Genomic DNA, 54,127 nt, shown 5'->3' on the forward strand with positions numbered 1-54,127 from the left:
GCCGTCATCGAAGACGATCTTCACCGGAATACGCTGCACCACCTTGGTGAAGTTGCCGGTGGCATTGTCCGGTTTCACGGCGGCGAAGGTCACCCCAGTGGCCGGGGCGATGCTCTCGACACGGCCGTGGAGTTGTTCGCCGGAGAAGGTATCGACACTGATACTGACCGGTTGCCCCGGTTGCACATGGGTCAGTTGGGTCTCCTGGAAGTTGCCGACGATATAGGCGCGCTCCAGCGGCACCACCGACAGCAGCCGCGCCCCCGGATTGACGTAGGCGCCGATGCGCAGGGCGCGCTCGCCGACCATGCCGTCGACCGGCGCGGTGATACGGGTGTAGGACAGGTCCAGGCGGGCTTTTTCCAGCCCGGCTTCGGCACGCTTGAGCTGGCCATCGGCGCTGGCCACCTGGGCGCTGAGGATGTCCACCTGCTTGCGCGTGGCCAGCAGCGCCGCCTGGCTGTTGGCCAACCGCGCACGGGCCTGGTCGACGCCGCTGCGCGCCTGCTGGGCATTCTGCACGGTGCCGGCGCCCTGCTCGGCCAGGCGGCTGTAGCGGGTCACCTCGTGGTCGGCGAAGGCCGCCTCGGCCTGGGCTGCCTTTACCGCCGCCTCGGCCTGGGCGATCAACGAGGCCTGGCGCTCGAGCGTGGCGCGGGCATCCAGGCTCTGCGCCCTGGCCACCAACAGTTGCGCCTGGGCGGCGTCGAGCGCGGCCTGGTAGTCGCGCGGATCGATGGTCGCCAGCAACTGGCCGGCACTCACCTGCTGGTTGTCCTCCACCAGCACCTCCTTGATGAAGCCCGCAACCTTGGGCGCCACCACGGTGTAGTCGGCGGTCACATAGGCGTCGTTGGTGCGCTGGCGGTGATCGCTGTCGAACATCCAGGGGCCGACCAGGGCGGCGAGCACGGCCACGGCGAGTGCCGAGCCGATGAAGAGCGTCTTGCGGTTGTTGGTCATCTTTCTATCTCGAATTCAGCCCCGGCTTTAGGCCACCGCACGCGGTGGGAAGATCCGGGTAGGCACGAAGGGGATCAGGCAGATCATGGCGACGGCGATACCCGCCATCACCAGGTACAGGTCGGCCGAGGTCAGCACCAGGGCCTGTTCATGGATGCGCTTGGCCAGGCCAGCGGCGTTGTCGTCGATCAGCGGCGCGTTGCCCAGGCTGTCGACCAGGTGGTTGGAATGAAAATGCCGGCGCAGGGTGCCAAGGGCATCGAGCAGGCCGCCGGCGATCACCGCCGACAGCCCTTTGATCGTGTTGAACCAGGCGGAGGCGAACGGGCCTTCCTGCGGGGTCATGCCATTGGTGGAGAGCATCAGCAGGGGCAGCACCGCCATCGGCTGGCCGAACACCTGCAGCAGGTAGAAGGGATAGAAGTCGCCGCGAATCCACTGCGAGGTCAGCAGGCTGCTACCCACGCACGATGCCGCCAGCATCGCCAGGCCCGCCGCCAGCACCCAACGGCAGTCCACCGCGCGGATGTTGCACAGCGCTGCGGTGAGCGGCAGGGCGAGCAGCTGCGGCATGGCCACCAGCATCATCAGCGGGCTGGTCTGCGCCGGGCGGTAGCCCTGGATCTGCGCCAGGTACGCCGAAGGAATGCTGCCCACACCGGACAACACCACCAGTACACCGGCCAGGGTCACCAGGGCGAAGCTCAGGTTGCGCCGCGAGAGCATGCGCAACTGGAAGAACGGCAATGGCTCGGACCACTCGTTGTACATGAACAGCACCAGTAACAGCACACCGCCACCGAGCAGCCAGCAGATCAGCGGCGAATCAAACCATCCCCAGCGGTCGCCCAGCGACAGGCCGAGGACGATGCAACTGATCGCCGGCAAGCCAAGCAACACCCCACGCCAGTCCAGTTGCCTGAAGCGCTCCAGGCGCAGCGGATCCTGGGGCAGGCCCCAGCCGACGCAGGCGATTGCCAGCAGCGACGGCAGGATGATCTGCCAGAACGCCCACTGCCAGCCGACGTACTCGGTCCACAGGCCAGCCAGCGGCGTGCCGAGGTTCGGCCCGAAGGTGGCGGTCAGGGCATAGCAGGCCAAGCCATAGACCTTGATGCCCGGCGGCAGGAAGCGCAGCGCCACGCTCATCAGCATCGGCGGCAAGGCGCCCGAGGCGAAGCCCTGCAGCACACGCAGCAACATCAGGCTGTGCAGGTTGGGGGCGAAGGGTTGGATCAGGCCGAGCACGGCAAAGACGCCAACGGCGGTCATGGTGAAGCGGCGCAGCGAGAAGGTGGTGGCCAGCCACGGCGCGAAGGCCATGGCCGAGACCGAAGCGGCGCTGTAAACCGCCAGCAGCCAGGCGCCTTCGTCGGCACCGATGCCCATGGCGCCACGGATGTCGCTCAGGGAAATCTTGGTCACCGCCTCGTTGAGCCCGGCGCACAGCACCGCCAGCAACACGCCGAACAGCCCGACCACCACCCGCAGGCCGAACGCCGTCTGCGCGGGGGCGGCCGGCGCAGGGGCGGCGGCCAGCGCGGCGGAAGGCGCGGTCAGGGAACTCATGGATAGACATCTCCAGCAACATTTTAAGGGCTGGGTGAAGTCTAAGAAGGTCGAATACTGACGAAAACTGACTTGTTGGCAGCTTTATGTTGCGTCAGACGCAATCCAGATTGATTTGCCGGCTATGGAACGCAACACATTGCCCATCAAGGATCGATGCTGCCGCAAGCCTTCAGCGTCTGCCGCAACCAGCGGTGCGCCGGATCATTGTCGAAGCGCGGATGCCAGGCCTGCATCACGTTGACCTTTTCCAGCGGCACCGGGATCTCGAACGAACGCAACGGCAGCTTCAAGCGCTGCACACTGTTGAGGATGTTGGCCGGTATCGGCAGGATCAGGTCCGAATCCGGCAGCGAGAACATCGCCGAATGGAAGCTGGTGGTGATCAGCGCCACTCGCCGCTCCACCTTGCAGTTGGCCAGCGACACGTCGATCGGCCCGTTGGCCCGCCCCCGCCGGGACACGCTGATCTGCGGGTAGGCAGCAAAACGCTCGGGGGTGATCGGCGCATCGAAGATCGGGTGATCCTCACGGGCCAGGCCGACGAAATAGGTGTTGAACAGGCTCTGCACCTTGATCTCCGGCCCCAGTTCGATGGCCGAGCTGATGATCAGGTCGATCTGTCCGTTGCGCAGCACCGCATCGTCATCGCCACTGCCCTCGGGCACGAAACGCAGCACCGTGCGCGGCGCCTGGGCCAGCATCATGCGCAGCAACTGTGCGCCATACAGGGCAATGAACAGGTCGTTGGTGCGGATGTTGAAAGCGCGGTCGAGGTTGGCCAGGTCCACGGCATCGCGGCTGCGAAACACCAGGCCAGCCTGCTCCACCAAGCCATGCACCTGTTCGCGCAGGGCCAACGCTCGCGGTGTCGGCACCAGGCCACGGCCGGCACGCACCAGGATCGGATCGCCCATGGCCTCGCGGATTCGCCCGAGGGTCCGGCTCATCGCCGCCGGGCTCAGGTTCATGCGCTGGGCGGCACCGACCACGCTGCCTTCGTCGAGCAGCACATCGAGGGCGACGAGCAGGTTCATGTCCGGGAGTTGCATGGCCGTTTTCCGTGACAGCTGTGGGAAACGCGATGGTAACAGGTTGGCCGATTGCGTCTGACGCAATGGCGCCGTGCGTGGGGGACCATTTATCCGTAGAGGTCAATGAATCGACAATGGTGTGGCCTCATCGTTGGCAAGCCGCGGCGGCGAACCGCAGTGCCTGCAGGCAGCGCATCTCCCCGCGGGCACCGCGGTTCGCCGTTGCGACTTGCTGGCGATGAGCGCAGCACTGCCATCCATTCTCCAAAGGATTGCCCATGCCCCATCCGGTTCTGATCGCCATCGACGCCTCTCCGGCAGCCGCCAGCCTGCTCACCCTCGCCCAGCGCTACTGCCGCCCCGGCGAGCACACCCTGCATGTGCTGCTGGCCATCGACTCGACCTTCGCCGTGCACGACCACCGCACGGCCTACACCGAAGATGAGTTGGAGGAATACCCCGCCGCCTGCGACGAACAGCAACAGGCCGAGCACGCCGTGAACACCGCCGTGAGCATGCTGCGCGACGCCGGCTTCGACAGCCTGGGCTGCATGGTCGCCGGCCAGCCGGTGGAGGCGATCGTCGCCAAGGCCCGGGAGCTGGAGTGCGAACTGGTCATCATCGGCCACCGCCACCTGTCACGGCTAGGCAGGCTGCTCGATCCGTCGATCAGCGCCAAGGTGATCGATCGGATACAGATACCGGTTCTGGTAGGCGTGCCGACTGAAGTTGGCTGAAGCCCCGCGATAGACTTAGCCCCGCGATGACGTACTCGGATCAGCCCTCGCTCGGCTTGACCACCACGGTACAGGTGGTCCCCGCCGCCAGCAGTAACCCTTCCGGCACTTCATCGATATGGATCCGCACCGGCACCCGCTGCGCCAGGCGCACCCAGTTGAAGGTCGGGTTCACATCGGCGATCAGCTCGCGGCTTTGCGGGTTGTCGCGGTCGTAGATCCCCCGGGCGATGCTCTCCACATGCCCTTTGATACGCTCGCCGCTCATCATCTGCAGTTCGGCCACATCGCCTACCTTGACGTGGGGCAGCTTGGTTTCCTCGAAGAAGCCGTATACCCAGAACGACTGCTCATCCACCACCGCCATCACTGCCTCGCCGGTGCGGGCGTAATCGCCCTTGTGGATGTTCAGGTTGGTCACATAGCCATCGACGGTGGCAACGATCTGCGTGCGCTTGAGGTCCAGTTCGGCGGCGGCCAGCTGGGCCTGGGCGTGCTGGTAGTCGGCCAGGGCGGAGCTGGCGATATTGCTGGCGTCATCGCGGTTCTCTTTCGAGATCACCAGGTTGTCCATGTCGGCGCGGCGCCTGGCGTTGACCTTGCGCATTTCCCAGGTGGCCTTGCGCGAGGCCACCAGCGCCTTGGCCTGCTCCACCGCCAACTGGTAGTGCTCGGGGTCGATGCGGATCAGCACGTCGCCCTTCTTCACCCGCTGGTTGTCCTTGACCGGTACGTCCACCACATAGCCTGGCACATCGGCGGCAACGTTGATGATATCGGCGCGCACCCGGCCGTCGCGGGTCCACGGCGTGGTCATGTAGTGCAGCCACAACTGGCGACCGATCACCACGGCAGCGGTCAGCACCAGGAGGGTGGCGATCAGGCTGAAGAACTTTTTCATTGCAGGATTCTCACCAGTAGAGCGACAGCGCCAGGGCGCCGAAAAGGCAAACGAACAGGCTCAGGCGCAGCAGCGCCGGGTGCCAGAAGAAGCGATAGCCATCATGGCTGGCGATGAACCGGTCCAGGCCCCAGGCCAGGCCCAGGGCGAACAGGAACATCAAGGTCATGGTGGGCATGTACACGCCATGGAAGGCGATCTCGCGGGGCATGGTTTCACGGAGCATCGTGCGATCCTTTCGCCGGAGCCAACGGCGACTGTGGGTCGAGCAGGGAGGAACGGATGAAGTGCAGGTAGCTCTGCGCCCGACGCAACACCGAGGTGTCGAAGTGCCGGGCGAAAGGTTCGTCGGTAGCCTGCACGCGGCTGATGGCATGGTCCACCGCCACCAGGGCGCGTTCGTGGTTGCTGGCGCTGGGTTGCAGGAACAACCGCGCCAGGGCCCGACCCATGACGCGGATGGCCTGGCGCCACGGCTGCGACTCGGCGTAGGCCGGGTGCACCGGGGCGCGGGCCTGCTCCTTGCGCAGCTCGATGATGGCGTGGCCGATCTCCAGCACGGTGAACATCCAGCCCATCAGCTGGCTCTGCACCTGCGGCTTGCCGGCGGCCAGGCCGTAGGCCTGGTGCAGCAGGTCGCGGGTGCGGCTTTCGAAGGCCGAGCCCAAGCCGCGCAGGCGCCCGCCGATGGCGAACAGCACCTGCTCACGCAGCTCCTGCTCCAGGCGGCTCCACAGCCAGCGGCTGTTGGGCGGCAGGATGATCGCCCCGGCTGCGGCGCAGACGAACATGCCGATGACCATGCCGATGTAGTCGTTGATGAAGGTGTAGGGGTCGTAGATCGTCAGGTTGTTCGGCACCGAGCCGATGGCAAAGAACACCAGCAGGCCCAGGCCGTAACCGGCATAGGCCGGGCGCGAGGCGAGGAATGCGCCGAGCACGAACACCGGCGCCAGGACCATGCACAGCAACGCGAAACCGTCGATCCAGGGGAACACGAAGAACGTCTCGAAGAAGCCGACGAAGGCGCCGATCGCCGTGCCGCAGGCCATCTGGAACGCCATGCGCTTGGGGTTCGGCGATGCCGCCGACAGGCCCACGGTGACCGTGGCGATCAGGGTCATCATGCCGCCACTGGGCCAGTCGCTGAGCAGCCAGTAGCTGCCCAGCAGCAACAGCACCGCCGAGGCGCGTACCCCAGCGGCGAGCGATACCAGCCAGCTGGTCTGGGCCACATAAGGTTCGTCCCACTGTTCGCGTTCGTGCTTGTGCACGGCCAGCGAGGCGTGGGTCTCGGCGTAGCTGTACATCTCGTCGACGAAGCGGTACAGCAGCTCGAAGGCGGTATGGAAGTCGAGCAGGTCAGACTCGCTGGGGTTGGTCTGCAGATACTCGGCGCGCAGACCACGCACCTGGGCCTGCAGGCCTTCCTTGTAGGTGCCCAGCTCCAGGGCCAGGCGCAAGGCGTCGGCGTCGGTCAGTGCCCGGCCGACATAGGGCTGCAGCAGCTCGGCCAGGGTTTGCAGGCCGGGTTCGATGGCGCCGACGATCTGCAGCGGGCCACGGGCGCGCAGGCGCTCGAGCAACCGGTGCAGGGCGTTGAAACGCGTGGTGATGGCCATGAATTCGCTGTTCATCCGCACCAGCCGGCCGGAGCGGCGGCGCATGTGCGGGTCTTCGAAGGCGGTGACGTTACGCAGGCTCTCCAGGCCCACCGCCTCGGCAACGAAGCGCACGTTGCTGGTCTCGAAACGGTCGCGCTGGCTGTCGCCGCGCAGGGCCTCGACCACCACCCCGGCGAACACGCCAAAGCGCTGGTACAGGGCGTTGCGCATGGCGGCACTGGCCGACTGCGGCAGGATCGCGGCGCTGACGAAGGTCGAAACGAGAATCCCCAGGGCGATCTCCAGCACCCGCCACACCGCCGCCATGAACGCCTGGTCGGGGTGCTGCAGCACCGGCAGGCCGATCATCGCCGCGGTGTAACCGGCCAGCACGAAACCATAGGCGCGGAAGGTCCGGTAGCGCATGGCGCCCGCCGAGCACAGGCCGACCCACAGGGCCAGGCTGGGCAGGAACAGCTCGGTGTTCTGCGGGAAGATCGCGATCAGCGCGACCATCATCGCCGAGCCGGCCAGGGTGCCGAGCACCCGGTAGAAACTCTTGGCGAACACATGGCCGCTCTGCGGCTGCATGACGATGAACACGGTGATCATCGCCGTGCGCGGCTGCGGCAGCTCCAGGCGCATGGCCAGCCACAGGGTGATGAAGGCGGCGGCCAGGACTTTGAAGATATAGACCCAGGTGACGCCGTCGGTACGCGCCCAGGCAAAGAACCCCCGGCGCCACTCCAGGCTCTGCAGCCAGCGCAAGGGCAAGCTCGATGTGCTCATTCGGCGTGGTCCGGCGTGTCGAAGATGGCCAGGGTGGCGGGTGTTTTCGGTGCGGCCTGGCGCTGTTGATCGGGCACATCCTTGCCCGCCTCCAGGCCGCCGCCCAGGGCAGTGACCAGTTCGGCATGGGCCACCAGGCGCGCGGCCTGCACTTGCTGCTGCACCTGCTGCTGGCGGAACAGCAGGGTCTGGGCGTTCAGCACGTTGAGGTAATCGGTGAGCCCGCGCTGGAAGGCGACGGTGGCGATATCGTAGGTCTTCTGCGCGGCGGCCACGGATTCGGCGGCGAAGTGCGCCTGCTCCTTCATCGACTCGCGGCGGATCAGTTGGTCGGAGATGTTCTGCAACGCGCCGATCACCGTCTGGTTGTAGCGCGCCACGGCCACGTCATAGCCCGCCGAGGCCACGCCCAGTTGCGAGCGCAGGCGGCCACCATCGAAGATCGGCAGGCTGATGGCCGGCCCGACGTTGTAGTTGAACTTGCGCCCGGTGAGGAACTCCAGCGGGCCGCCCCCGGTGGCCATGAAGCCGAGGCCACCGACCAGGTCGACATTAGGGAAGAACCCGGCATGGGCCACGTCGATGCCACGGGCCTGGGCCGCCACCTGCCAGCGGCTGGCGACCACGTCGGGACGCTGGCCGACCAGTTCGGCGGGCAGGTTCGAGGGCAGTTTCAGCGGCGCAGCGAGGGTCAGGGTCGGGCGTTGCAGTTTCGCGCCCTCCCCCGGCCCCTTGCCGGCCAGGGCCGCCAGCTGGTTGCGAGTCAGGGCGATCTCTTCGTCGAGGCTATCGATCTGGCGGTGGGTTTCCGGCAGCGGCGCCTCGGCCTGGCTGACTTCGAAATGGGTACCGATGCCACCGTCGAGGCGACGCTTGGCCAGGGCGACGATCTGCTCCTGCTGCGCAAGCTCCGCCCGCACGATATCGCGCCGGGCGTAATGCAGACTGAGCTGGATGTAGGCGCGCACCACGTTGTTCTCCAGCTCCAGCTGGGCCTGGCGCGCCTCGGCGGCGCTCATGTGCGCCTGGTCCACGGCCTGCTCGCTGGCATTGCGCTCGCGGCCCCACAGGTCTAGGGCGTAGCTCAAGCCGATGGCGGCGTTGTTGTCCCAGGTGTTGGCGCCGGACAGCGCGCCGGGGCCGTAGAACTGATCCTCCGGCCAGTTGTGGCGCTTGAGGGTGGCGTTGCCGTTGGCCTGCAGCTTTTCCGCCGACTCGACCACGCCCGCCATGGCCTTGGCTTCGCGCACCCGCGCGGCGGCCATGGCCATGCTCGGGCTGCCGGCCAATGCCAGTGCGACCCAGTCGTTCAACTGCGCGTCGCCATAGGCGCGCCACCATTGCTGGGCCGGCCAGTGGGCGTCGCGCGCAGCCTCACGGATGGCGTCGTCGGTGGTCAGTTGGTTGGCTTGGAGGGTCTTGCTCTGCGGGGCGATACCCCAGGTTCCGATACAGCCGCTCAAGGTGAGACTAAGGGCACAGGCACTGAGCGCGCTAAGCGCTCTGATGTTGCGACGCGGCACAGCTGCGATTTCCCGAGGAAGAGGTGGAGGGGCCGGGCAATTCTAGGGGCGGGTTTCATTGGCGATAAGCGTATATTCCTGCGAATCTTTGTTACCAAAACAGCGATAATCCGGCTTTAGTCGGAAGCGAAACAGCGTTACTTCATGTCACAATTTTGTCCTCTAAACCGAGAGTGACCCATGGACACCCTGCAAAACATGCGTGCTTTCAGTTGCGTGGCCCAGCTCGGCAGCTTCACCGCTGCCGCGGCGCAACTGGATACGACCACCGCGAACGTGTCGCGGGCGGTCTCCAACCTGGAAGCCCATCTGCAAACCCGCCTGCTCAACCGCACCACCCGGCGCATCGCGCTGACCGAGGCCGGCAAGCGCTACCTGATGCGCTGCGAACAGATTCTTACCTACGTCGAAGAAGCCGAGGCCGAGGCCAGCGATGCCCATGCCCGCCCCGCCGGGCAGCTGAAGGTGCATTCGATGACCGGCGTCGGCCAGCACTTCGTGGTCGACGCCATCGCCCGCTACCGCGAATCGCACCCGGACGTGACCTTCGACCTGACCATGGCCAACCGCGTGCCCGACCTGCTCGACGAGGGCTATGACGTGTCGATCGTGCTGGCCAGCGAGCTGCCGGACTCGGGGTTCGTCTCCCAGCGCCTGGGCATCACCTACAGCATCGTCTGCGCCGCGCCCGACTATGTGGCGCGCCATGGCTTCGCGCACAAGCCCGCCGACCTGCTCAAGCATGCCTGCCTGCGCATGGTCAGCCCGGTGATCCCGCTGGAGAAATGGCTGTTCGACGGCCCCGAGGGGCAGGAGGTGGTCAACATCACCAGCTCGCCGTTCCAGGTGAACTCCGCCGATGCGATGAAGACCGCGATCCGCAGCGGCATGGGCGTGGGTGTGCTGCCGATCTACACCGCCATCGATGGCCTGCGCGACGGCAGCCTGGTGCGGATCCTGCCGCAGTACCGCCTGCAGGAGCTGAACCTGTATGCGATCTACCCGTCGCGCCAGTACCTGGATGCGAAGATCAAGACCTGGGTCGAGTACCTGCGCAACTCGCTGCCGGAGATTCTCGCCGCCCACGAGGCCGACCTGAAAACCCACGAGCTGCTGATCGCCAACTGAAAAAGCCGGTGCATTCGGGCGGGGGACAATGGTAGGTTGCTAAGCAACGACACCGCCCCTACCCGCCTTGCAGAGAAGCAGCCCGATGAAAAAGACCGTCCTGGCCTTCAGCCGCATCACCCCGGCCATGGCCGAGCGCCTGCAACACGACTTCCACGTGATCGTGCCCAACCCCAAGCTGGGCGACATCGCCGCCCAGTTCAACGAAGCGCTGCCCGAGGCCCACGGCCTGATCGGCGTCGGCCGCAAGCTGGGCCGGGCGCAGCTCGAAGGCGCGGGCAAGCTGGAGGTGGTGTCCAGCGTCTCGGTCGGCTACGACAACTACGACCTGGACTACTTCAACGAGCGCGGCATCGCCCTGACCAACACCCCCGACGTGCTCACCGAAAGCACCGCCGACCTGGGCTTCGCCCTGATCATGGGTTGCGCCCGGCGCACCGCCGAGCTGGACGCCTGGACCAAGGCCGGCCACTGGCAGGCCACCGTCGGCCCGGCGCAGTTCGGCTGCGATGTGCACGGCAAGAAACTGGGTATCGTCGGCCTGGGCAACATCGGCGCGGCTATCGCCCGGCGTGGCCGTTTGGGTTTCAACATGCAGGTGCTGTACACCGGCAACAGCCGCAAAGCCGCGCTTGAGCATGAGCTGGGCGCGCAGTTCCGTAGCCTGGATGAGCTGCTGGCAGAGGCCGATTTCGTCTGCCTGGTGGTGCCGCTGTCGGACGCCACCCGCAAGCTGATCGGCGCCCGCGAGCTGAAGCTGATGAAGCCCAGCGCGTTCCTGGTCAACATCGCCCGTGGCCCGGTGGTTGACGAAGTGGCACTGGTCGAGGCGCTGCAGGAAGGTACCATTCGCGGCGCCGGCCTGGACGTGTACGAAAAGGAGCCGTTGGCCGATTCGCCGCTGTTCAAGCTGCCCAACGCCCTGACCTTGCCGCACATCGGCTCGGCCACTGCCGAAACCCGCGAAGCCATGGCCAACCGGGCCATCGACAACCTGCGCTCGGCGTTGCTGGGCGAGCGGCCGCAGGACCTGGTGAATCCACAAGTGTGGAAAGGCTGAGTCGTTCAGCCCGAGCGCCTGGCCCCGTCGCAGTCTGTTTCCACTGCAGACTGCGACAAGGCGCCATTACTTGACTGCCAGCTCCCCTTCCACAGGCCTGGGCTTGGGCTTGCGAAACACCAGCACGTTCCCCGCCATCACCGCCACCAGCCCCAACAATGCCGGCGCTGTCCATTGATACCCCTCGGCAAACGCCGACACATTCAACGCCACCAGCGGGAACAGCACGGTGCAGTAGGCTGCCCGTTCCGGCCCCATGCGCCCGACCAGCGTGAGGTAGGCGGTAAAGCCGATCACCGAGCCCGGGATCACCAGATACAGCAGCGAGCCTATGTAACGCGTGTTCCACTCCATATCGAAGGGGATCCCCCTGAACAGGCAATACCCTGCCAGCATCGACGCGCCATAAACCATGCCCCAGGCATTGGTGGTCATGGGTTTGAGCCCGGCCTTCTGCTGCACACTGGAGAGCATGTTGCCGGCGGAGAAACACAGCGTGCCAAGCAGTGCCAAGCCCAGGCCATAAAGGGTTTCGCGGCTGGCGGCATGATGAGAAAGCTCTGGCCAGAACAGCAGCCCCAACCCCAGCAGCCCCATGGCTCCGCCGCCAAGCACATTGGCAGCGATCTTCTGGCCGAAGAACACCCGCGCATTGATCGCGTTCCACAGGGTGGCAGTGGAAAACACCACGGCGATCAGGCCGGTCGCGACCCACTGGCTGGCGGTGAGAAAGCACATGAAGTTGACGCAGAACAGGCACAAGCCCTGGGCCAGGCACACCAGGTGACCACGTCGGTTCATCGGCTGCAAGCGGCGGGTGAGCAGCAGCAAGACAAACAGGATCAACCCGGCCAGGGCGAAGCGGTAGACGATCGACACCGGGATGGCGACCACACCCAGTTGCAGCTTCAGGGCGATCCAGGTGGTGCCCCAGATCAGGACGGTAAGCAGGTAGAGCGACAGGTTCATGGCGGCTTCCTCGAACAGGCTTTCGGCCCATCGCGGGGCAAGCCCGCTCCCACATTGGGCCACCCTGGCGGGCTGGCGTGGGAGCGGGCTTGCCCCGCGATGGCCGTCACAGGCAAACAGTGTCTTCCCGGGCTTCACACCTGCGCTTGCATAAACTTGCGCTTTTCCTCCTCCGCCAGCTGCCTTCCCGCCCACGCCGCAGTACGATGGCCTTCAGAGGAGTCTCCAGATGCCCGCACTCGACCACCTGCAAGTCTTCAACGCCCTCAACGCCTCACCCAACGCCCGGTTGGAGCTGAGCGCGCACCTGGGCGACGGCCTGGCGGCGGCATTGTGGAGCAACCGCGACGATGCCCGCGATTACCAGGCGCCCAGCCATCACACCCTGTCGTGCTACATCGCCGACGGCACCGGTACTTTCCGCCGCCAGCGCCCGGCCGACCGCGGCGCACCGGACAAACTGTGCGTGATGCCCGCCGGCCACGAATCGAACTGGGTGATCAATGGCTCGATCCGCCTTGCCCACCTGTACATCAGCGAGGAACAGTTCGCCCTTGGCTGCACCCGCCTGCTGGACCGCGAACCGCGTGAAATGCAGCTGCGCGAGGCGACCTTCCTCGACGATCCGCAACAGGCCGCACGCTTTCGCCAGCTGATCGACATGGACTGGTCCGAGCCCGGCGAACGCCTGCTGGCCAGCAGCCTTGCCCACGACATCATCGACCACGCCGTGCTCAACCAGGTCGGCCTGCGCCATGGGCTCAAACTCAGGGGTGGCTTGGCGCCGCACCAGCGTCGGCAGCTGGTGGACTATATCGAGGCCCACCTGGACCAGCCGCTGACGCTGGGCGAGCTGGCGCTGCGCTGCAACCTGTCCGAGTACCACTTTGCACGGATGTTCCGGGCAAGTTTCGGCCTGCCGCCGCATCAGTATCTGCTTGCCCGGCGGCTGCACAGGGCCTGTCGCTTACTGCGCCTGGGCACGCCAGCCCTGGGCGAGGTGGCACTGGCGTGCGGGTTCGCCAGTGCCAGCCATTTCAGCAACAGGTTTCGCCAGGCATTGGGGGCGACGCCTGGAGAGTACAGGGCAGCGTTCCGCGCCTGACTGCCGGGCCCTGTCGCGGAACAAGCCCATTGCCATGCCGCCCATTATCGATTGGTCAGAACTCGAAGGTGCTCGACAGGCTGACTTGCCGCGCATCCCCCACCGCAACGAAATAGCGGTTCACCGCGGAGCTGTAGTACACCTTGTCGAACAGGTTCTTCACGTTCAACTGCAGGCGCACCTTGTGCTCGTCCAGCTTGGTTTCGTAGCTGGCGAAGGCATCGGCCACGGTGTAGGCCGGCAGGTCGAAGTCGTTTGTCGCATTGCCCGCACGCTCACCCACGTAGCGCGCACCGGCTCCCAGGCGCAGGCGATCACCGCCGAACAGGCTGCCGTAGTCGTATACTGCCGACAGCGAACCACTGTGGCGGGCGACGTTCTGCAGGCGGTTGCCCTTGAGCTGCGGGTCCTTGGTGACCTCGGCGTCGGTAAAGGCATAGGCCCCGATCAGGCTCCAGCGCTCGCTGAGCTGGCCAGTCAGGTCCAGCTCGACGCCCCGTGAACGAACTTCCCCCGCGTTGCTGTAGAGAATGGTCCCCGGCTGGGTGTCGCCATCGGCCACCAGCACGTTGCGCTTGGTGATGTCGAACAGCGCCAGGGTACCGGTCACCGCGCCCGGCACGTCGAGCTTGGCCCCCAGCTCCCAGGACTTGCCCTCCTCCGGCGCGATCCCAGAGTCCAGGGTCAGGGTGCGGCCACCACCGATGCTCAGCGGGGCGATGGTCGAGTTGGGCTTGAACGACTCGCTGTAGCTGCCATAGAACGACAGCTGCTCATCGACCTTGTAGACGACGCCCGCATGGGGCACCCAGGTCTGGTCACTGGTGTCGGTGTTGACGTTGAACGGTCGGCCGCGGCCGGCGTACTGGTCGTACTGCTGGAAACGCCCGCCTGCCACCAGGATCCAGTGCTCGTCCAGGTGCCAGGCGTCCTGCAGGAACAGCGAATCGGTGCGCAGCTTGTCGGTCTGGTCGCTGTCGCTGGCGCGCACATTGGTGCCTTCCACTTCGCGGCCATAGACCGGGTTCAGATAGCTGAAGGTCGAGCGGCTGTTCTGACGGATCAGGTCGGCGCGGTAGACCTTGCGGTCCTCGTGATCGGCACCCAGCACCAGATCATGACGCATGCCGGCCAGCTCGACACTGCCGTTGAGGCTGAAGGTGACGAACTGGTCACGGCTCAGGGCGCCCCGGGTGCCGTCGATACTGCGCGACAGCGTGCCCTTGCTTTCATCCACGCCGGTCACGCGCACCTGGCTGGCATCGTAGGTTTCGCGGTTGAAGCTGTAGCCGACGTGCAGCTTCCACGCGTCGTCCAGCTGATGGTCGATTTCCAGGCGGTACAGGTCGGAGCGGCCCTCCATGTCGTTGAACGGCTCGTCCAGGCGGCGAGTAGCGGGTATGTTCAACGGGTGGCCATCGCTGCCGAAGGCGGTCCCGCGGTCGAACGGATAGCGAAACTCGCGGTGCTCATAGGCCAGCACCACCTGGGTGTCCTCGCCGTACCAAGCCAGCGACGGCGCCACCAGCGATTCGCGGTGCACGCCGAAGTTGCGCCAGTAGTCTTCATCCTCGTGATCGACGATCAGGCGATAGGCCAGGTTGCTCTCCCCCAGCGCACCGGTGCTGTCCAGGCCGCCACCGCTGCCGTTCTTGCCGTTGCCGTAGGTCGAGCCGCGCAGGGTCAGGGCGTTGTACTGCGCAAGTTGCGGGCGCTTGCTGACCACATTGATCACCCCGCCCGGGTCCTGGATGCCGTAAAGCAGCGAGGCCGGGCCCTTGAGCACTTCGACCCGCTCGGTGCTGGCATTGAGCGCGCGGCCCTGCACGATCGGCATGCCGTCGCGCATGATCGAACCGTCGCGGTTGTCGCCGAAGCCACGCTTCATCACGGTGTCTGCGGTACCGCCGAAGTTGTTGCCCTGGGTGATGCCGCTGACGTTGTACAGGGCATCGTCCAGATTGCGCGGCGCCTGGTCGCGGATCACCTGGGCCGGGACCACGTTCACGGCCTGCGGGATATCCAGGGTCGCGCCCTGGCCGCGCATGATCGAGGCGCTGGCCGGCGGCTGGTAGCTGTAGTCGTCCAGTTGCGAGTTGATGGTGGTGGCTTGCAGGTTCACCGCGCCGGAAGTGTCGACCGGCTCCAGGGTCAGCGTGCGGGCGTCGAGGCGGCGCCAGGCCAGGCCTGAATTGCCGAGCAACTGCTGCAGAGCCTGCTCGGCGTCGAAGGTGCCGTTCAGCGCCGGGGCTCGCAGGTCCGGTAGCGTCAGGGTATAGACCACGCTCTGCCCGGTGGTACGGCTGAAGGCGTTGAGCGCCTGGGCCAACGGCTGGCTGGGCTGGGCGAAGGCATAGACCTGGCTCTGCTGGGCGGCCACGGCCTGGGGCACGACGGCCACGGCGGACAAGCTGCAGAGGCCGAACCAGAGCGAGACGCAACGCGGGGTGAACTTCATGGACGCGGACCTGTGGGCGGGATGATCGTATGCGAATGAATCGCACTTCCACTTACTACACGGATGCCGGCGTGGGGTACCTCATCACCTGATGGAAATATTTTGCTGTTCCGACCCTATCGCGAGGCAAGCTCGCTCCCACGCGGTGGCTTGCAGGGTCCAAGATCGTGGGAGCGGGCTTGCCCCGCGCTGACGTCGGCTCAGGTCAACGCAAAACGGTCAACCGGCCCAACAGCGTCTGCCGCTCGAACCCCAGCACCTTGCCCAGCGAATCCAGCGCGGCCAGCGGTTCCTCAACCGGGAAACTGCCACTGACCCTGCGCTGCGCCAGCTCACCGTCGAGCAGCAGGATCCGCCCCGGGTAGTAACGCCCCAGGTCCTCGAGCACCTGCGCCAACGGCACCTGGTAGTAGTTCAGCCAGCCCTGGCGCCAGGCCAGGCGGCTGTCGCTGTCCACCGCCTCGACCCCACCGGCCACACCACCGGCATAGGCCAGTTGCTGGTTGGCTGTCAGTTCGCGGGCAGGCTGCCCTTCGGCTGCCGTCACCGCCACCCGCCCGCTGCGTACCGTGACCTGCGCGCCGTCACCCTGCCCGCGCACCTCGAACTGGGTCCCCAGCACCCGCACTTCGCCGCCCTGGGCATCCACCAGGAACGGCTCGCCGGTATGGGTCACCTCGAAGAACGCGGCGCCGCGCAGCAACCGCACACGCCGCTCGCCCTGGGCGAAATCCACTGCCACGGCAGTGCCGGCATCCAGGGTCAGTTGCGAACGATCGGCCAGGGTCACCTGCCGCACCTGCGCCCCGCTGGTGTAGTCGGCGCGTAGGTCCTGCAGCCAGAACTGCGGCTGCCAGCCTGCCGCGAATCCCAGCGCCAGGACCAGGCTCGCCGCCACTGCCAGGCCGCGCCACGGTCGCTTGCGCTCGGGCCGGCGCATGGCCTCCAGGTATGTTTGCAGCCCTTGGTGTTCCTCGGCCGCCAGCCGCGCCGCCGGCGCCTCGCTCAGGCGCCAAAGCGCCTGGGCCTCGGCATAGGCCTGGCGATGGGCGGGGCTCTCCAGCAACCAACGCTTGAACGCCGCGCCCTCGGCCTGCGCCGGCTGCTGCTGGATGCGCCCCAGCCAGCGCAGGGCGGCCTGGGACTGGGCGGCAGTGATCGGCTGTTCAACACTCATCGACGGGCGCTCCCTGGCCGGCGCAGTGGGGACGCGGGGTCGGCGACACTCGCCTTGCACGCTTCGAGGGCGCGCATCATATGCTTTTCCACTGCGCTCTGGGACAACTGCATGGCCTTGGCGATCTCGCCGTAGGTGCAGCCATGGATGCGGCTGAGCAGGAAGATCTGCCGGGTGCGTTCGGGCAGCGCCCGCAGGGCCGCCTCGATGCGTTGCAGGTCGTGATTGACCTCCAGGGCCTGGTCGGGGGCCTGGCTGTCCGACACGCTGTCATGATCATGCAGGCCTTCAGCGACCCGGTCGCGGCTGCCTTCGCTGCGCAGGTAGTCGATAGCCAGGTTGCTGGCGCTGCGCAGCAGGTAGGTATCGAGCGCCTCGACCTGCACCTCGGGGCGCCGCCAGAAGCGCAGGAACAAGTCCTGCACCAGGTCCGACGCCGTGGCGCGGCAGCCGACGCGGCGGCTGACCAGCGCCTCCATGCGCGCACGCTGGGCGAGGAACACCTGGACAAAGCGTGCCCGCCCGCCGCCGGCCTCGGAGTCGCTCAAGGGCCTAGACCGCCAGCACGGCCAGCAGCGGCCCGAGCACCAGGCTGGCAAGCGCCGCGCCGAGCAACAGCCGCGGCTGGTAGGGCAGGCCGAACACCCACAGGGTCACGCCGGCCATCAGCACGGCGATCCACTCCACCAGGCCCAGGGCCCAGCCGCGCCCATGCACGGCGAGGATCAACGACAGCAGCAGCAACGCCCAGCCCGTGATCTTCAAGGCTCGCAGCTGCCGCCCCGTGGGCTTGCGCCCGAGCAGGTCGTTGAAGTGTTTTTCCATGGCCAGGCACAGGCCGGCAAAACCGGCGAAGCCCATCAGCGCAACCCCCAGCATCAGCTCGCCTCCACGGTCTTGGCGGCGCGTGGCGCATGCTTGGCGACCGGCTTGGGCGCGCGCAGCATCTTGCCGGCGGCCCAGGCCAGGAACAGGCCGGTGGCCAGGGCCGTCAGGTCGAAACCGGCCATGGCCCAGTCACCCGCGGCGATGGAGTGATCCAGGCCCTGGTCGGAGGTCAGCGCGTTGAGCAACGGCAGCAAGGCGAACGCCAGCGCGCCCAGCGTCAGTTGCTCGCCCCAGGCGCGGCGCCCGCTCCTGAGCATGGCGTGGAGCAATGACGCGCCCCAGGCCAGGAAGAAGCCGTTGATCTCCCAGTCAGCCCGCCCTTCCAGCGTTGCCGGCAGCAGGCGATTGGCCCAGAAGAACGCCGCCACGCCCAGCAACAGGCCGCTCATGCTGGCGATGTTCAGCACTTCGACCAGGCGCAGTTCGCCGGGCATGCGCGCGCTCTTGGCATGCTTGAGCTGGCGCTTGCCCAGCCACATCACCAGCCCGGTGCCGATCACGGCGGTGCCGGCCACGCCGAAGGCGAAGTACAGCCAGCGCAGCCAAGGCCCGGCGAAGTTACCCATGTGCAGGCCGACGAAGGTGAACGAGGTAGTCATCGCCGCGCTTTCCGGCGCGCCGCGGCGCAGCAGCTCGCCACTGACGCCATCGAAGGTCCAGATGGCGCTGCGCTGGTAGGCGACACTGTCGGCCGAGGCGCGGGTGAAAGTGACCCGGGCGTTGCGGTCACCCGGGTTGTGCACCTGGATGTAGCCCATGCGCGCCCCCGGCGCCTGTTCCTGGACCTTGGCATACAGTTCGGTCAACGGCGCCAGCGGCGCGGTCTGGGCAACCGCCTTGGGCACCTCGTCGCGGCCGAACACATCGTTGAAGTAGCCGCTGCTGTCGCCGTAGCTGGCCAGGATGCTGGCCGGCATGACCATGTACATGAAGATCACCAGGCTGCTGTAGCTGATCATCAGGTGGAACGGCAGCACCAGCACACCGATGGCGTTGTGACCGTCGAGCCAGGACCGCTGGCCCTTGCCCGGGCGGAAGGTGAAGAACTCCTTGAAGATCTTCTTGTGGGTGATGATCCCGGTGACCAGCCCCAATAGCATGATGAAGGCGCAGAAGGTCGACAGCCAGCGCCCCCAAGGGTGGGGCATCTGCAGTTGGAAGTGGAACCGGTAGAAGAACTCGCCGCCACGGCTGTCGCGGGCCTCGACCGCCTCGCCAGTGCGCGCGTCGAGCTCCTTGTCGGTGAAACCACGCCGCCCACCACCGTTCGGGTCACGCCAGCTGACGCTCAACGCCGCCTCGCGCTCGCTGGGCAGGCGGATGAACCAGGTGCTGGCATGGCCGGCATTGGTTTCGAGGTAACGCTGGGCCAGGCCGAGACTGGTCACCGGGTCGAGTGGATGACTCTGCACCTCGGGCTGGGTCCAGTGGCTGATCTCGTCCTTGAAGTACGACAGCGTCCCGGTGAGGAAGATGGCGAACAGCAGCCAGCCGAAGATCAGGCCGGTCCAGGTGTGCAGCCAGGCCATGGCCTGGCGGAAGCCTTCTTTCATGGCAGGTTCATCCAGTAGGCCAATGCGTTGATCAGCCCCAGCACCAGGCTTGGCAGCAGCATGCCCAGCCAGGCGCGCCAAGCGCTGCGGCAGGCGAAGCACCAGATGAAGGCGATCAGGTAGAAGACGAATGACAGCATCATCCCGGTCATCGTCGCGTCGGCCTGGGTCATCGGCGCAAGCAGGGTGATGCAGACACTGGCCATCGACGCCAGCAGATAGCCGCCCAGCAGCGCTGCCAAGCTGCGGGAAGTCACGGCCAGGCGGTAGCTCAGGGGAAGGCCGGCGGCTTTGCTCTTCATGACGAGGATCCGGGAATGGGGGCTGCAATACTAATGATTTCAATTCTCATAAGCAAAGCATGCCGACACGCGCGATGGCGAGCCAGCTGCCCAACGGGTCAGTCGTTACGAGTTGAAACCCAAGGAGGTGCGCACCTTGGAAAGCGGCACCGCCAACGGGGACCTGCAGGCCGATGCCGGCGCGCTCTGGTCAATTTCGACAACCCGCTCGAGAGCCTCCAGAACCACACCCACCGCGCGACAGCCCTCTGGACAAGCGCCCCCTGTTGGCGCTGCCTTCAAGCCAGCGCTTTCTCGATGGCCTGCACCACGGTCGGATCATCTGGTGCGGTACGTGGGGCGAAGCGTGCCAGCACCCGGCCATCCTTACCGACCAGGAACTTCTCGAAATTCCAGCTGATGTCGCCAGGGAACTCAGCGCCTTCGCCCGCCAACAGGCGATACAGCGAATGACGTTGCGGGCCGTTCACCTCGAGCTTGGCCCCCAGCGGGAAGCTCACGCCGTAGTTGAGGCTGCAGAAGTCCTGGATTTCCTTCTCGCTGCCAGGCTCCTGGCCTGCGAACTGGTTGCACGGCAGGCCGAGCACGTTGAAGCCCTTGCCCTTAAATTGCTGGTGCAGTTTTTCCAGCGAAGCGTATTGCGGCGTCAGCCCGCACTTGGAGGCGACATTGACCACCAGCACCACCTGGCCCTTGAACGGAGCGAGGGGCAGGTCCTCGCCGTTCAGCGCCTTCAACGTCAGGTCGTGAAATGCACTCATGATGAAATCCCCTCTCAGGTTCCGATTGCCGCAGGGGCGAATCCCGCCCACGAAAAAGGCGCGCGGCCAAACCGTCCACCCTCCCGAGGAGGGCAAGTCCGGCTTGCCCGAGCGCCTGGCGACTCTCTGAGCTTAGCGCAGAAAATCAGTGGTGATGGCCACCTTCACCGTGGATGTGACGGTGAGCGATTTCTTCTTCGCTGGCGTCACGCACGTCGACAACCTTGACCTTGAAGTTCAGGCGCTGGCCAGCCAGCGGGTGGTTGCCGTCGACGGTCACGTCGTCGCCGTCGATGTCGCGGATGGTGACGATCTGCATCTGGCCGTCCGGCGCCGAGGCGTGGAACTGCATGCCGACTTCGAGTTGGTCGACGCCTTCGAACATCTTGCTGCTCAGGGTGCTGACCAGCTCGGCGGAGTATTCGCCGTAGGCTTCTTCGGGCTCGATGGCAACGGTCAGTTCCTCACCGGCCTGCTTGCCTTCCAGGGCTTTTTCCAGGCCCGGGATGATGTTGCCGGCACCGTGCAGGTAGACCAGCGGCGCACCACCGGCGGAGCTGTCGATGACCTCACCAGCGTCGTTGGTGAGGGTATAGTCGATGGAGACAGCCTTGTTGGCGGCGATCAGCATGGGGCAAGACCTTTTGCAAAAGAATATAGAACGAACAAGTGTAACCAACGCATCGGCCGATTGCGAACCCGGCGCGGACCAACAGCAGCCCATCAGTCGGATCACCGGCTTCCACCTCGACGAAGAGCGGCACTGGGTGGTCGAGCTGTCCTGCGGCCACACCCAGCATCTGCGCCACCAGCCGCCGTGGCAGGCACGGCCCTGGGTGCTCGATGCCGACGAACGCGCCCGGCGCATCGGCCAGGTATTCCCCTGCGGCTGGTGCGCTCAGGGTGCCGTTAGCGCTACCCTTGGCCGCTGAACTCCTTGCACCGCTTATTCCGAGAAGCACGCATGCAGACATTTTTCATCGCGCCGACCGACTTCGGTGTCGGCCTGACCTCCATCAGCCTGGGCCTGGTGCGCACCCTGGAGCGCGCCGGGCTCAAGGTCGGCTTCTTCAAGCCGATTGCGCAGCCGCACCCCGGCGACACCGGCCCGGAGCGCTCCAGCGAACTGGTCGCCCGCACCCATGGCATCAAGCCGCCGACGCCCCTGAGCCTGGGCCATGTCGAGCGCATGCTCGGTGACGGCCAGCTCGACGAACTGCTCGAACAGATCATCCGCCTGTACCAGCAGGCCTGCGTCGGCAAGGACGTGGTGGTGGTCGAAGGCATGGTGCCGACCCGTCACGCCAGCTATGCCGCCCGGGTCAACCTGCACCTGGCCAAGAGCCTGGACGCCGAGGTGATCCTGGTATCGGCGCCGGAAAACGAGGTACTCAGCGAGCTGTCCGGCCGCGTCGAGCTGCAGGCCCAGCTGTTCGGCGGCCCGCGCGACCCGAAAGTGCTGGGGGTGATCCTCAACAAGGTGCGCACCGACGAAAGCATGGCCGATTTCGCCACCCGCCTGCGCGAGCACTCGCCGCTGCTGCGCGGCAACGACTTCCGCCTGCTCGGCTGCATCCCCTACCAGGCCGAGCTCAACGCCCCGCGCACCCGCGACGTGGCCGAGCTGCTCGGCGCCCAGGTGCTCAACCCCGGCGACTACGACCAGCGGCGCATGAGCAAGATCATCATCTGCGCCCGCACCGTGGCCAACACCGTGCCGCTGCTGACCTCCGGCACCCTGGTGGTGACGCCGGGCGACCGCGACGACATCATCCTCGCCGTGTGCATGGCGGCGATCAACGGCGTGCCCCTGGCCGGCCTGCTGCTGACCAGCGACAGCAAGCCCGACCCGCGCATCCTCGAGTTGTGCCGCGGCGCCCTGCAGGCCGGCCTGCCGATCCTGTCGGTGAGCACCGGCTCCTACGACACCGCCAACCAGCTCAACTCGCTGAACCGCGAGATCCCGGTGGACGACCGCGAGCGCGCCGAGTTCATCACCGACTTCGTCGCCAGCCACCTGGACGCCGCCTGGCTGCACCAGCGCTGCGGCACGCCACGCGAGCTGCGCCTGTCACCGGCGGTGTTCCGCTACCAGTTGATCCAGCGCGCCCAGCAGGCCAACAAGCGCATCGTCCTGCCCGAGGGCGCCGAGCCCTTGCTGGTGCAGGCCGCGGCCTTGTGCCAGGCCCGGGGCATCGCCCGTTGCGTGCTGCTGGCCAAACCCGAGCAAGTGCAGGCCGTGGCCCGCGCCCAGGGCATCAGCCTGCCGCCGGACCTGGAGGTACTCGACCCCGAGGTGATCCGTGGCCGCTATGTCGAACCCATGGTGAACCTGCGCAAGAGCAAGAACCTCAACGCGCCGATGGCCGAGCAGCAGCTGGAAGACCCGGTGGTGATCGGCACCATGATGCTGGCCCTCGGCGAAGTGGACGGCCTGGTCTCCGGTCTGGTGCACTCCACCGCCAACACCATCCGGCCGGCCTTGCAACTGATCAAGACCGCACCGGGCAGCAGCCTGGTGTCCTCGGTGTTCTTCATGCTGTTCCCCGACCAGGTGCTGGTCTATGGCGACTGCGTGATGAACCCGCACCCCAGCGCAGCCGAACTGGCCGAGATCGCCCGGCAGAGCGCCGAGTCGGCCGAATCGTTCGGCATCGCGCCACGGGTGGCGATGCTCAGCTACTCCAGCGACTCGGCGGCCAGCGACGAAGAAGTGGAGAAGGTCCGCGAGGCCACGCGCCTGGCGCAGCAGGCCGAGCACGACCTGCTGATCGACGGCCCGTTGCAGTACGACGCCGCCGCCAATCCCGAGATTGCCCGACAGCTGGCGCCGTCGAGTCCGGTAGCCGGGCGCGCCACGGTGTTCGTGTTCCCCGACCTGAACACCGGCAACACCACGCACAAGGCGGTGCAGCGCAGCGCCGACTGCGTCAGCCTCGGGCCGATGCTGCAAGGGCTGCGCAAGCCGGTCAACGACCTGCCGCGCGGCGCGCAGGTGGACGATATCGTGCACACCATCGCCTTGACCGCGATCCAGGCCAGCACCGTGCGCTGAACGGCAAAGGGCCGTCATGCGGCCCCACGCTCATCGGAGTGGCCAAGCCTTGGCGAGTCCGAATGAGGGCATGCCGGCACGCCGATCATTCATTTGAATTTCAGATCAATGGCAAAGAAAAACAAACTTCTCAAATAAGCCCCAGGCGCGGATGCTGTAACGATCACGCTCGTATCCTGGAGAACAACAATGAACGAAGTCGTCATCGTCGCCGCCACCCGCACTGCCATCGGCAGTTTCCAGGGGGCCCTGGCCAACGTGTCCGCCGTGGAACTGGGCGCCGCGGTGATCCGCCAGCTGCTGGCCCAGACCCAGCTGGACCCGGCGCAGGTCGACGAAGTGATCCTCGGCCAGGTGCTCACCGCCGGTGCCGGGCAAAACCCCGCCCGCCAGGCCGCCGTCAAGGCTGGCCTGCCTTATGAAGTACCGGCCCTGACCCTGAACAAGGTCTGCGGCTCGGGCCTCAAGGCCCTGCACCTGGCCGCCCAGGCCATCCGCTGCGGCGACGCCGAGGTGGTGATCGCCGGTGGCCAGGAGAGCATGAGCCTGGCGCCTTATGTAATGCCCTCGGCACGCACCGGCCAGCGCATGGGCCACGGCCAGCTGGTCGACAGCATGATCAGCGACGGCCTGTGGGACGCCTTCAACGATTACCACATGGGCATTACTGCCGAGAATCTGGTGGACAAGTACGGCCTGAGCCGCGAGCAGCAGGACGCCTTCGCCGCCGAGTCGCAGCGCAAGGCCGTGACCGCCATCGAGGCCGGCCGCTTCAAGGACGAGATCACCCCGATCCACATCCCGCAGAAAAAAGGCGAGCCGCTGGTGTTCGACACCGACGAGCAGCCACGCCCTGGCACCAGCGCCGAGTCCCTGGGCAAACTGCGCGCCGCGTTCAAGAAAGACGGCAGCGTCACCGCTGGCAACGCCTCGAGCCTCAACGACGGCGCCGCCGCCGTGCTGTTGATGAGCGCCGCCAAGGCCAAGACCCTGGGCCTGCCGGTTCTGGCCAAGGTCGCCGCCTACGCCAGCGCCGGGGTGGACCCGGCGATCATGGGCATCGGCCCGGTGTCGGCAACCCGGCGCTGCCTGGACAAGGCCGGCTGGCAGCTCGCCGACCTGGACCTGATCGAAGCCAACGAAGCTTTCGCCGCCCAGGCCCTGGCGGTGGGCAAGCAGCTGGAATGGGATGCGGCGAAGGTCAACGTCAATGGCGGCGCCATTGCCCTGGGCCACCCGATCGGCGCGTCGGGCTGCCGGGTGCTGGTGACCCTGCTGCACGAGATGATCAAGCGCGATGCCAAGAAAGGGTTGGCGACGCTATGCATCGGCGGCGGCCAAGGTGTGGCCCTGGCAATCGAGCGCTGACCGACGGCTCTTGGGGCTGCCTTGCAGCCCATCGTCGGCAAGCCTACTCCCACCCCGGCCACACTGCCCGATAGTCGTGCGCTGCTGCGGTGGGAGCCGACCCGCTGGCGATGGACCGCAGAAGCGGCCCCGAAGATCTGTTGCCCACCATGAACAATCGCCATCCAGAAGCACTAGTTGCAATTAATAGTGCAGCTCGAAAGAACTCATAAAATAAAAAAACACCTTCAAATGAGCACTTAAAGTCTCATCAACTTAACGGCTCACGATAAGCAGCTGCGCCATTAATTCGAATACGCTCAACAGCGCACACTACTTTCCGACTGTTACCAAAACGACACTTTGACACTTTCAAGGTGCCCTCTAGCCTATGTCAGGCACTCCATGAACTGCTTAAGTTCAAGTGCAATCGAACCTATAATTAAATCTGCTAAAGGGATTTGACATGCACGCTCCAGGAGCAATTCCATCGGAAAAAGAAAGCGCCCACGCCTGGCTGACGGAAACCAAGGCGAATGCAAAATCCACGGCGCTGCGCGGCAACATTTTCGCGCAGGACTATAACCGCCAACTGCTCACGGCGACTGGCCAATCCATGCGCAGCGGCGCGGATGCCATCAACCCCTTCTTCAGCCCGGCCAAGGGCACGGCGACCGGCAGCTATGCCAAGGATGCGGACGCCAATGTCAGCCCCGGCAGCGCACCAGTGAGCATCTACGAAGGCCTACAGACGGCCATCGACATTGCCCGCCGACGCTCCGGCTACAACCCACTGGACCAGCCGACCGACCAAAAGCCAAAGTCCGCCGGTGACCGTGAGCACTTCATCGCCTTCACCCAGCAGATCGCGGAAATCCCCTTCCTTTCCCTGCTGGCAGCGCAAGTCACGCAGATCCAGCAAAAAAGCCATGACGCCAACGCGCTGGTCGACTCATTCGTCAAAGGCTTCATCGGCCTGAAGAACCAGGATGTCGAGCAGATCAAACAGTCCCTGAGCAGCCTGGTGAATGCGGCACTGTCCTATTCCGAGCAGACCGAGCGCCAGTCGAACTTCAACCAGAACATCCTGCAAACCGGCGACAGCGGCTCGGTAAACTTCATGCTGTACGCCAGCGAGTTCACCATCAAGGCATCCAGCCATAAGGGCACCATTACCTTCCAATCGTCGTACACCTTGTCCCAGGCGATCTACCAGCTGTCGGTGGAAAGCTGGAACAACGTCAAGGACGTGTTCTCCAAACAGCAGAAGACCGATACCCAGCAATGGCTCGGCGATACCACCACGCAAGTGCGCGAAGGCTCCAAACTGCGGGCGATCTGCCTGGTCAGCTGAGGCCCTTGCCCGGGCCCGACGGGTTCTCCTGTCGGGCCTTTTCAGCATCGGCGCGCGCCCTCGCAGCTCAAAAGCGCTCGTCGCGCAGCGCCGGCAAGGTGATGTCGCGCACATAGCTGGCCGAGGACAGGCTGAGCATCATCCGGCACACCTGCACCACATCGTGCAACGGTATCAGCGAGCCCTCGCCCCGTTGTTCGGCCTCGGCCAGCGGCACGTCCAGGCCATCCTCGGTGTTCAGGTAGCCCAGGTTCAGGCAACTCACCCCCAGGCCTTGCTCGCGAAAGCCTTCACGCAGGCTTTCGGCGATGCCGCGCAAGCCGAACTTGCTGGCACCAAAGGTCACCTCCGGGCGACCACTACCCGGCAGGCCGGAGGTGGAGCCGGTGAGGATGATTCGTGGTCGGGCACTCTGCAGCAGCAGCGGCAGCAGGCGCTTGATCAGCAGCAGCGGCGCGGTGATGTTGGTGTCGACCATGCGCTCGATCTGCCCTTCGTCATCCTCAAGAAAGCTGTAGTTCTCCTCGAAGGCCCGCGCCTCCCAGATGCCGACGTTGTACACCAGCACGTCCAGTCCAGCGTCGGACACCGCCTCCTGGATTATCGCTGCGGCCTGGCGCGGCTGGCCGAGGTCGGCCTCGATCCACTGCGCCGCGCCCGGCAACGCTGCCGGCCTGCTGCGCGACACACCTATCAGCGTATCGCCTTGCCCACCCAGGCCCTGCACCAGCGCCTGGCCCAATCCCTTGCTTGCACCGACCACTAGAATTCGCATCGAATCACTCCCTATGGACTGCGCCGGATAGTACCCTGCCTGCCCCAGTAATCCAGTCGGAAATGCCAGGCCGCCCGTGAACAGAGAGCAACTCGAGCAAAACCAGATCCCCCTTTACTTCGTCGCCGTGGCGCTGGCCGCCGTGCTCGGCCTGCTCCTACCCACCGCCGCCGGGGCGCTCGAAGCGCTGGTGACTCCGGCCATCGCCGTGCTGATGTACGCGATGTTCCTGCAGATCCCCTTCCTCGACCTGCGCGCAGGGCTTGGCAACCGGCGCTTCATGGGCGCGCTGCTGCTGGCCAACTTCGTGCTGGTGCCGCTGCTGGTCTGGGCTGGAACCCGGGGGCTGGTCGAGCAACCCGCCGTGCTGGTCGGCGCCCTGCTGGTGCTGCTGACGCCGTGTATCGACTATGTGGTGGTGTTCACCCACCTCGGCAAGGGCGACGCGCGCCTGACCCTGGCCGCCACGCCCGTACTGTTGCTGGTGCAACTGGCGATGCTGCCGCTGTACCTGGCGTTGATGCTCGGCGGCGTCGGCCATGTGGAGATTTCCGTGGCGCCATTTGTCGAGGCCTTCGTGCTGCTGATCGCGCTGCCACTGCTGCTGGCCGTCGCCACCAGCGCCGGGGCGCGGCGCTCTGCAGTGGTTTCGAAGTGGAACGATGCCTGGGCCTGGCTGCCGGTGCCGGCCATGGCCCTGGTGCTGATCGCGGTGATCGGCTCGCAGATCGGCGTGGTCGCCAGCCGGCTGGACGACCTGCTGCCGGTGGTGCCGGTGTATGTCGCCTTCGCTGTGCTGGCGCCGCTGCTTGGGTGGTTTGTGGCGCGCCTGTTCAGGTTGTCCACAGGCGAGGCCCGGGCGGTGACCTTCAGCGCCGCCACGCGCAACTCGCTGGTGGTGCTGCCGTTGGCGTTGGCGCTGCCTGAGTCGATCCGGGCATTGGCAGCGGCGGCCGTGATTACCCAGACGCTGGTCGAGCTGGTCAGCGAGCTGGTCTACGTTCGCGTCGTGCCGGCGTTGGTGCGCCGCTAGGCCAGTCGCACCCGCCACTGACCGTAATGGCTGAACCGCACATTGGCCAGGGGCTGCACATCTATGCGGTGGAAGGATTGCACAGGCGCGCCCAGCGCATGCAGCATTGCGGCGCGGATGACGAAGGGGTGGGTGACGGCGATCCATTCGCCCTCGCCCAGGGCGCTGTCCATCCAGTGAGCAACACGCCCGCACAGGGCGGCCAGCGATTCGCCGCCGTGAGGCGTGGCATGGGGGTCACTCAGCCATGCCTGCAACTCGGCCTCATCCAGATGCTTGAGCAGCTGACCTTTCCAGGTGCCCAGGTCGCAATCGCGCAGCCCCTCATCAACTGTCGCCCTCAGGCCCTCGGCTGTTTGCCGGGCACGCAGCTCAGGTGCGCTGAGGTAGCGGACCGCCGGTTCAGGCACAAGCGAGGGCAATTCCAGCAAAGGCTCGCCATCCTGGGCGAAGCGCCCCACCCTTTGCGCCTCGGTGCGGGCGTGGCAGATCAGGGTGAGGTGGATGGGCTTCATGGCAGGGCTTCGGCAGGAATGTCCGGGCACTCTAGCCGAAGTCCGGGGAACATGCGCGATGAGGTCAGGCCGAAGCGCGCAACTCGCGGGCAGCGGCGACCATGTTCACCAACGCCGCCTCGGTTTCCGGCCAGCCACGGGTCTTCAAGCCGCAATCCGGGTTCACCCACAACCGCTCGGCCGGAATCCGCTGGGCAGCCTTGCGCAGTAGCTTGACCATCTCTTCCCTGGCGGGCACCCGCGGTGAGTGGATGTCGTACACGCCCGGGCCGATCTCGTTCGGGTAAGCGAACTGCTCGAACGCCTCCAGCAGTTCCATGTCCGAACGCGAGGTCTCGATGGTGATCACATCCGCATCCATCGCCGCGATCGACTCGATCACATCGTTGAACTCGCTGTAGCACATGTGGGTGTGGATCTGCGTCTCGTCCCGCACACCCGAGGCACACAGGCGAAACGCCTCGGTGGCCCACTCCAGGTAGCGCGGCCAGGCGCTGCGGCGCAGCGGCAGGCCCTCGCGGAAAGCGGCTTCGTCGATCTGCACGATCTTGATGCCGGCGGCCTCCAGGTCCAACACCTCGTCACGCAGCGCCAGCGCCAGCTGCTGTGCCTGCACCTCGCGGCTCACGTCCTCGCGAGGGAACGACCACATCAGCATGGTCACCGGGCCGGTCAGCATGCCCTTCATCACCTTGCGGGTAAGGCCCTGGGCGTAGGTGATCCAGGCCACGGTCATCGCCTTCGGGCGACTCAGGTCACCGAAGATCACCGCCGGCTTCACGCAACGCGAACCGTAGCTCTGTACCCAGCCGAAACGGGTGAACATGTAGCCGTCCAGTTGCTCAGCGAAGTACTCGACCATGTCGTTGCGCTCGGCCTCGCCGTGCACCAGCACATCCAGACCGAGGTTTTCCTGGATCTCAACCGCATGGCGAATCTCGCTGTGCATGGCCTCGATATAGTCGGCCTCGGTCAGCGTGCCCTGCTTGAACGCCTGGCGCGCCAGGCGGATGGCCGCGGTCTGCGGGAACGAACCGATGGTGGTGGTCGGAAACGCCGGCAGGTTCAGCCCGGCGCGCTGCTTGGCGATGCGCTGCTCGAAAGCGGTGGCGCGCTGGCTGTCGGTTGGCTTGATCGCGGCGACGCGGGCCTGCACCGCCGGCTTGTGAATCCGTGGCGAGGTGGCGCGGCTGTGCTGCACGGCGCGGCTCTGCGCCAGCGCCGCCAGCACCTCGTCGGCCTCGGGCTGGTTCAGTGCCTTGGCCAGCACCGCCACTTCCTGGCACTTCTGCACGGCGAACGCCAGCCAGCTTTTCAGCTCGTCATCGAGCTGGTCTTCACGGGCCAGGTCCACCGGGCTGTGCAGCAGCGAGCACGACGGCGCCACCCACAGGCGCTCGCCCAGGCGCTCATGGGCATGGCGCAGCACCTCCAGCGCCTTGTCCAGGTCGCAGCGCCAGACATTGCGGCCGTTGACCACGCCCAGCGACAGCACCTTGTAGGCCGGCAGACGATCGAGGATGGTCGGGTACTGGTCCGGGGCACGCACCAGGTCGATGTGCAGGCCATCGACCGGCAGGTTGGCGGCCAGGCCGAGGTTGTCTTCGAGGCCGCCGAAGTAGGTGGCGATCAGTTTTTTCAGCGGCGCGCGCTGGAGGATGTTGTAGACCCGCTCGTAGGCGTTCTTCCAGTCCTGCGGCAGGTCGAGGGCGAGGATCGGCTCGTCGATCTGCACCCACTCCACGCCCTGCACCGCCAGGCGGTTGAAGATCTGGTCATACAGCGGCAGCAGGCGGTCGAGCAGGTCGAGCTTGTCGAAGTCGGCACCCTTGGCCTTGCCCAGCCACAAATAGGTCAACGGGCCGATCACCACCGGCTTGACCGCATGGCCCAGGGCCCTGGCCTCCTCGACCTCCTCGAACAGCTGCTCCCAGCTCAGGGCGAATTGCTGGTCGGCGCTGAACTCGGGGACCAGGTAGTGGTAGTTGGTGTCGAACCACTTGGTCATCTCCTGGGCGTGGGCACCACCGCAGCAGCTGTCGCTTCGGTCCGTCGCCACGGCGCCTCGGGCCATGGCGAACAGGGTCTGCAGGGTCGGCTTGACAGCGTCCTTGGCACGGAAGCGTTCGGGGATCACGCCAAAGGTCAGCGAGTGGGTCAGCACCTGGTCGTACCAGGCGAAGTCGCCGACCGGCAGCAGGTCGATGCCGGCGTCCTTCTGCACCTGCCAGTGGGCGGCACGCAGCTCACGGCCCACAGCGCGCAGGCCAGCTTCGTTCAGCTCGCCCTGCCAGAACGCTTCCTGGGCTTTCTTCAACTCACGGTCGCGGCCGATGCGTGGGAAACCCAGGTTGTGTGCCAGTGCCATGTCGTGGTCCCTCGATCTTCTTAAAATGAATGAGGGAGATTCTGGGCTGCGGTTTAATGTGAGACAAACTCATTAAATTTGAGATGAACTCAAGATTTGCTCATAGTGCCTTAGCCATGCCGTCGGCCAGGCATCGCAAATGTCTCAATCAACATACTCCCCCGCGCAATCAGACATGCCCCAGCCGCCCACCTGTCGCACACTGCCACCCTGCCCCAACCCGGTAGCCCACACCCCATGAGCCTGTTGAAAACGACCCTGGACGCCAACGCCTTCGCCTGCATCCTGGAGTTCGTGCCCAAGCCCAGCGCCGAGCGTTTCGCCACCCTCGACACCCTCATGGCCCGCACCCAGCTGTGCGGCTGGCCGCTGACCGTGGCCATCGGCGACCGCGTCGGCAGCGCCCTGGACATGTCGCCGCTGGACGCCTTCAACAGCCTGGCCGAGCCCGTCCCCGCCCTGCTGCACTTCTCAGGCAAGGACCGCGAGCGCCATGAACTCCTGGCGCAATTGCAGCGCATGGACGCCGCCGGCCTCGACCAACTGCTGCTGCTCACCGGCGACCGCCTGCCCGGCCACGTCCCGGGCGAGCGCCCGGTGCGCTACCTCGAATCCGTCGCCGCCCTGCAGATCGTCCGCCAGGCCCGCCCGCACTGGCTGCTGGCCGCCGCGCTCAACCCGTTCAAGTACCAGGAGGCCGAAGGCGGCGCGCAGTACAGCAAGGCTGAAAAGAAACTCGCCGCCGGAGCCGACCTGTTCATCCTGCAGCTCGGTTTCGATATCGATAAACACCAGGAAGCCTTCGACTGGATGCAGCGCCAGCCCCGCCCCAAGCCGCTGATGGCCTGCATCATGGCGCTGACCGAGGGCCGTGCCGGAATGCTCGAGCATGTCGCCGGGGTGACCGTCACGCCATCGATGCGCGCACTGCTGGCCGCCGAAGCAGCGGTTTCCAAGACCTACGCCAAGGAACGCGCCAACCAGCGCCTGGCCTTGCAGGTGATCGGCCTGAAATTGATGGGCTATGCAGGCGTGCACCTGTCCGGCATCCACGAGGTGGCGCAGTTCGAGGCACTTGAGCAGACCATCGAGGTGCTGCAACCGCAGTTCAGCTCACTGCGGGACTGGGCCCCGGCCTGGGAAGCAGCCTGGCAGGCACCTGGCCTGACGCCGGTCACCTTCCATCCACCCGGACACGCCTGGCGCCTCGGGCAGCGGCAGATCACCGCCTCCAACAAGGAAAAGGTTCGCTATCACCTGCTGTCGGCGATGCACCACCAGCTGTTCAGCCGCACCACCGCCTTGAGCAAGGCCTTCGGCTGGGCCGTGACCCGGCCGCTATGGGCCAACCCCACGGCAGCGCAGTGGCTGCACCAGCTGGAACGGCGTATCAAACGGCCGATGGTGGGCTGCGATACCTGTGGCAGTTGCCGGCTGGAGGACACGCTGTATATCTGCCCCGAGACCTGCCCCAAGGGGCTGGCAAACGGGCCGTGCGGCGGCACCAGCCTGGACCGTTGCGAGTTTGGCGATCGGGAATGCGTGCACAGCGCCAAGTACCGGCTGGCGGTGAGCGTGGGCAGGACCGAGGTGTTGCGTGAACGGCTGATTCCCTGTGTGCAGGTGGAGAACCGGCAGCGTAGTTCGTGGCCGGGGTGGTTCGAAGGGGGCACCTCGAGATCGCCCTCCCTGCAGCCTGACGTCGCTCCGGAGTTCAACGAGTAATACGCTTGTCGGTAATCTCGTTACTACCCTTGCCCAACAAACTGCTTTGCCTCATTGTACAGACCAATGTCATTACAAAGAGACTGCAAACATGGCGTCCATCAATGTACGTATCGACGACGACCTCAAGGTACGCGCCTACCGTGAGCTGGAAAAGCTGGGTGTAACCCCCTCCGAGCTGATGCGCCAAGCGCTGCAATATGTTGCTGAGCGCGGGCAACTGCCTTTTAAACCCGTGTTAATGACCGAAGAGGACGAAGCACTGCTCGCCACGGTACGCGAACGCCTGGCCTCGCCGCAGAGGGTGAGGGTAACGCTGGATGACCTATAACCTCGATTTCGATGCGCGCGCACTCAAGGAATGGCAGAAGCTCGGCGACACCATTCGCCAACAGCTAAAGAAGAAGCTGGCAACCGTGTTGCTCAACCCGAGGGTCGAAGCGAACCGTCTGCACGGCTTCCCGGACTGCTACAAGATCAAGCTGCGCAGCAGCGGATATCGATTGGTCTATCAGGTCATCGATCATCAAATCGTGGTGTTTGTGGTCGCCGTGGATAAACGTGAGCGAGATCAGGTTTACCGCAAGGCGGCCGAACGATTGACCGAGTAAATCAAGCCTTCCAGAGGCGAAAGCGCTGGCGCTCTCAAGGACACTATGAAGGTGCTATGAGGGCGCGAGATACATCTCGCAAACGTCCCGATGAGGCCAAGCACTGCCCAAACCGGGACAATAGTCTGCAAGTCCACATAGCTGTCTTCACCATCCGTACCAGCTGTTTGTCATACGTACAGACATGCGCATTGATAAATGCAAATTGAGCGTATGTGACTCCGAGGAACTCCAAATGACCGGCCTACTGACCCGAGCTGAACAGGCAGTGTCCACCACCACCATGGCCCGGGAGTTTGGCGCACGCTTGAAACAAGTGACCAGCACAGACGCCACTCATCTGGTCATATTCAAGGACAACGAACCCGCTGCGGTCCTGATGGGCGTGCAAGCCTACCAGGCCATGCTGGACGAGCTCGCCGACCTGCGTGCCGAACGTCTCACCACCGAGCGCCTGCCCAGCCTCAATGATAAACACACCGTGAGCCTGGAGGAGATGGAGGCTCGCTTCAGGTAGAAGCACATGATCTGGACTGTCAGGTTTCATCCCAACAGGAAGACAATCTTCTGTAACTTGGCCGCGCCGAAGCTCAGCGGGTCCTTAAAGTCGTACGCGAGCGCATCGCTCAAGGTGAACCCGATAAGCTCGGTGTGCTGGTGCTCTGTATTGGCGCCAGGCGCGATGACGAGGTGCATGCCGCTGCCAATCGCCGTATATGAGCCCTGCAAGAGCAGGAAGAACGGGGCAGATTACTGTTCCCGTCCATCAACGGCAGCAACAGTGCCAGGCAAAGCCCCCCTGGCCGGCAACCACACGGTGAAGGTAGTGCCATAGATCGCATCCGAACGCATGCCGATCCTGCCGCCATGCGCCTCGACAATCTGCTTGACGATGAACAAGCCCAAGCCCACCGAACGCAGCGGATCCTCGCGCTCGCTGCCTCGCGTCATCGGCTCGAACAGCGTCGGGATCACCGCTTCAGCAATGGCCGGCCCGTGATTGTGAACGCTCAAGGTCGCGCCTTCGTCCGTCAGGTCGGTGGTCACGGTGATCGGTAAGCCCGGGGCGCCATAGGCCACGCTGTTGGCGACCAGGTTGCCGAGCATCTGCTGCAAGCGGTCCTGGTCCACTTCGAAGGTGCCATGCCCGCGCGAATAATGGCGAATACCGGCCTGGGCGAAGGCCACCCTGAGCTCGCTCACGCACTGGTCCACCGCCTGGCGCAAATCGACCTGCTGACGCGTCACGCGGATGCCCTGCCCTAGCCTGATCGAGGCGAAGTCCAGCAGGTCGACGATCATCCGCTGCGCCCGGTCGGCGGCACTGCCGATGCTGCCCAGCAAGCGCCGGGCCCGGTCGCTGTCGGCATCGCGTTCGAGCAGTTCGGTCGCCATCTTGATGGCCGTCATCGGGTTCTTCAGGTCATGGCTGGCGACCGCGACCATCTGCTCGGCGAGGATGGCGCGGCGCTCGGCGTTTTCATAGGCAGCGGCAAGTTCGGCCTGTGCCCGTTGCAGGGCGGCCTCGGCGCTGACCTTCTGCGCCAGCAGCTCTTCGGCGCGCTGCATGGCCACCAGCGCCGCCCGTTCGTTGCGGTCCCGCTCGCCGGTGCCGAGCAGCGCCAGGTGGTAGCGCACCCCCTCGGCGGTTTCACGCCGCACCCCGTTGAGCAGCATGGCCAGCAGGTGCCCATCGCGATGGCGCAGTTCGAGCTTCACCTCCGACACCGAGCCCTGCAGGTTCATCAACGGCCCCCAGTGCGTGAGCTGGAACGCCCGCCCCGCAGCCGTCAGCAACTGATCGAAACTGCGCGCCTGCAACGCCGCCGGGTCATGCCCCAGCCACTGGCTGAACGTCTGGTTGCAGCGCAGCACGGTGCCATCCGCGGCCATGACGACCAGCCCGCACGGCGCATGCTCGAACAACGACTCATCGAACAACAAGGCGGCGTCATTCATGGCCGAATCCATGCCCGGCGAAGAACGCATCCATCGCCGCCGCGCAGGCACCCGGGGCACTCAACTGCGGGTAATGGCCCATGTTGTCGATAAGGCTCAGCTGGCTGTCGGGGAGCACGCTGTGCAGGTACTCGCCTACGCCCACCGGCACCACCGGGTCGCCCGTGCATTGCACGATCAGCGTCGGTACCGGCAGGCCGCTGACCTCCTGGCGGTGATCGGAGAGGAAGATGACCCGGGCAAAGTGCCGGGCGATCTGCGCGTCGGTGCGGCAAAAACTGCTGGTCAGCTCCGCCTCCAGCAATGGTTGCCCGGGCGTGCCCATCAGCGTCGGGGCCATGGAACTGGACCAGCCGAGGTAGTTGTCATCGAGAGTGGTGAGCAGCGCCTGGATTTCATCCGGCGCAAAGCCACCGGAGTACCCCGCCGAATCGATGTAGCAGGGCGAGCCGCCGATCATCACCAGGCCGGCAATCCGCCCGGGCCGCTGACGCTCGGCCAGCACGCCGATCATCGCGCTCACCGAGTGCCCGACCACGATCACCGGCCCCTCGGCATAAGCGTCGATCAGCTCGTTGAGGTCCGTGGCATAGCCCCAGAGCGACGCATATTTTTCCGCCGTGTAGGCCGCAAGGTCGGACTGACCGGCGCCAACCAGGTCGTAGCTGACCACGCGAAAGCGCGTGACCAGATGAGGCAGCAGGCAGCGCCACATCGACTGATCGCAGCCGAAGCCGTGAGACAGGATCAAGGTGGCACTGCCGTTCCCAGCGACGTGCACGTTGTTACGCTTTTGCAGGGTCATTACCTATCCCGATGTCGTGCAACGTTGTGCTGAGCAGTGCCGAGCGGTCCATGCTGCTGGTGAGAATAGTCGAGGCGTGGGGCGGGTGGCTTGGATTGGCCGGCGGGTTGGGGCGGCCAATGAAGCAGCAGTGCGCGGGGCTCGACGTCACGGGCGCACCGGGTGGATCGGGGTTGAACTGGTGGACACCATACGCGATATGGGTGGAAAGAGGGCGGATTTTGCGGGGCATCGCCGCCTTTTGAGTGAAGGCGTGTGGGAATCATCCCTCAATTGAAAGGATTGGGACGAATAGGCCCCTTAGGCAAGAGGGCATCTGACCAGGAGTGGATAATCCACAACCAATCTGCCTTTTTGAACACATCCGACCTATGACAAGCCATCCTAGTCTTGACATCTGCAAGCGAACGAAGCTTAAAGTGTCCACGTTTCATGGAATGTGGACAGACGGGATTTTTACTCGAATGAAGAGTCAAGATATTTTGCTCCTGTTCAAGATGGCGAGCCTCTACGCTCAGGAAGAGAATTTGCTCATCGACACAGAGCAGCTCGACCGCGCCATCAAGAGCGCCATGCAGGCGCCTGACTGGGAATACGATCGAACGGGAAGATTTTTGAAGCCAAGCGGCGCTGGATATCCCGATACCGATTCGGCGCCAGCACTTTCCTATTCCAGTGCCGCCAAGGAAGCCTATTTGCTTATCACCGGCGGCGAAAGCTGGGAGGGCTGGAGCGATCCAGTCGAACCGGTCGAGGCAGCGCTCTCGTCCTGGAGTGATCGCTACTCTGTCAGGTCGCTTTCAGCATCGCTGGGCCTGAGTAAGAGCGAAGTGTCGAACGCCATGGGCAGATGTCGCGAATCGGGCCTGCTGATCAACGATCATGCTACCGGGCTCCCGAAGGTCAATCGCCGTGAGCTGCTCAAACTTGCCGAGCACGCCTTGAAGTACTTTTTCCCGGTACGACCGGGTGCTTTGGTTCGTGGAATACCGACCGGCTTCGCCGCTCCCGCGTTGAGCCGCAACATCCGCAGTGCTGGGGAAACCCTCTACGTTTGGCCCGACCCACTAGGGATCGAGCGCGGCCAGCTGATAGAGCCGCTCTACAAAACGGTCCCCCATGCGGTGAAACAGGACCGTACGCTGTACCACTACCTGGCCCTGGTTGATGCAATACGTGTGGGTGGCCCTCGCGAAACCAGTGTCGCGGTAGGCATTCTCAAAGCTGGATTGGGGCTGAAGTAAATGCCCTCCAACGCTGACCACAACCTCGAGCTCCTTGAGTTTGTCGCTCAGGGGCTTGGTCAAGACTTGCTCGATGAAGTCGCATTCGTGGGCGGCTGCACGACGGCCATGCTGGTCACCGATCCGGTGATCATCGATGACATACGCCACACGGTGGACGTCGACCTGGTTATCGAGTTGGCCGGTATCGCTCAATGGGCCCACCTCACAGAACGGCTGGCCGCTAAAAACATAAAATTAACCGGCGAGGATGACGTCAATTGCCGGTTTCGTTTCAACGACGTTATCGTGGATGTAATGCCCACAGCCGCAGAAGTCTTGGGCTACACAAACAGATGGTTTGTCGAAGGCTTGGCTCATTCCGCTACACAACCACTTCCAAGTGGCCTGGAGATAAAAATCTTCAGGGCCCCGTACTTCCTGGCTACCAAACTGGAAGCGTTCAAGGGCCGAGGAAAAAACGACCCTTATCACAAGGATGTAGAAGATATCCTGATCGTCATCGATGGGCGGCCCGAACTGTTGCAGGAACTCAAGGCGGCCGAAGACGAGCTCAGGCAGTACGTTGCCGCCGAGATGACTGAACTGTTGAGCCTGGACGGGATTGACTATGCGGTTCAGAGCAGCAACTCCGTAAGGTCCACCCCGGGCCGGGAACGCCTGGTTTTTCAACGTTTGCATGAACTGGCCGCCTTGAAATGAGGTTCTCGACGAGGTCGTTCAAGGGAACATCGACTGACCTCAACGGCGACTTTGCCGATGCCGTGTTCGACGGCGATAGAGGGTTGATCGTGATTGTCGATGGCACGGCGAAAACAGGGAGCGATCAACTTGCCAGGAGCTTCGTCACCTACGTCATCGATACCTATCAAAAATGGCTATCCGCCGGTGACACTGATACCTCCCCTGCCGCTGCACAGGCGCTATTAGGGAAAGTGCTTTCTGAAATCCATGGCCCACTGTTTCGTGACCACACAGGGACATGCTGCTATCTGGTCGGGGTGATATCGAACGGTTACCTGACCGTGGCGTACGAAGGGGATTGCTCCTGCGGCATTGTCACTGCAGGGACTGTGATCAAATGGCTTACGCCACCTCACTGCTGGGCAAACTGGCAGCGAGACAAAAGCCATGGGGAGCTCGCCGAAGATCCCGCTCGAAACATTGTCACACGCTGCTACAAGGCCAGGACCGCACCACGGCCAGATTTTGTTTCTCTAAAGGTCGAAGCGGGGGAACGATTGGTCTTCGCGACTGACGGGTTCTGGGCGGATCTCGAGGTAGAGCGGCAGGGCTCTGCACTCAATTCAGCGCCCTTTGAAACTGTTGAAATGGATGATGACGTAACTTGGGTAGACGTCTGGGTTTAACGGTTGATGCCAGCCATGGTCCAGGCATCGAGTAATCGCCCGCTGATTCATCTGCGTCTCAAAAGAATGTATAAAGCGTCAGCGCCCTGCGACCCCGACGTCCGCACAAGGAAACTCCTCCATGCTTCGGCTCACCATGCCGGCCCTGCTCCTGGCTGTAGCCGGCTGTGCCACCAAGCCTCCCGCCAACCCCGAGAACCTCTGCGAGATCTTCCGCGAGAAGCCGAAGTGGTACGAGGCGGCGTTGAAGATGCAGGCGCGCTGGGGCGCCCCGGTGCAGGTGCCGATGGCGATGATGTACCAAGAGTCGTCGTTCAAGCACGACGCCCTGCCGCCGCGCTATTACTTCCTCGGCTTCATCCCCTGGGGCCGGGTCAGCACCGCCTACGGCTACGCCCAGGCCAAGGACGAGACCTGGGCCGACTACAAGCGCGAAGCCGGCGGCTGGGGCGCCGCCCGCGACGACTTCGCCGACGCCCTCGACTTCATGGGCTGGTACATGCAGAAGAGCCAGCGGGTGAATGGCGTGTCCAAGTGGGACGCCTATGGCCAGTACCTGAATTACCACGAAGGCTGGGGCGGCTACCGCAACCGTAGTTACGACGGCAAGCCGTGGCTGAAGAACGTGTCGCAGAAGGTGCAGGCGCGGGCGTCGGTGTTTGGGGCGCAGTATCGGAGTTGCGAGCAGGAACTGGCTCGGGGTGGGTGGTTCTGGTAGGCGCTGATTCGGGGGTGATGTAGCACCGGGCGAGCAATGCGTTGCCGACCGGGCACGCTCTTGCAAGACGCGATGGTTCAAGTGGAGTCCGCCCAGGACACACCCCGCAATAGGGCCGCAAAGCGGCCCCGATGATGCGCAGCATCAACCTGTAGAAACACCCTCTTCTTTCATCACCTCAAGCTTGCCGAACTGCTCGCTGGCCAGGCGGCTGATGATCCGGATCGCCTGGTGAATGCCCGCTGTGTTGCGGAAGCTCAGTTGCGGGTTGTGCTCGCACTCGAGCACCTCGTCATGCTGGACCAGGGCCTCGCCTAGCAGTTCGAGGGTCCAGACGTAGCTTTGCAGGGTAGACATGCGTTCATGGTCAGTCATGGCGCACCTCGCGGTTGGCGCGGTCGGCGAGGGACTGGCTGTCGATCGGGTAGAAGGTTGGGGATGGGATGGCCGCACGGGTTGGGCGGCGGAGAGCGGATGCGAGGATCCTCAGTATCTTGGTGGTCATGCATGAGTTCCTTTCGTTGTGGAACTGCCACCGCTCGCGGCCAAGCAAGTTTAGGTGGCAGCAGTACGCGGGTTGGCCGACCGGGACGAAAGGGGCCCGGCACACCCGAAGGTGTCCCGCGCACCACCGCCATGACGCGACATCGCGGGCACAAAAAAAGCGCCTGCGATGAAGACTGGGCGCTGCTGCGCCTTTCGATTCCGACCGGCCAAGGTCGCGTCGCCGATGCTTCGGCGACGGAGGGAATTTATTCCTTGGGGGCTGCTAATGCAAGCTTAGGAAGCCAGGGAAAAGGCGATGGATGCTGCGGGAAACTGCCTACACCACAAGGACACGTAGAATCCCCCAACGAGCCGGTTCGACGCAGATGAACGAGGCTTGATCAATGACTACGAAAAACAGTGAGACAGACGGACGGTTGTTGGACGTGAGGGCACGGTTTTCGCGGGGCTGGAATTTGGTGGATTTTTTGATTTACCTCTTAGGGTATCTATAAAAAAATCAGCTAGTTATGGCTTCCAGTGGAATCGAAGCGGAAATTGGCGAAGATCCAGTAAGAGATGCGCCCTCCTGCTTCAATTGCTAGGTTGGTACGACAGAAACGACCCACAGCGGCCTTCAATGGAAGGCCGAAAACGGACAAAAGAGGTCATTCCCGAGCGACAGTTTTCGACCAATTGCGGACGTGCGCCAGAGGCAGCTTTCGGCCAAAAGCTGCAGGTCGACACTAGACATGTCTGGCAGCTATGGCTAGCCTCTTGCCATCACCTGAACGTCAAGTGAATACAAAGGAATGCACTATGTCTACAAGTTACCATGCAAACGGAAAAACAATGTGGAGCCTCGGTAAAGCGTACCATGAAAATGGAAAGACTGCGTGGAGCTTAGGGAAAGCTTATCATTCCAATGGCAAAACGGCTTGGAGTTTGGGAAAAGCTTATCACCCAAATGGAAAAACAGCCTGGAGTTTAGGTAAGGCATATCACGCAAACGGCAAAACGGCCTACAGCCTAGGAAAAGGCTATCATGAAAATGGCCGTTCAATGGGATCTATCGATAGTATTGAACTACAGCTGGGAGAAGGAATAAGGCTTGTGTGTGGAAAATTTGATCAAGCTTTGTACGTGTACGGTAAAAGCGTCTTAGGCTCTGCATGAGAACCTTTGAAACTCCGCCAACACCCCCAACCTGCCTGAGTCTTCATAAAAATTTGGTTTTCCTACCGCTGGACTCTCCCATGCCCAAACTACTCATAACTATTTAAGGCCCCAGATCACAAAGGGACAGCTAATACTGCATTGACGACAATCGCAAGCGTCCGCTGATGGCCGTTAGCCGACCTCGCCGAAGGGCCGCTTTGGGTCGATTGCAGCTGCTCACGACTGACTGCTATCGACCCAGAGCAGCCTATCGGAGTGTAAAAAGGGGACATGTAAAAAGTGGACAGATTTATTTTTACCGTGGGTTCAAGTGAACATCACAACCCTCAAGAGAACGACTCGAACATCGCCTCTTGACGTCCGTTGACGTGGGGCAGGCCCAGAATTTATGTTTCATCAACGAGCGTCACAAAAAAACAAATCTGTCCCCTTTTAACTAAAAAATAAATCTGTCCCATTTAACTCTTTAACTCATGTTGCTCTGCAAGTAGCTGGGTCGACCCTGCAGTCGGCCCTAGGCAATACTGGGTTGCGCTTGATTCACGATGAAGAATGGTGGAAATTAGCTCACCCCAATGCTTATCTCAGTGTCTACCGGCGTTGCAATAATATTCGCGATTTCTGTGTATAGATCCACGTCCTCACCATCAGAGGATATAGAAATAATCAGGCTATAACGGGTTTTCGTGTTGCATTTCCCCAGATGGGGCCGATATCGCCACCAGCCGGAAACCGGATAAATAGCAATTTTATCCCTTGAGGCCAAGTCAATCGCTGGACCGATCCAGACGTCACTGTGTACTGAGCCTGCGGAAATGCTTTTGGGACCGAATACCCACCTGTTATCTGGCTCTGGTTGTGGAGGCTTTTCCGCCATCGACTCAAGCTTGTTGATTCGATGCCGGAATGCTGCTTCTGTCTCGGATTTTTTCTTGAGGTCAAATCGAAGCCCAAAGGATTGATACCTAGCTGGGATCACTTGGGCCATTTCTCCAGGGCTAGGCTCGATGAAGTACGAAAGAGTGATCTTCAGTTGGACGGTCCGGTTTTCGAGGCGTTCTAGCTCTGCTTTCGGCCATGGCAGATTGTAGTAATGCACCTCTTTAAAGTGCGGATCTCCAACCTCTCGACTCTTTGCGTTGAGGTCTCTCGCAAATGGTTGAATGCTAGTCTCAGCAATCAGGGCTAAGTCGTTTTCTGCAGATGCCAAGGCGCGTGATAGCTGTGGAACGCCATAACCAATGTGGCGGGCGAGAGCGATTCGCTGCCCTTTGCTCTTGCATTTCCTGAATCGCTCCATCATGACGGGCGTCCACTGCGCGCTATGAATAATTAGTGCGCGCACCGTTTCTGGCCACATCTGTGGATGCGCAGCCATGATTGTCGCAGCCAATCCCGCTGCTTGTGCGGTAGCAGAGCTGGTGGCCCAGAACTCCTCAATAGGCCGCTGATTGACATCTTTTCCGGTTGTTAAGAGTGACAATGCAGGAATACCGGAAATGATCTCTGCCCCGTCAGGACTGATCGCCTTGTTGCCCGCCTCGAAAACCACTTCTGGCTTAATTGGGGTTCTGGAGTGCTCCCAGTCGATTGATGCTCGGCTATAGGGGCTATGATCGCCGGCCCGCGCCACTGCGGACCACCCCTCATAGCCTGGTTGATCATGAAGGTCGACCTTGTCAGTGAATCCACCGACCGCCAACGCGTTCCATGATTGAGCAGGGTCTTCAATCGGGAAGTCATAGGGGTCAGCCAAATCGTCAGGGCTGTTGGAGTCAGGGATGTTACCCGCTGAAATTATGAAGAGTCGACGCGGACCATATTCTCCGTTCTCCCCGAAGTCCCCCACCATCGAGCCACTACAGACCTGATCAATAGCGGAGCTCCATGTTGTGGGTCGCTCGCCTGATACGTCTTGGTTCGAGACCGCCATGCAGAAAACGCGATTTCGCAGGGGCTCCTTCGTTTCTGCCAAGCTCACTGCTGACTGGGTAATGAACCCGTAGCTCGAAGGGTCATTTCTCTCCCAACCAGCGGGCGGTAGGAATTTTACCGATTCCAGTTTTGCAGTTAGTTCAATAAAACTTTCATCTGCCAGCGCGTAGCTAAGGTCCCCATATAGCGCTGCACCAGCCATATTGGTTCCATGGCCATGGTGGTCGTGCACTCCCCACTCTGACCTAACTGCTTGGCAATCGTCAGCTGCAAGCGCGGGCTGAATAAGGGGGTGAGCGTGGTTAACGCCATGATCTAAAACGCAAATCGCGGGGCTTTCGCTATCAGGTGGAATCAGCCTGTCTGCTAGATTGGACGTCCATTCTGACTTTTCCCGGGATGTTTGCCGGGTAAAAAAATAGGGGTTGTCGGTGGCTTTCCTGAGCTCTTCTAGTCCGTCCGCATTCGCTGCAAGAATTGACATTTCAAGGGTATTTGCATAGACGAGTAATACTTCTGTATCCGGAAATATTAGCGAGTTCTCGCTGACGCGAATTTTTAGATTGTCAGCGACACGTCGGACGTGATCCGCCTTCCATGCTGCACACCAGCACTCCCACCAAAGTGTGGAAGATAAGGAGCTTGGGAACGGTCTGGAGTCTGTCCATAAGGTCTCTATGTCCCCGATGGAAAGGTTTTCAACGGATGAGAATTTAGTCTCATTTTTTGGCTTTCCAGACTTGGTCTCTTCTTCTGCATATTCCTGCAGCTTTAACTCAAGAAAGTCCATGGCATCGTGAGGAACGTAGAGCGCTCCGAGTGTTGAACCGTCCTCGAGGACTCGGAGGGCTGAAAGCCGTATATTTTGTTTTTTCCAGTTTAGGTCTGGAATGGGCGATCCCGCTTCAAGCTCAACTTCTAAGTACAACGCTTGGGGGGAGTCGCTGATATTGTCTGCAAAGAAGGCGTTCTGACCGCTTCGTGCGGCAGTAAACGCAAGAGATAACCTTTCGCGGAGGCGGCTGCCATGGCCTTCCTCTCGTGTTCTACCCGCGTTACTCAGGTCCTTATCTCGGCGCTGGTAAGGGCGATCCACCCTGAATTGCTCAACTCTGAAATGCGGAAGCTCGTAAGACGACGCCATTCTGGATATTTCCCTAATCCAAAGTTATGCATGCTGAACACCTAGCCGGGGCTTAGTCCTGACATGGTTTCTTTCAGGGTGTGGCGCTCTTTTAACGCCCTGACTATTGCTTCAGTTGTCGCGTGTTTATCACCTTGGAGGATGACGTCTTTGATAATCTCAGAGGCCGCTCTAGTGATTTCTGCTTGGCTGAGACCCTTGGCAGCGGCTATGAGTTTCGCCCAAGACACTCTCTTCGGCAAATAGACATGCATTCGCATCTCAAGTACTTCCTTAATGCCATTCGGATCAGGCAGAGAGTACTCGATGATGTCATCGAACCGCCTGAAGAGGGCGCGATCAAGAAGCTCGGGATGGTTCGTTGTGGTTAGCACGAGGCTGTCTGTACTGTTTGTTTCCTCAAGGAACTGAAGGAACGAATTGAGTACACGACGCATTTCACCTACGTCGTTATCAGCGTTCCGTCGCCCACCAATAGCATCAAACTCGTCAAACAAGTAAACCGCGCGAACAGATGCAATCTGATCGAATATCAACCGTAGCTTGGATGCCGTCTCGCCCATGAAGCGTGTGATCAGGGCATCGAGGCGTATGGTGAAAAGCGGCAGCTGTAACTCACCGGCCAAGATCGATGCTGTTAGGGTTTTCCCCGAGCCTGGCGGACCTACAAGCAGGAGTTTTGAGCTCGGGGCCAAACCATGGCTACGTAGCTTGTCTCGCTGACGCTGTTGATGAATGAGGCGGGTAAGGCGGTCTCGCTTGAGGTCATTAAGAATCAGGTCTTGCAGCTGAGACCTTGGATAGCTGACAGATAGCAGGGACTCCAATTCGCCTCGTGGCTTGGAGATTGGAATCGCAACATGCTGATTCGGCCGAGAAGCATGTCCTTTGAATGGAGACTCGCGTTTACGAGCGCTCTCAACAAGTGCTTTGAGCTCATCAGCAACATCAAGTCTGCCACGGCGTGCTTCAGCAGCGGCCACTTGCAAAGCGATGGAGAGAAATTGCTCCTCATCTCCTTGGTTATGGCTGCTCAGCAGAGCAATGATTTGTTGGGCCGTAGCCATCGCCTTCCCTATCCTTCAATGGGCTGCCGGGTTAGCGACCCAGTTTAGTCGATCGGCTATTGGGAGCCTAGCTACGGTCATCTGAATTCTCTAAAACCGGCCGAGCCGCTAGGGCTCAACCACCGGGAGGCTGCTCAGGTCAAGGCCGAAATCTCCCCCCGCTCAACCTGTCCACGAACGTACGCGTGTGCCTGTAGGGGGGATGTTGAGCAGGCTCAGGGAGACAAAAAGAGACAGACAGACACAACAAAGCCCGCACTAGGCGGGCTCTGCTGGGCGTTTCGTAGACAGTCATAGACTTCTGGAAACTGGTCTCTGGTGCCGGAGACAGGAATCGAACCTGCGACCTTCGCGTTACGAGTGCGCTGCTCTACCGACTGAGCTACACCGGCGTGTTGCGCAACGTACCACTGCCGTGTCGGTTACGCAAACCCCTGTTTCACCTCACTTTCATTGCTCCGTGCAGCCATTGGGCGCGAGGTCTTCCTCCACCGTGGTCACGCAGGTCCAGCCTGCCTGGGTACGCGCCAGGGTCACGGTCTTGCCCAGCACATTGGCCGGTGCGTCGGCCAGGGTGCAGGCGATGCTGGCGGTGCCGTCGGCGGCCTTGCCACTGGCGGTGATCGCGCAATGGGCGGTGGTGGGCTGGCCGCCGAGGCTGGCGACGTCGGGCACGTCCTTGCCGTCGTTCAGGCGCACGTCCATCGGTGTCTTCAGCGCGGAAATCTCCAGCAGCGCGGCGGTAGCCTTGGCGCGGGCCTGGTGGTTGGTGTACATGGGGATGGCGATGGTCGCCAGGATGCCGATGATCGCGACAACGATCATCAGTTCGATCAGGGTGATACCTCGTTGCCCTTTCATGAACGGTTTTCCTTCGTGATACGTGGAGGCGCGGCGGACGCTTTCATCGTGGCGCGCCCCGGCCGGCAGGCGCGCAGTAGGCCTGAACCGACACCTTTTGTCACCCCTGCGCGGCGGGGCGTCATCTTCGCTGGACTACTCTAGTGAGCCACAGGGAAACGCGCCCGGCAGCAGGCCGGGCAAGCTGTTACCGGGCTTTTCGCCCCCGCGCAAAAGGACTCTCGCCATGCCTGCTTCCACCCGTCTGTACGCCTGGGAAGGCGTCGATGCCAGCGGCACGCCGCAACAGGGCCAGCACACTGGCCGCAGCCCGGCGTTCGTGCAGGCGTGGTTGCGCCAGCAGGGCATTCGCGCGACGCGGGTGCGGCTGGCGGGTGGGCTGCGCTGGCGCTGGCCGCAACGGGCGGGCAAGGCGGATGCGCCGGGGTTCAGCCGCCAGCTGGCGACCTTGCTCACGGCGGGGGTGCCGCTGTTGCAGGCGTTCGAGGTGATGGCGCGCAGCACGGTGAACAGCGCCATGGCGGCGTTGCTGGCGCGGTTGCAACAGGATGTGGCGGCGGGGTTGGGCTTGGCGGATGCCTTGCAGCGCCATCCGGGGTGGTTCGATGCGCTGTACTGCAACCTGGTGCGGGTGGGCGAGCAGTCGGGCACGCTGGACCGGCAGCTGGAGCAGATGGCGACCATGCTGGAGAAGCGCCAGGCGCTGCGGCAGAAGGTGCGCAAGGCGATGCTGTATCCGGCGCTGTTGTTGCTCACGGGGCTAGGAGTGGCGGCGCTGTTGCTGCTGGAGGTGGTGCCGCGGTTCCAGGGGTTGTTCGCCAGTTTCGACAAGGCGCTGCCGGCGTTCACCCAGTGGGTGATCGATCTATCCACAGGGCTGGGCAATCACGTCGGGTGGTTGGTGCTGTTGATAACTGCGCTGGGGTTTGGCATTCGGGCGTTGTACCAACGGCACCTGCCGGCGCGCCTGTGGATATTGCGCGGGGTGTTGCGGGTGCCGGTGGTGGGCACCTTGCTCGGGCAGGCGGCGCTGGCGCGCTTTGCCCGCAGCCTGGCGACCTCTTATGCCGCCGGGGTGGCGTTGCTGGATGCGCTGGCCACGGTGGCGCCGGTGAGTGGCGACAGCCTGCACGAGCGGGCGATCCTCAAGTTGCGCCAGGACGTGGCCGGCGGCATGGGGCTGCAGCAGGCGATGGAGGCGGATGCGCTGTTCCCGCCGCTGTTGCGCCAGCTGGTGGCGGTGGGCGAAGCCAGCGGTACCCTCGACCGGATGCTGGACAAGGCCGCGCTGCATTACGAAGAACAGGTGAGCCAGGCGCTGGAGCAGTTGACCACGCTGCTTGAGCCGGCCATCGTGCTGATCCTCGGGCTGCTGGTGGGGGGCCTCGTCGTGGCGATGTACTTGCCGATCTTCCAGTTGGGTAGCCTGATCTGAACATGAATGCCTGGACCGTAATCGTCGATCATCCGCCGTTCTTCCATACCTTGGCCGCAGTGCTGGGGTTGCTGGTGGGCAGTTTTCTCAATGTGCTGGCGTACCGGCTGCCGATCATGCTCGAGCGCCAATGGCAGCGGGAGGCGCAGGAGGTGCTGGGGCTGCCGCAGGCCGAGCATGAGCGCTTCGACCTGTGCCTGCCGGCTTCGCGCTGCCCGCACTGCCAACGCCAGATCCGCGCCTGGGAAAATATTCCGCTGCTGAGTTACCTGGCCCTGCGCGGGCGGTGCGCCGGGTGCAAGGCGCGGATCAGCGTGCGTTATCCCCTGGTGGAGTTGGGCAGCGCCCTGCTCTCGCTGTTGGTGGCCTGGCATTTCGGGCCGGGTGTCGAGGCGCTGGGAGTAATGCTGCTGACCTGGGGGCTGATCGCCTTGAGCCTGATCGATGCCGAGCACCAGTTGCTGCCGGATGTGCTGGTGCTGCCGCTGTTGTGGCTGGGGTTGATCGTCAACGCCTTCGGGCTGCTGGTGCCGCTGAGCGATGCGCTGTGGGGCGCGGTGGCGGGCTACCTGAGTTTGTGGTCGGTGTACTGGGTCTTCAAGCTGATCACCGGCAAGGAGGGCATGGGCTTCGGCGACTTCAAGCTGCTGGCCATGCTCGGTGCCTGGGGCGGCTGGCAGATCCTGCCGCTGACCTTGATGCTGGCGTCCTTGGTGGGGGCGCTGATCGGGCTGACGCTGGTGCGTTTCAAGCGCACGCAAATGGGCGCGGCATTGCCTTTCGGGCCTTATCTGGCCATTGCGGGGTGGATCGCATTGCTCTGGGGTGATGAAATAGTCGCCTCATACCTGCAACTGCTTGGAACCTGATGAGCACAGCGCCCTTCACACCCTGGATTCTTGGCCTTACCGGCGGCATCGGCAGCGGCAAGAGCGCCGCCGCCGAGCGTTTCGTCGAACTGGGCGTGCACCTGGTCGATGCCGACCAGGCCGCGCGCTGGGTCGTCGAGCCGGGGCGCCCTGCCCTGGCCAGCATCGTCGAGCGCTTTGGCGCAGGCGTGCTGCAGGCGGACGGCCAGCTCGACCGTGGCGCCCTGCGCCAGCTGATCTTCGCCGACCCGAGCCAACGGCAATGGCTGGAACAACTGCTGCACCCGCTGATCGGCCAGGAGATCTTCAGCTACCTGGCCAAGGCCGAGACACCCTATGCGGTGTACGTTTCGCCGCTGTTGATCGAGTCGGGGCAGCACCAGAAGACCCAGCGCATCCTGGTGATCGACGCGCCGACCGAGTTGCAGGTGCAACGCACCTTGGCCCGCGACAACACCAGCGCGGAACAGGTGCAGGCGATTCTCAAGGCCCAGCTGGCCCGGGAAGAGCGCCTGCGCCATGCCGATGACGTGGTGGTCAACGATCGTGACCTGCAATCGCTGCACGACGAGATCGACCGCCTGCACCACTTTTACCTGACTTTACGAGGAGGCCAGCCATGAGCCAGCCGATGACCGTTGATTGCCCGACCTGCGGGGCGCCCGTGGAATGGGGCGAGCAGAGCCCGTTCCGGCCGTTCTGCTCAGACCGCTGCAAGTTGATCGACCTGGGCGCCTGGGCGGCCGAGGAGCACAAGATCGCCGGGGCGGAGGAGTCCGAGGACGAATTGTATTCGGGGGATCTGGAGCCGCGGCACTAAGCAGGGTTCGGTGGTGTGGATGCCCCGCGATCACCGGCAAAGCCGGTGCCATTCACATCACTTCTCTTCATCCTTCCACGGGGCCTGCAGATAGCGGCTGCGGTTGAAGGTCTCCAGCCACTCCGGGCAGAACACCACCAGCGCACTGATCACCGTGCCGTTGATAAATGCCTCGGGGAACATCATCAGCCATAGGTAGCCAACGAAGTCGCTGAGCCATTCCGGCATGGCGAAACGCTCGTCCATCCACAGCAACCCCAGCCCTGCCATCAGGCACAGCAACACCGTCAACGCCGCCGGGAAGAACCCGCAACAGAAGATGTAGACGAACAGGTTACGCGGCTGGGCGCGCTCGACCAGGATCGCGCACACCTCGGTGACCAGCACCGGCAGGCCGACGATCAGCAGGCCGTTGACGCCGATGGCGGCAAGGTCCTGCCGGCCCATCAACAACAGGCCGAGCTGGGCGAGAAAGCCGCCGAGCACAGCCAATGGCCAGTCCAGCAGCAAGGTGACGGCGGTCATGCCGATGAAGTGGTACGACACCCCGGTATCGAAGTCGCGGCGCACCAGCCAGAGTATGAACAGGCAAAACACCGTGCCGAACAGCAGGTGCTGGCGGCGGGTATCGGTGAACAGCTCGACCCAGCGGGTGCGGCTGGCGGCCCAGATCAGCAGGGGCACGTAACCTATCCAGCCAAGGGTAAGGCTGGTGCTGGACAAGACTTGTGCACTGATCACCTGAACAATATCCCTGTCGGCCATGTGGACAAGCCTGAGTCTACACCCATTCTCCCTTTCAGCCTGTTGCTATAGGCTGGCACCTCCTTTCGATGCAGGACGCATCCGCCATGCCTGAAGGACTTAACCTGCCGCTGCTGCTCGGCGCGGCGTTCAGCGCCATCGCCGGCGTGCTGCACCTGGCGGTGATCGCCATTGGCCCGCGCTGGTACCGCTTGTTCGGCGCCGGCGAGCGCATGGCCAGGGCGGCGGAGCAAGGCCGCGCCTACCCGGCCCTGGTCACCGCAGCGATCGCAGCAATATTGCTCGTCTGGTCGGCCTATGCCTTGTCGGCGGCTGGGCTGATGCGCCCATTGCCCTTGCTGTTGCCGGTGATCTGCCTGATCACCCTGGTGTACCTGGCGCGCGGCCTGCTGGGGCCGCTGGTGCTGGCCGGCACCGGGCGCAGCCGGCGGTTTATCGCGGTCAGTTCGGCCATTTGCCTGGGCGGCGGGCTGCGGCATCTGCTGGGGGTGGTGCAGCAATGGCTGGTGCTGGGCTGATTCCTACGCACAAACAGCATCTTACCGTCATCAATTAGCGACTAAGCTTGTCCCCATGGATGACTCAGACTACCTCCGCCTGCTTACCATCCAGGCCGAGCAAGCCAATGCGTTCCTGTCCAATGCCCGCAAATGGGAGCGCGAGCGTTGGGTCTGCCAGCGCCTGCTGCAAGGGCTGAACATCCCCTACCGCAGCGAGGACTTCACCCCGGCCGGGCAAGAGCCGCCGGACGTGCTGTTCCGCGACGCGGCGTTCGAGGTGTTCTTCGTGCTCGACGAGGGCCGCCGGCTCAACGACGAATGGCGCGAGGAGCTGCAACGGCGGCGCAGCGCCTTCTCCCTGGCCCAGCTGGTGCGCCGTGAGCAACGGCCCCGGCGCATCAGTGCCCAGGAGCTGCTGGCGCGCCTGGCGCCGACCCTGCGCAAGAAGTCGCACAACTACCGCGAGCGCGGGCTGGACCTGAGCGAGCTGGACATCATCGCCTTCGCCAGCCTCAAGCGCGAGGTGCTCGACCTCAACAGCCATTTCCCACCGCCCACCGAGTACCTGCGCCAGGGCTGGCGGTCGTTGTCGCTGGTGGGGCCGACCTTCGCCCGGGTGCTGTTCGCCCACCCGGACGCGCCGGATTTCCTGCGCGGCAACCTGGGGCGCAGCATCGTGTTCGACGTAGGCATCAGTCTTTGATCCAGTGCCGGGTGTCTTTGCGATCACGTACACTCGGCGCCAGGGATAGAAAGCATTATCATTCGACCCATGCGTTTGCGTGAACGCTGTGGCGTACACGCAGTCACGAACGTCTATCTGACGAGGCCCACCATGACCAGCCGCCTGAATCCTGAAGATCAGCGTCGCGTCGATGAGTATCTGAGCGCCCCCCAGCATCAAGTCGAGCGCCGGCCCTTCCGGCCGTGGCTGCTCCTGCTGCTGGTGGTGGCCGTGACCATCGGTCTGGGCCTGTTGAGCCGCCTGCTGAGTGGACTGGTGCTATGAGCTGCCTTGCGCTCGCCCGCCCCTCATGCCGGATGCGGCCGGACCTTGTGTCCACGAATTCCGTAAAACTTGTGAGATATCCCCATGACTCATCGCATCGTGATTGTCGGCGGCGGCGCCGGCGGCCTGGAACTGGCGACCCGCCTGGGTAAAAGCCTGGGCAAGCGCAAACAGGCCGAGATCACCCTGGTTGATGCCAACCTGACGCACATCTGGAAGCCACTGCTGCACGAAGTGGCGGCCGGCTCGCTGAACTCCTCGGAAGATGAACTGAACTACGTGGCCCAGGCCAAGTGGAACCACTTCAACTTCCAGATGGGACGCATGAGCGGCCTGGACCGCGAAAACAAGATGATTCAATTGGCCGCGACCCTCGACGACGAGGGCCGTGAGCTGCTGCCTGCGCGCACCATCGGCTACGACACCCTGGTGATCGCCGTGGGCAGCAACACCAACGACTTCGGCACCCTGGGGGCGGCGCAGCACTGCCTGTTCCTCGACAGCCGCAAGCAGGCCGAGCGCTTCCACCAGCAACTGCTCAACCACTATCTGCGTGCGCACGCCGGAGATGTGGCCAGCGAGCAGATCAGCGTGGCCATCGTCGGCGCCGGTGCCACCGGCGTGGAGCTGGCGGCCGAGCTGCACAACGCCGCCCATGAGCTGGCAGCCTACGGCCTGGACAAGATCCAGCCCAAAGACATGCACATCACCATCATCGAAGCCGGCCCACGGGTATTGCCGGCGCTGCCGGAGCGCATCAGCGTGCCGGTGCACAAGACCCTGGAAAAACTCGGGGTGACGGTGATGACCAACGCCGCGGTCAGCGAAGTGACCGCCGATGGCCTGAAGACTGCCTCGGGCGAAGTGATCCAGGCCAGCCTCAAGGTCTGGGCGGCGGGCATTCGCGCGCCGGGCTTCCTCAAGGATATCGACGGCCTGGAGACCAACCGCATCAACCAGCTGGTGGTGCGCCCGACCCTGCAGACCACCCTGGACGACAACATCTTCGCCTTCGGCGACTGCGCCGCTTGCCCGCAACCGGGCACCGACCGCAACGTGCCGCCACGGGCCCAGGCCGCGCACCAGCAGGCCTCGCTGCTGGCCAAGAGCCTCAAGCTGCGCCTGGAGAACAAGGCGCTGCCGACCTACGAGTACAAGGACTATGGCTCGCTGGTATCGCTGTCGCGCTTCTCGGCGGTGGGTAACCTGATGGGCAACCTGATGGGCAGCGTCAAGCTGGAGGGCTGGCTGGCGCGGATGTTCTATGTGTCGCTGTACCGGATGCACCAGATGGCGCTGTACGGGACCTTCCGCACCTTGATGCTGATGCTGGGCAGCAAGATTGGCCGGGGCACCGAGCCGCGCCTGAAGCTGCACTGAGGCTTCAAGATCCTAGGGCTGCTTTGCAGCCCTTTCGCTGCGGTTCGTCGCCACGACAAGCCAGCTCCCACAAGGATGCGCGCTCCTGTGGGAGCTGGCTTGCCAGCGATGACCTTGACTCGATTTATCTGACCACGCGATACGTACTCTGCACGAACCCACTCTCGTAACTGGTCGTTCTCATGTGCTGCAACAGCACATCCTTCGCCAACTCGCCGAACAACGGTATCCCCTGCCCCAGCAGCACGGGGATGCGGGTGATGGTCAGCTCGTCCACCAACCCCTCACGCAAGAACCCCTGAATCAGCTTGCCGCCATCCAGGTAAAGGCTCTTTGCGCCCGTGGCCTGAAGGTGTTCGAGCAAAGCCGGGATCGGCCCCGGGTGCAACTCGACGCACTCTGATACGCCCTGGGGCAGTGCTTTGAGGGTGCTGCTGACCACTACCACTCGCGCATCCGGATACGGCCACTCGCCAAAGGTCATGACCTTGTCGAAGGTGCCACGCCCCATTACCAAGGTATCGACGCCGGCCATGAAACCGGCGTAGCCATGGTCGTCAGCAGACTGGGTGGCCCCTAACAACCAATCGAGGCCGCCATCTTCACGGGCGATGTAGCCATCCAAGCTGGTGGCGATGAAAACACTGGCTTTGAGTGGCATGCGCGGCACTCCTGCGGGCAAAGGCCACAGGGTAGCAAAGGGCGGGGATATAAATCTCGGACAAAGAAAAAGGGCACCTCTTTCGAGATGCCCTCTTTACATGGTGGGTCGTGTAGGATTCGAACCTACGACCAATTGGTTAAAAGCCAACTGCTCTACCAACTGAGCTAACGACCCTGAAAATGGTCGGGGTGAGGGGATTCGAACTCCTGACATCCTGCTCCCAAAGCAGGCGCGCTACCGGACTGCGCTACACCCCGAGATTGGCTCCGCGACCTGGACTCGAACCAGGGACCCAATGATTAACAGTCATTTGCTCTACCGACTGAGCTATCGCGGAACTGAACTTCGGTACATCTTTACTGCTTCGAAGCCTGTGTTAGCTTCGATCTCTTTGGCTATCCGCTTTCGCGTTGTCGCTGCTGAGGCCGGCTATTCTACATTCTTCGTTTTGCTTGTCAACCACTTTTTTTCGTTCAACTTACTGATTTGTAAGTTATTTTCAGATCGTCGGTGTTGCTGGCGATCTGCTCAGTGCCTGACAGCGGGGCGAATATTAGGGGCACTCTGATTTTTGTGCAAGCACTTTTTTCAAAATTTTCAGCAAGTTAGCTAG

General features: G+C 63.4%; 55 protein-coding genes and 4 tRNA genes (1 of these 59 running past the window's edge). 26 read left to right on the forward strand and 33 right to left on the reverse strand.

The window, feature by feature from the left end:
• The 3 genes from BMY03_RS17125 to BMY03_RS17135 form a co-directional block, all read right to left on the reverse strand.
• Positions 1–963, reverse strand: the 5' portion of a protein-coding gene (locus BMY03_RS17125) for an HlyD family secretion protein (RefSeq protein ID WP_094011737.1). 99 nt of this gene lie to the left of the window's left edge; the window shows 963 of its 1,062 coding nt (coding positions 1–963); it begins with the start codon at positions 961–963; its stop codon lies off the left edge, out of view.
• 27 nt (positions 964–990) lie between these two features.
• Positions 991–2,532 (reverse strand): MFS transporter, encoded by a 1,542-nt coding sequence (locus BMY03_RS17130; RefSeq protein WP_094011738.1) that lies wholly within the window; start codon positions 2,530–2,532, stop codon positions 991–993.
• 146 nt (positions 2,533–2,678) lie between these two features.
• Positions 2,679–3,584 carry a LysR family transcriptional regulator gene (locus tag BMY03_RS17135; protein WP_038706789.1) on the reverse strand — a complete coding sequence of 302 codons (906 nt, stop codon included), beginning with the start codon at positions 3,582–3,584 and terminating at the stop codon, positions 2,679–2,681.
• A 260-nt stretch (positions 3,585–3,844) separates the two neighbouring features.
• Between BMY03_RS17135 and BMY03_RS17140 the strand changes: the two genes are divergently transcribed.
• The gene (locus tag BMY03_RS17140; protein ID WP_094011739.1) at positions 3,845–4,303 is read left to right on the forward strand and encodes a universal stress protein; all 459 of its coding nucleotides are present in this window, start codon (positions 3,845–3,847) and stop codon (positions 4,301–4,303) included.
• Between the two features lie 40 nt (positions 4,304–4,343).
• Here the strand turns inward: BMY03_RS17140 and BMY03_RS17145 are convergent, their stop codons facing one another.
• Genes BMY03_RS17145 through BMY03_RS17160 form a run of 4 tightly spaced genes read right to left on the reverse strand, consistent with a single transcriptional unit; the run spans position 4,344 to position 9,120 of the window.
• On the reverse strand, positions 4,344–5,204 hold the full coding sequence (locus BMY03_RS17145; protein WP_094011740.1) for an efflux RND transporter periplasmic adaptor subunit: 861 nt from the start codon (positions 5,202–5,204) through the stop codon (positions 4,344–4,346).
• A 10-nt stretch (positions 5,205–5,214) separates the two neighbouring features.
• Positions 5,215–5,415 (reverse strand): DUF1656 domain-containing protein, encoded by a 201-nt coding sequence (locus BMY03_RS17150; RefSeq protein ID WP_008097766.1) that lies wholly within the window; start codon positions 5,413–5,415, stop codon positions 5,215–5,217.
• A 4-nt stretch (positions 5,416–5,419) separates the two neighbouring features.
• Complete coding sequence (locus tag BMY03_RS17155; RefSeq protein WP_094011741.1) at positions 5,420–7,597, reverse strand: FUSC family protein; 2,178 nt, start codon at positions 7,595–7,597, stop codon at positions 5,420–5,422.
• Positions 7,594–9,120 carry an efflux transporter outer membrane subunit gene (locus tag BMY03_RS17160; protein ID WP_038706791.1) on the reverse strand — a complete coding sequence of 509 codons (1,527 nt, stop codon included), beginning with the start codon at positions 9,118–9,120 and terminating at the stop codon, positions 7,594–7,596. Before BMY03_RS17160 ends, BMY03_RS17155 begins: the two co-directional genes overlap by 4 nt.
• Positions 9,121–9,300: 180 nt before the next feature.
• Between BMY03_RS17160 and BMY03_RS17165 the strand changes: the two genes are divergently transcribed.
• Complete coding sequence (locus BMY03_RS17165) at positions 9,301–10,248, forward strand: LysR family transcriptional regulator (RefSeq protein WP_023632830.1); 948 nt, start codon at positions 9,301–9,303, stop codon at positions 10,246–10,248.
• Positions 10,249–10,333: 85 nt separating this feature from the next.
• Entirely contained in the window at positions 10,334–11,308 is a 975-nt protein-coding gene (locus tag BMY03_RS17170; RefSeq protein ID WP_094011742.1) for a 2-hydroxyacid dehydrogenase, read from the forward strand.
• Positions 11,309–11,374: 66 nt separating this feature from the next.
• On the opposite strand, the gene BMY03_RS17175 is transcribed toward BMY03_RS17170, so the two are convergent.
• Complete coding sequence (locus tag BMY03_RS17175) at positions 11,375–12,277, reverse strand: DMT family transporter (RefSeq protein WP_023631099.1); 903 nt, start codon at positions 12,275–12,277, stop codon at positions 11,375–11,377.
• Between the two features lie 229 nt (positions 12,278–12,506).
• Between BMY03_RS17175 and BMY03_RS17180 the strand changes: the two genes are divergently transcribed.
• The gene (locus tag BMY03_RS17180; RefSeq protein WP_038706793.1) at positions 12,507–13,382 is read left to right on the forward strand and encodes a helix-turn-helix domain-containing protein; all 876 of its coding nucleotides are present in this window, start codon (positions 12,507–12,509) and stop codon (positions 13,380–13,382) included.
• Positions 13,383–13,437: 55 nt separating this feature from the next.
• On the opposite strand, the gene BMY03_RS17185 is transcribed toward BMY03_RS17180, so the two are convergent.
• The 8 genes from BMY03_RS17185 to BMY03_RS17220 all read right to left on the reverse strand — a co-directional run bounded on the left by BMY03_RS17185 (position 13,438) and on the right by BMY03_RS17220 (position 21,152).
• Entirely contained in the window at positions 13,438–15,840 is a 2,403-nt protein-coding gene (locus BMY03_RS17185) for a TonB-dependent siderophore receptor (protein WP_094011743.1), read from the reverse strand.
• 205 nt (positions 15,841–16,045) lie between these two features.
• Positions 16,046–17,017 (reverse strand): FecR family protein, encoded by a 972-nt coding sequence (locus BMY03_RS17190; protein WP_038706795.1) that lies wholly within the window; start codon positions 17,015–17,017, stop codon positions 16,046–16,048.
• Positions 17,014–17,565, reverse strand: a complete 552-nt coding sequence (locus tag BMY03_RS17195; protein WP_244891332.1) for a sigma-70 family RNA polymerase sigma factor — start codon at positions 17,563–17,565, stop codon at positions 17,014–17,016. Before BMY03_RS17195 ends, BMY03_RS17190 begins: the two co-directional genes overlap by 4 nt.
• A 4-nt stretch (positions 17,566–17,569) precedes the next feature.
• Positions 17,570–17,896 carry a DUF3325 domain-containing protein gene (locus BMY03_RS17200; protein WP_046854208.1) on the reverse strand — a complete coding sequence of 109 codons (327 nt, stop codon included), beginning with the start codon at positions 17,894–17,896 and terminating at the stop codon, positions 17,570–17,572.
• Complete coding sequence (locus BMY03_RS17205) at positions 17,896–19,458, reverse strand: PepSY-associated TM helix domain-containing protein (RefSeq protein ID WP_094011744.1); 1,563 nt, start codon at positions 19,456–19,458, stop codon at positions 17,896–17,898. The genes BMY03_RS17200 and BMY03_RS17205 overlap by 1 nt, the downstream gene beginning before the upstream one ends.
• Positions 19,455–19,760 carry a DUF3649 domain-containing protein gene (locus BMY03_RS17210; protein WP_094011745.1) on the reverse strand — a complete coding sequence of 102 codons (306 nt, stop codon included), beginning with the start codon at positions 19,758–19,760 and terminating at the stop codon, positions 19,455–19,457. The genes BMY03_RS17205 and BMY03_RS17210 overlap by 4 nt, the downstream gene beginning before the upstream one ends.
• 278 nt (positions 19,761–20,038) lie before the next feature.
• Positions 20,039–20,521: a glutathione peroxidase gene (locus BMY03_RS17215; protein WP_094011746.1), complete on the reverse strand. Its 483-nt coding sequence runs from the start codon at positions 20,519–20,521 to the stop codon at positions 20,039–20,041.
• Positions 20,522–20,666: 145 nt separating this feature from the next.
• Complete coding sequence (locus BMY03_RS17220) at positions 20,667–21,152, reverse strand: FKBP-type peptidyl-prolyl cis-trans isomerase (protein ID WP_046854201.1); 486 nt, start codon at positions 21,150–21,152, stop codon at positions 20,667–20,669.
• Between BMY03_RS17220 and BMY03_RS17225 the strand changes: the two genes are divergently transcribed.
• The 4 genes from BMY03_RS17225 to BMY03_RS17240 all read left to right on the forward strand — a co-directional run bounded on the left by BMY03_RS17225 (position 21,151) and on the right by BMY03_RS17240 (position 26,277).
• Entirely contained in the window at positions 21,151–21,453 is a 303-nt protein-coding gene (locus BMY03_RS17225) for a DUF3565 domain-containing protein (protein ID WP_094011780.1), read from the forward strand. The genes BMY03_RS17220 and BMY03_RS17225 overlap by 2 nt on opposite strands.
• 32 nt (positions 21,454–21,485) lie before the next feature.
• On the forward strand, positions 21,486–23,576 hold the full coding sequence (gene pta / locus BMY03_RS17230; protein ID WP_094011747.1) for a phosphate acetyltransferase: 2,091 nt from the start codon (positions 21,486–21,488) through the stop codon (positions 23,574–23,576).
• A 189-nt stretch (positions 23,577–23,765) separates the two neighbouring features.
• Positions 23,766–24,944 (forward strand): acetyl-CoA C-acetyltransferase, encoded by a 1,179-nt coding sequence (locus BMY03_RS17235; RefSeq protein WP_038706800.1) that lies wholly within the window; start codon positions 23,766–23,768, stop codon positions 24,942–24,944.
• 445 nt (positions 24,945–25,389) lie between these two features.
• The gene (locus BMY03_RS17240) at positions 25,390–26,277 is read left to right on the forward strand and encodes a hypothetical protein (protein ID WP_023631032.1); all 888 of its coding nucleotides are present in this window, start codon (positions 25,390–25,392) and stop codon (positions 26,275–26,277) included.
• A 67-nt stretch (positions 26,278–26,344) separates the two neighbouring features.
• On the opposite strand, the gene BMY03_RS17245 is transcribed toward BMY03_RS17240, so the two are convergent.
• On the reverse strand, positions 26,345–27,052 hold the full coding sequence (locus tag BMY03_RS17245) for an SDR family NAD(P)-dependent oxidoreductase (RefSeq protein WP_094011748.1): 708 nt from the start codon (positions 27,050–27,052) through the stop codon (positions 26,345–26,347).
• Between the two features lie 76 nt (positions 27,053–27,128).
• Here BMY03_RS17245 and BMY03_RS17250 point away from each other — a divergent pair, with 76 nt between their 5' ends.
• Positions 27,129–28,085, forward strand: coding sequence for an arsenic resistance protein (locus tag BMY03_RS17250; RefSeq protein WP_094011749.1), 957 nt, complete (start codon positions 27,129–27,131; stop codon positions 28,083–28,085).
• On the opposite strand, the gene BMY03_RS17255 is transcribed toward BMY03_RS17250, so the two are convergent.
• Both BMY03_RS17255 and metE read right to left on the reverse strand, forming a co-directional pair.
• Positions 28,082–28,600: a histidine phosphatase family protein gene (locus tag BMY03_RS17255; protein WP_023632629.1), complete on the reverse strand. Its 519-nt coding sequence runs from the start codon at positions 28,598–28,600 to the stop codon at positions 28,082–28,084. The genes BMY03_RS17250 and BMY03_RS17255 overlap by 4 nt on opposite strands.
• Positions 28,601–28,664: 64 nt before the next feature.
• The gene (metE, locus tag BMY03_RS17260; RefSeq protein WP_094011750.1) at positions 28,665–30,968 is read right to left on the reverse strand and encodes a 5-methyltetrahydropteroyltriglutamate--homocysteine S-methyltransferase; all 2,304 of its coding nucleotides are present in this window, start codon (positions 30,966–30,968) and stop codon (positions 28,665–28,667) included.
• Positions 30,969–31,205: 237 nt separating this feature from the next.
• Here metE and BMY03_RS17265 point away from each other — a divergent pair, with 237 nt between their 5' ends.
• From BMY03_RS17265 to BMY03_RS17280, 4 genes are all read left to right on the forward strand, one after another.
• Positions 31,206–32,693 carry a methylenetetrahydrofolate reductase C-terminal domain-containing protein gene (locus BMY03_RS17265; RefSeq protein ID WP_094011751.1) on the forward strand — a complete coding sequence of 496 codons (1,488 nt, stop codon included), beginning with the start codon at positions 31,206–31,208 and terminating at the stop codon, positions 32,691–32,693.
• Between the two features lie 91 nt (positions 32,694–32,784).
• Positions 32,785–33,024 (forward strand): type II toxin-antitoxin system RelB/DinJ family antitoxin, encoded by a 240-nt coding sequence (locus BMY03_RS17270; protein WP_094011752.1) that lies wholly within the window; start codon positions 32,785–32,787, stop codon positions 33,022–33,024.
• Complete coding sequence (locus BMY03_RS17275; RefSeq protein ID WP_023629498.1) at positions 33,014–33,304, forward strand: type II toxin-antitoxin system RelE family toxin; 291 nt, start codon at positions 33,014–33,016, stop codon at positions 33,302–33,304. Before BMY03_RS17270 ends, BMY03_RS17275 begins: the two co-directional genes overlap by 11 nt.
• Before the next feature lie 235 nt (positions 33,305–33,539).
• Entirely contained in the window at positions 33,540–33,821 is a 282-nt protein-coding gene (locus tag BMY03_RS17280) for a type II toxin-antitoxin system Phd/YefM family antitoxin (RefSeq protein ID WP_244891333.1), read from the forward strand.
• 26 nt (positions 33,822–33,847) lie between these two features.
• On the opposite strand, the gene BMY03_RS26380 is transcribed toward BMY03_RS17280, so the two are convergent.
• The 3 genes from BMY03_RS26380 to BMY03_RS17295 are packed head-to-tail and all read right to left on the reverse strand — an operon-like array spanning position 33,848 to position 36,068.
• Positions 33,848–34,000, reverse strand: a complete 153-nt coding sequence (locus BMY03_RS26380; RefSeq protein WP_158659585.1) for a hypothetical protein — start codon at positions 33,998–34,000, stop codon at positions 33,848–33,850.
• A 54-nt stretch (positions 34,001–34,054) separates the two neighbouring features.
• The gene (locus BMY03_RS17290; protein WP_052062227.1) at positions 34,055–35,263 is read right to left on the reverse strand and encodes a PAS domain-containing sensor histidine kinase; all 1,209 of its coding nucleotides are present in this window, start codon (positions 35,261–35,263) and stop codon (positions 34,055–34,057) included.
• Positions 35,256–36,068, reverse strand: a complete 813-nt coding sequence (locus BMY03_RS17295) for an alpha/beta fold hydrolase (protein ID WP_094011753.1) — start codon at positions 36,066–36,068, stop codon at positions 35,256–35,258. The genes BMY03_RS17290 and BMY03_RS17295 overlap by 8 nt, the downstream gene beginning before the upstream one ends.
• 464 nt (positions 36,069–36,532) lie before the next feature.
• Here BMY03_RS17295 and BMY03_RS17300 point away from each other — a divergent pair, with 464 nt between their 5' ends.
• The 4 genes from BMY03_RS17300 to BMY03_RS17315 all read left to right on the forward strand — a co-directional run bounded on the left by BMY03_RS17300 (position 36,533) and on the right by BMY03_RS17315 (position 39,400).
• Positions 36,533–37,312, forward strand: coding sequence for a MarR family transcriptional regulator (locus tag BMY03_RS17300; RefSeq protein WP_094011754.1), 780 nt, complete (start codon positions 36,533–36,535; stop codon positions 37,310–37,312).
• Entirely contained in the window at positions 37,313–38,014 is a 702-nt protein-coding gene (locus BMY03_RS17305) for a hypothetical protein (RefSeq protein ID WP_094011755.1), read from the forward strand.
• On the forward strand, positions 38,011–38,682 hold the full coding sequence (locus BMY03_RS17310; protein ID WP_094011756.1) for a serine/threonine protein phosphatase: 672 nt from the start codon (positions 38,011–38,013) through the stop codon (positions 38,680–38,682). Before BMY03_RS17305 ends, BMY03_RS17310 begins: the two co-directional genes overlap by 4 nt.
• Positions 38,683–38,803: 121 nt before the next feature.
• Positions 38,804–39,400: a transglycosylase SLT domain-containing protein gene (locus BMY03_RS17315; RefSeq protein WP_094011757.1), complete on the forward strand. Its 597-nt coding sequence runs from the start codon at positions 38,804–38,806 to the stop codon at positions 39,398–39,400.
• Positions 39,401–39,544: 144 nt separating this feature from the next.
• Here BMY03_RS17315 and BMY03_RS17320 read toward each other — a convergent pair whose 3' ends face one another.
• Positions 39,545–39,775: a hypothetical protein gene (locus tag BMY03_RS17320; protein WP_046854186.1), complete on the reverse strand. Its 231-nt coding sequence runs from the start codon at positions 39,773–39,775 to the stop codon at positions 39,545–39,547.
• Positions 39,768–39,905: a hypothetical protein gene (locus BMY03_RS26385; RefSeq protein ID WP_177182922.1), complete on the reverse strand. Its 138-nt coding sequence runs from the start codon at positions 39,903–39,905 to the stop codon at positions 39,768–39,770. The genes BMY03_RS17320 and BMY03_RS26385 overlap by 8 nt, the downstream gene beginning before the upstream one ends.
• Positions 39,906–40,705: 800 nt before the next feature.
• Between BMY03_RS26385 and BMY03_RS26185 the strand changes: the two genes are divergently transcribed.
• Complete coding sequence (locus tag BMY03_RS26185) at positions 40,706–41,062, forward strand: hypothetical protein (protein WP_143067558.1); 357 nt, start codon at positions 40,706–40,708, stop codon at positions 41,060–41,062.
• Between the two features lie 565 nt (positions 41,063–41,627).
• Here the strand turns inward: BMY03_RS26185 and BMY03_RS17325 are convergent.
• The 4 genes from BMY03_RS17325 to BMY03_RS17340 all read right to left on the reverse strand — a co-directional run bounded on the left by BMY03_RS17325 (position 41,628) and on the right by BMY03_RS17340 (position 46,072).
• Positions 41,628–44,144 carry a S8 family peptidase gene (locus BMY03_RS17325; RefSeq protein WP_094011758.1) on the reverse strand — a complete coding sequence of 839 codons (2,517 nt, stop codon included), beginning with the start codon at positions 44,142–44,144 and terminating at the stop codon, positions 41,628–41,630.
• Positions 44,145–44,185: 41 nt separating this feature from the next.
• Positions 44,186–45,211, reverse strand: coding sequence for an AAA family ATPase (locus BMY03_RS17330; protein ID WP_094011759.1), 1,026 nt, complete (start codon positions 45,209–45,211; stop codon positions 44,186–44,188).
• A 316-nt stretch (positions 45,212–45,527) separates the two neighbouring features.
• Positions 45,528–45,603: transfer RNA gene (locus BMY03_RS17335), tRNA-Thr, on the reverse strand.
• A gap of 58 nt (positions 45,604–45,661) precedes the next feature.
• On the reverse strand, positions 45,662–46,072 hold the full coding sequence (locus BMY03_RS17340; protein WP_094011760.1) for a pilin: 411 nt from the start codon (positions 46,070–46,072) through the stop codon (positions 45,662–45,664).
• A gap of 226 nt (positions 46,073–46,298) precedes the next feature.
• On the opposite strand from BMY03_RS17340, the gene BMY03_RS17345 reads away from it, so the two are divergent.
• The 4 genes from BMY03_RS17345 to yacG are packed head-to-tail and all read left to right on the forward strand — an operon-like array spanning position 46,299 to position 49,196.
• On the forward strand, positions 46,299–47,507 hold the full coding sequence (locus BMY03_RS17345; protein WP_094011761.1) for a type II secretion system F family protein: 1,209 nt from the start codon (positions 46,299–46,301) through the stop codon (positions 47,505–47,507).
• A gap of 2 nt (positions 47,508–47,509) precedes the next feature.
• On the forward strand, positions 47,510–48,376 hold the full coding sequence (locus BMY03_RS17350) for a prepilin peptidase (RefSeq protein WP_094011762.1): 867 nt from the start codon (positions 47,510–47,512) through the stop codon (positions 48,374–48,376).
• On the forward strand, positions 48,376–48,999 hold the full coding sequence (gene coaE / locus BMY03_RS17355) for a dephospho-CoA kinase (RefSeq protein ID WP_038706809.1): 624 nt from the start codon (positions 48,376–48,378) through the stop codon (positions 48,997–48,999). Before BMY03_RS17350 ends, coaE begins: the two co-directional genes overlap by 1 nt.
• Positions 48,996–49,196, forward strand: coding sequence for a DNA gyrase inhibitor YacG (gene yacG / locus BMY03_RS17360; protein ID WP_046854173.1), 201 nt, complete (start codon positions 48,996–48,998; stop codon positions 49,194–49,196). Before coaE ends, yacG begins: the two co-directional genes overlap by 4 nt.
• A 57-nt stretch (positions 49,197–49,253) precedes the next feature.
• Here yacG and BMY03_RS17365 read toward each other — a convergent pair whose 3' ends face one another.
• Positions 49,254–49,961 (reverse strand): energy-coupling factor ABC transporter permease, encoded by a 708-nt coding sequence (locus tag BMY03_RS17365; protein WP_023632865.1) that lies wholly within the window; start codon positions 49,959–49,961, stop codon positions 49,254–49,256.
• Between the two features lie 86 nt (positions 49,962–50,047).
• On the opposite strand from BMY03_RS17365, the gene BMY03_RS17370 reads away from it, so the two are divergent.
• The 4 genes from BMY03_RS17370 to BMY03_RS17385 all read left to right on the forward strand — a co-directional run bounded on the left by BMY03_RS17370 (position 50,048) and on the right by BMY03_RS17385 (position 52,850).
• Positions 50,048–50,479 (forward strand): hypothetical protein, encoded by a 432-nt coding sequence (locus BMY03_RS17370; protein ID WP_094011763.1) that lies wholly within the window; start codon positions 50,048–50,050, stop codon positions 50,477–50,479.
• Between the two features lie 55 nt (positions 50,480–50,534).
• Positions 50,535–51,164 carry a DUF1780 domain-containing protein gene (locus BMY03_RS17375; RefSeq protein WP_038706811.1) on the forward strand — a complete coding sequence of 210 codons (630 nt, stop codon included), beginning with the start codon at positions 50,535–50,537 and terminating at the stop codon, positions 51,162–51,164.
• Between the two features lie 132 nt (positions 51,165–51,296).
• The gene (locus BMY03_RS17380; protein ID WP_023631877.1) at positions 51,297–51,470 is read left to right on the forward strand and encodes a DUF3094 family protein; all 174 of its coding nucleotides are present in this window, start codon (positions 51,297–51,299) and stop codon (positions 51,468–51,470) included.
• Between the two features lie 84 nt (positions 51,471–51,554).
• On the forward strand, positions 51,555–52,850 hold the full coding sequence (locus BMY03_RS17385; protein ID WP_038706812.1) for an NAD(P)/FAD-dependent oxidoreductase: 1,296 nt from the start codon (positions 51,555–51,557) through the stop codon (positions 52,848–52,850).
• 124 nt (positions 52,851–52,974) lie between these two features.
• Here the strand turns inward: BMY03_RS17385 and BMY03_RS17390 are convergent, their stop codons facing one another.
• From BMY03_RS17390 to BMY03_RS17405, 4 genes are all read right to left on the reverse strand, one after another.
• Positions 52,975–53,511 (reverse strand): dihydrofolate reductase family protein, encoded by a 537-nt coding sequence (locus BMY03_RS17390; protein WP_094011764.1) that lies wholly within the window; start codon positions 53,509–53,511, stop codon positions 52,975–52,977.
• Positions 53,512–53,612: 101 nt separating this feature from the next.
• A tRNA-Lys gene (locus BMY03_RS17395) sits at positions 53,613–53,688 on the reverse strand.
• A 6-nt stretch (positions 53,689–53,694) separates the two neighbouring features.
• Positions 53,695–53,771, reverse strand: a tRNA-Pro gene (locus BMY03_RS17400).
• A 4-nt stretch (positions 53,772–53,775) separates the two neighbouring features.
• Positions 53,776–53,851 (reverse strand) — tRNA-Asn (locus BMY03_RS17405).
• Positions 53,852–54,127 lie beyond the last annotated feature (276 nt).

The sequence above is a fragment of the Pseudomonas soli genome, from assembly GCF_900110655.1.
Taxonomy (GTDB): domain Bacteria; phylum Pseudomonadota; class Gammaproteobacteria; order Pseudomonadales; family Pseudomonadaceae; genus Aquipseudomonas; species Aquipseudomonas soli.

Bases quoted from the DNA above. Each gene is read 5' to 3' on its own strand.
- BMY03_RS17130 (WP_094011738.1), bottom strand. From the start codon at position 2,532: ATGAGTTCCCTGACCGCGCCTTCCGCCGCGCTGGCCGCCGCCCCTGCG.
- BMY03_RS17135 (WP_038706789.1), bottom strand. From the start codon at position 3,584: ATGCAACTCCCGGACATGAACCTGCTCGTCGCCCTCGATGTGCTGCTC.
- BMY03_RS17140 (WP_094011739.1), top strand. From the start codon at position 3,845: ATGCCCCATCCGGTTCTGATCGCCATCGACGCCTCTCCGGCAGCCGCC.
- BMY03_RS17145 (WP_094011740.1), bottom strand. From the start codon at position 5,204: ATGAAAAAGTTCTTCAGCCTGATCGCCACCCTCCTGGTGCTGACCGCT.
- BMY03_RS17150 (WP_008097766.1), bottom strand. From the start codon at position 5,415: ATGCCCCGCGAGATCGCCTTCCATGGCGTGTACATGCCCACCATGACC.
- BMY03_RS17155 (WP_094011741.1), bottom strand. From the start codon at position 7,597: ATGAGCACATCGAGCTTGCCCTTGCGCTGGCTGCAGAGCCTGGAGTGG.
- BMY03_RS17165 (WP_023632830.1), top strand. From the start codon at position 9,301: ATGGACACCCTGCAAAACATGCGTGCTTTCAGTTGCGTGGCCCAGCTC.
- BMY03_RS17170 (WP_094011742.1), top strand. From the start codon at position 10,334: ATGAAAAAGACCGTCCTGGCCTTCAGCCGCATCACCCCGGCCATGGCC.
- BMY03_RS17175 (WP_023631099.1), bottom strand. From the start codon at position 12,277: ATGAACCTGTCGCTCTACCTGCTTACCGTCCTGATCTGGGGCACCACC.
- BMY03_RS17180 (WP_038706793.1), top strand. From the start codon at position 12,507: ATGCCCGCACTCGACCACCTGCAAGTCTTCAACGCCCTCAACGCCTCA.
- BMY03_RS17185 (WP_094011743.1), bottom strand. From the start codon at position 15,840: ATGAAGTTCACCCCGCGTTGCGTCTCGCTCTGGTTCGGCCTCTGCAGC.
- BMY03_RS17190 (WP_038706795.1), bottom strand. From the start codon at position 17,017: ATGAGTGTTGAACAGCCGATCACTGCCGCCCAGTCCCAGGCCGCCCTG.
- BMY03_RS17200 (WP_046854208.1), bottom strand. From the start codon at position 17,896: ATGCTGGGGGTTGCGCTGATGGGCTTCGCCGGTTTTGCCGGCCTGTGC.
- BMY03_RS17205 (WP_094011744.1), bottom strand. From the start codon at position 19,458: ATGAAAGAAGGCTTCCGCCAGGCCATGGCCTGGCTGCACACCTGGACC.
- BMY03_RS17210 (WP_094011745.1), bottom strand. From the start codon at position 19,760: ATGAAGAGCAAAGCCGCCGGCCTTCCCCTGAGCTACCGCCTGGCCGTG.
- BMY03_RS17215 (WP_094011746.1), bottom strand. From the start codon at position 20,521: ATGAGTGCATTTCACGACCTGACGTTGAAGGCGCTGAACGGCGAGGAC.
- BMY03_RS17225 (WP_094011780.1), top strand. From the start codon at position 21,151: ATGGGGCAAGACCTTTTGCAAAAGAATATAGAACGAACAAGTGTAACC.
- BMY03_RS17220 (WP_046854201.1), bottom strand. From the start codon at position 21,152: ATGCTGATCGCCGCCAACAAGGCTGTCTCCATCGACTATACCCTCACC.
- pta (WP_094011747.1), top strand. From the start codon at position 21,486: ATGCAGACATTTTTCATCGCGCCGACCGACTTCGGTGTCGGCCTGACC.
- BMY03_RS17235 (WP_038706800.1), top strand. From the start codon at position 23,766: ATGAACGAAGTCGTCATCGTCGCCGCCACCCGCACTGCCATCGGCAGT.
- BMY03_RS17240 (WP_023631032.1), top strand. From the start codon at position 25,390: ATGCACGCTCCAGGAGCAATTCCATCGGAAAAAGAAAGCGCCCACGCC.
- BMY03_RS17245 (WP_094011748.1), bottom strand. From the start codon at position 27,052: ATGCGAATTCTAGTGGTCGGTGCAAGCAAGGGATTGGGCCAGGCGCTG.
- BMY03_RS17255 (WP_023632629.1), bottom strand. From the start codon at position 28,600: ATGAAGCCCATCCACCTCACCCTGATCTGCCACGCCCGCACCGAGGCG.
- metE (WP_094011750.1), bottom strand. From the start codon at position 30,968: ATGGCACTGGCACACAACCTGGGTTTCCCACGCATCGGCCGCGACCGT.
- BMY03_RS17265 (WP_094011751.1), top strand. From the start codon at position 31,206: ATGAGCCTGTTGAAAACGACCCTGGACGCCAACGCCTTCGCCTGCATC.
- BMY03_RS17270 (WP_094011752.1), top strand. From the start codon at position 32,785: ATGGCGTCCATCAATGTACGTATCGACGACGACCTCAAGGTACGCGCC.
- BMY03_RS17275 (WP_023629498.1), top strand. From the start codon at position 33,014: ATGACCTATAACCTCGATTTCGATGCGCGCGCACTCAAGGAATGGCAG.
- BMY03_RS17280 (WP_244891333.1), top strand. From the start codon at position 33,540: ATGACCGGCCTACTGACCCGAGCTGAACAGGCAGTGTCCACCACCACC.
- BMY03_RS26380 (WP_158659585.1), bottom strand. From the start codon at position 34,000: ATGCACCTCGTCATCGCGCCTGGCGCCAATACAGAGCACCAGCACACC.
- BMY03_RS17290 (WP_052062227.1), bottom strand. From the start codon at position 35,263: ATGAATGACGCCGCCTTGTTGTTCGATGAGTCGTTGTTCGAGCATGCG.
- BMY03_RS17295 (WP_094011753.1), bottom strand. From the start codon at position 36,068: ATGACCCTGCAAAAGCGTAACAACGTGCACGTCGCTGGGAACGGCAGT.
- BMY03_RS17300 (WP_094011754.1), top strand. From the start codon at position 36,533: ATGAAGAGTCAAGATATTTTGCTCCTGTTCAAGATGGCGAGCCTCTAC.
- BMY03_RS17305 (WP_094011755.1), top strand. From the start codon at position 37,313: ATGCCCTCCAACGCTGACCACAACCTCGAGCTCCTTGAGTTTGTCGCT.
- BMY03_RS17310 (WP_094011756.1), top strand. From the start codon at position 38,011: ATGAGGTTCTCGACGAGGTCGTTCAAGGGAACATCGACTGACCTCAAC.
- BMY03_RS17315 (WP_094011757.1), top strand. From the start codon at position 38,804: ATGCTTCGGCTCACCATGCCGGCCCTGCTCCTGGCTGTAGCCGGCTGT.
- BMY03_RS17320 (WP_046854186.1), bottom strand. From the start codon at position 39,775: ATGACTGACCATGAACGCATGTCTACCCTGCAAAGCTACGTCTGGACC.
- BMY03_RS26385 (WP_177182922.1), bottom strand. From the start codon at position 39,905: ATGACCACCAAGATACTGAGGATCCTCGCATCCGCTCTCCGCCGCCCA.
- BMY03_RS26185 (WP_143067558.1), top strand. From the start codon at position 40,706: ATGTCTACAAGTTACCATGCAAACGGAAAAACAATGTGGAGCCTCGGT.
- BMY03_RS17325 (WP_094011758.1), bottom strand. From the start codon at position 44,144: ATGGCGTCGTCTTACGAGCTTCCGCATTTCAGAGTTGAGCAATTCAGG.
- BMY03_RS17330 (WP_094011759.1), bottom strand. From the start codon at position 45,211: ATGGCTACGGCCCAACAAATCATTGCTCTGCTGAGCAGCCATAACCAA.
- BMY03_RS17340 (WP_094011760.1), bottom strand. From the start codon at position 46,072: ATGAAAGGGCAACGAGGTATCACCCTGATCGAACTGATGATCGTTGTC.
- BMY03_RS17345 (WP_094011761.1), top strand. From the start codon at position 46,299: ATGCCTGCTTCCACCCGTCTGTACGCCTGGGAAGGCGTCGATGCCAGC.
- BMY03_RS17350 (WP_094011762.1), top strand. From the start codon at position 47,510: ATGAATGCCTGGACCGTAATCGTCGATCATCCGCCGTTCTTCCATACC.
- coaE (WP_038706809.1), top strand. From the start codon at position 48,376: ATGAGCACAGCGCCCTTCACACCCTGGATTCTTGGCCTTACCGGCGGC.
- yacG (WP_046854173.1), top strand. From the start codon at position 48,996: ATGAGCCAGCCGATGACCGTTGATTGCCCGACCTGCGGGGCGCCCGTG.
- BMY03_RS17365 (WP_023632865.1), bottom strand. From the start codon at position 49,961: ATGGCCGACAGGGATATTGTTCAGGTGATCAGTGCACAAGTCTTGTCC.
- BMY03_RS17370 (WP_094011763.1), top strand. From the start codon at position 50,048: ATGCCTGAAGGACTTAACCTGCCGCTGCTGCTCGGCGCGGCGTTCAGC.
- BMY03_RS17375 (WP_038706811.1), top strand. From the start codon at position 50,535: ATGGATGACTCAGACTACCTCCGCCTGCTTACCATCCAGGCCGAGCAA.
- BMY03_RS17380 (WP_023631877.1), top strand. From the start codon at position 51,297: ATGACCAGCCGCCTGAATCCTGAAGATCAGCGTCGCGTCGATGAGTAT.
- BMY03_RS17385 (WP_038706812.1), top strand. From the start codon at position 51,555: ATGACTCATCGCATCGTGATTGTCGGCGGCGGCGCCGGCGGCCTGGAA.
- BMY03_RS17390 (WP_094011764.1), bottom strand. From the start codon at position 53,511: ATGCCACTCAAAGCCAGTGTTTTCATCGCCACCAGCTTGGATGGCTAC.